Below are 57,671 nucleotides of genomic sequence, written 5' to 3' on the forward strand. Positions count from 1 at the left end.
CTTTTTCACGTCCAATCTCCATCAGTTGGGGGATTGGACTCCAAACCACGGTGCTACTCAAAAGTGGGGGGACGTCGCTAGCATCACAGGCATCAAGACCCCGACTAAGCTTGGTTTCGTGCAAACCCTGAGTTTTGCAGGGTTGACTATTAGGGATGCATCAATACATGTCTCGAAGGATGACTCGAATGCCGCTGAGGATGGCATCTTGGGATTAGATGTACTTCAGAAATTTCCGTCACTTACTTTCACGAAGGAAAAACTGTTTTTCGGGAAGCCGCCAGAGGCAGACTGCAAAAATCGCTTCACAGTCTCCTCGAACATATTTGGAGACATTATTGGAGTCAAAGCAGGCGGGACGCTTTATAACGGACAGCCCGCCGTCGCAATTCTAGACACGGGAAACGCGACGGCCAAGGTCTCGCCGACATGGTGGGCCGTCAAGCACTTCCGTATTCCGGTCCTTGGCATCAAACGAGGTTACGCGGCCGACTCAAGTGGACTTCATCCAATAGATCAGGGAGAAATTGAGGGCAGACTTGAGTTTCTTGGTAAAGAATATTCAGGGCCAATGACCGTTGAAGCAAACTACCAATTCGGCGCCGTAGACTTCAATATTGGCATGCCTTTTTTCTATGGACACAACCTCTATGTGGACTTCAAGGAAAAAAGGATGTGCTTTTTTCACTAGCCAATGTCAATTTGAAGCGTCGCGGAGGTGAGCGCTTCAGCGGGTGCCCCGACACCCCTTCAAACACCATTCGTCCCACTATCAGCGAAAAAAAGGCCATGAAAATCATGGCCTTTTGATTACACGATAAATCCGGGATGTGGTGCAAATTAGAACGGAATGTCGTCGTCGTCGAAACCGCCGGCATCCGCCGGAGCAGGCGCCTGCCGAGGCATGTCGTTGCCGCCGCGCTGGAAGTCGTTGTTGTTGCCACCACGACCACCGCCGTAACCGCCACCGCCGCCGCCACCGGAACGGCCACCGCCGCCCTGGCCACGCTGCTGGTAGCCGCCGCCACCACCGCCACCCATGCCACCTTCGCTGCCGCCACCGAGCATCTGCATCTCGCTGGCCACGATGTCGGTGCTGTAGCGCTCCACGCCCTGCTTGTCGGTGTACTTGTCGGTGCGCAGCGAGCCCTCGATGTAGATCTGACGGCCCTTCTTCAGATATTCGCCGGCGATCTCGGCGAGGCGGCCGAACAGCTTCACGCGGTGCCACTCGGTGCGCTCCTGCTTCTCGCCGCTCTGCTTGTCGGTCCAGCTCTCGGAGGTGGCGACGCTGAGCGTGGCGATGGCGGTGCCACTGCCGGTGTAGCGCACCTCGGGATCGGCGCCCAGATTGCCGACCAGGATGACCTTGTTGATGCCACGTGCCATGGAACTACCTCGCTGTGCTTGACCGGCCCGGGAGGCCGGCCGGCGGTCGTGGATGACCGGGTCACCGGCGTCGGCCGGCTCCGGAATGGCCCCCTATCATAGCCCGAGCCCACCGCCGCGGCTCGGCCCGAGCCCGGGCCGGCATCTCCCGCCGCATCCGCGGCGCAGCGGCGCGCGTAAACACGTTGGACAGCGCCATGACCATGGCGCCACCTGCTCCCGCCGGCGTGGAGGCCGACCTTGAGGACCATCCCCCTGTTGCCCGTGCTCGCGGGCCTGATCCTGTCTGCGGCTTCGGCCGGCCATGCCACGGGCGCCGCGCCCACGGGCGGCACCGGCATCCGCCAGCTCGAGGGCCGGGCTTATGCCACCGGAGACGGTCACCTGATGTACACCGAGAGCCACTGGCTCTACGCCGACCACGGCGTTCCCGCCCGACTGGTGCTGTATCGCTGCCCCGATGGGCGGCCGTTCGCGCGCAAGTGGCTGCGCGAGGACGGGCCGGCCCAGGCGCCGGACTTCGAGCTGACCGACGGCCGCAGCGGCTACCGCGAGGGCGTGCGCCGGACCGGTGACGGCCGGGTCGTGTTCGTGCAGCCGGGCGGCGGGGCCACCGAGCGGAGCGCGAGACTGCCGGCTTCGCCCGATCTGGTGATCGACGCCGGCTTCGACGCCTACATCCGCCAGCACTGGGACCGTCTCGGCCGCGGCGATGCGGAGACGGTGCCATTCCTGATCCCCAGCCGCCTGGGCGCACTCGACTTCAAGGTGCGCCGCCTCGACGACGCGCTGGTCGAGGGGCGGCCGGCCCGTCGCTACCGGCTGGGGCTGGCCAGCTGGATCGGCTTCGCCCTGCCCCACATCGACGTGGCGTACGACGCCGCGAACCGCGAACTGCTGCAGTTCGTCGGACTGGCCAACATCAGGGGCAGCAACGGCGACAACGTTCGGGCACGGATCGTGTTCGATCCGGCAGCGGAGCACCCGGCCACGCCCGGGTCGCTCGACGCGGCACGGGTCGAACCGCTGGACGGCCGCTGCCCGATTCCCTGAGCGGGCGGCTCAGGCGGCGCGGTCGTGCGCTCCGCCGCGCTCGCCCGACAGGGTGGCCACCGGGTAACCCGCCTCCTGCCAGGCCTCCAGCCCGCCCTGCAGTGGCCGCACGTTGCGGTAACCCAGTGACATCAGCAGGCTGGCGGCCTTGGCCGCCGAGACCTCGTTCGGGCAGCTGCAGTAGATCACCAGCTCGCGGTCCCGCGGCACGTCGGCCAGCGCCAGGTGAACGCCCTCCAGGTCGGCCAGCAGCGCGCCGGGGATGGCGCGCCCGTCCAGCAGTCGCGCCGCGGACGAACGCACGTCCACCACCACCGGGTTGCGTCCGGCGGCGATGGCGTCGTTGAGCTCCTCGACCGAGATCCGCGCCATGCGCAGCGAGACCAGCAGGCGGTGGCGCTGCCACCACTTGACGACGATGTAGAGCACCAGCAGGACGGCCAGCCCTTGCAGGGCGACCACTCCGGCCTGCTCGATCGCGTCGATGACCCGGTCGATCTGCGGCGCGAAGACATAGCCCACACCCACCGCTGCGCCGGCCCACAGCAGCGAGCCGAGGCCGTCCAGCAGCAGGAAAGCGCCCGGGCGCAGGCCCATCGCGCCGACCAGCGGCGGCGCCACGGTGGACAACCCCGGCACGAACTTGGCCACCAGCAGCATGCGCCCGCGCCAGCGCTGGAAGCGCAGCTCGGACTGTTTCACGCAGGAGTCGGGCGAGAGCGAGATGCGGCACAGCGTGCGCATCACGCCGCCGCCGAAGCGGCGACCGGCCAGGTACCAGCCGGTGTCGCTGATCAGGCTGGCCACCAGCGCCGCCAGCAACACGCCGGGAAGCGGCAGCCGGTCCCCGGCAGCCAGCGCGCCGGCGACCACCAGGGTCGGCACCGCCGGCACCGGCACGCCGGCCTGTTCGGCCAGCACGTTGACGAACACCACGAACAGGCCGTAGTGCGCGATCAGCGCAATGAGGTCATGAGCCATGCGCGACGTCCCTGGCGCGGCCGCAACCGGCCGCAGGACGTCATGATTGGGTCGACAGGCCCGTCTTGCAATCGGCCTCGGCAACGACCGCCCGGGCGGCGATCCGGCGCGCACCGACCACCACCAGCGGCAGCCACAGCAGGGTCATCGCCGCGGCGCAGGCGAACACGCCGGCCGGACCCAGCCGCCCCAGCGCGTAACCGCCCAGCGCACCGCCGACGAAGGCGCCGACGAACTGGCTGGTGGAATACGCCCCCATCGCCGCGCCGCGCAGCTCGGCCGGCGCCAGCCGCGAGACCAGGCTCGGCAGCGAGGCCTCCAGCAGGTTGAAGCCCGAGAAGAACAGCGTGGCGGCGACGCCGAGCAGGAGCACGTGATCGCCCCCCAGCGCGAACAGCACCAGCGCGACACCGATCACCACGATGCAGGCCTGCACGATGCGCAGGCTCTGCGCCACTTCCTTCATCCGGTGCATCATCCCGCCCATCACCAGCGCGGCGATCACCATCACCGGCAGGTACAGCTCCCAGTGCTTCTGCACCGGCAGGTGCAGCTGGTTGACCAGCAGCAGCGGCAGGCCGACGAAGCTGGCGGTCAGCAGCATGTGCAGGAAGAACACCGAACCATTGAGCACCATCAACCGGCTGTCGCCCAGCATCGAGGCGACGCCGCCGAAACTGCTCGCCGCAGGCGCCTTCGAACGCTCCGGCGTAGGCACGATGAGCCACAGCAGGATCAGCGCGAACAGCGCCAGCAGCGAGGTCGCGGCGAACAGGCCGGGCAGACCGTCGATCGCTTCCAGCGGCGGCCCGAGGATCAGCGCGAGCAGGAAGGCCATGCCGATCGACACGCCGATGATGCCCATCACCTTGGAGCGGTTCTCCTCGCGGGTAAGGTCCGCCGCCAGCGCGGTGCCCGCGCCGGCCACCGCTCCCATGCCCTGCAGGGCACGACCGATCACGATACCCACGAGGGTATGCGAGGCCGCGGCAACCAGGCCGCCGGCGATGAACACGCCCAGGCCCAGGGTGATCGCCGGCTTGCGGCCGATGCGATCGGACAGCATGCCGAGCGGGATCTGCAGCAGCATCTGGCCCAGGCCGTAGACGCCCAGCGCCATGCCGATCAGCCAGTCCGACGCATCGGGCATCGTCTGCGCGTACACCGAGAACACCGGCATGATCAGGAACAGGCCGAACAGCCGCAGGCTGATCACGCAGGCCAGGGTCAATGCGCTGCGGCGCTCGAGTCGGGAAAGTGCACTCACGGGAGGTTCCAGATCGGCGAAGGTATCCGGCGATTATACGAGTCGTGACCGGATTGGCCGTTGTGGTGACGTGTCGCGCCATCGCGCGATCCTGCGCCCGCCCTATAATCGGGCGCTTGTGACCACCCTGACCGCAAAGATGCCGATGCCCGCCGACGCCCCCCGCCCCGACGATTTCACCCGAGTGCGCGAGCTGGCCGCCGGCGACATGCAACGCGTCGATGCGCTGATCCGCCATCGCCTGTCATCCGACGTGGTGCTGATCAACCAGATCGCCGAACACATCATCGCCGGCGGCGGCAAGAGATTGCGACCGATGCTGCATGTGCTGGCGGCAGGCGCGGCCGGCTACAGCGGCGACAAGCACACCAAGCTGGCGGCGATCATCGAGTTCATCCACACCTCCACGCTGCTGCACGACGACGTGGTCGACGAGTCCGACCTGCGCCGCGGCCGCAAGACCGCCAATGCGCTGTGGGGCAACGCGGCGAGCGTGCTGGTCGGCGACTTCCTGTACTCGCGCTCGTTCCAGCTGATGGTCGAACTGGACGACATGCGCATCATGCGCATCCTCGCCGACACCACCAACACCATCGCCGAAGGCGAGGTGCTGCAGCTGCTGAACATCGGCAACGCCGACGTGGACGAAGCGGCCTACCTGGCGGTGATCGAGCGCAAGACCGCGGTGCTGTTCGCCGCCGCCACCGAGCTCGGCGGCCTGCTCGGCGGCCTGCCGGACGACCAGGTCGCCGCGCTGCGCAGCTACGGCATGGAGCTGGGCTACGCCTTCCAGATCGCCGACGACCTGCTCGACTACGTCAGCGATGCCGACACGCTGGGCAAGAACATCGGCGACGACCTCGCCGAGGGCAAGCCGACCCTGCCGCTGATCTACGCGCTGCAGAAAGCCAGCCCCGAGCAGGCACAGTCGCTGCGCCACGCGATCGAACACGGCGGGCTGGATTCGCTCGACCGCATCGTCGCCGCCATCCGCGATTCCGGCGCGCTCGAACGCACCCATGAACGCGCCCTGCAGCACGCCCGCGCCGCCCGCGCGGCGCTGGCCGGACTGGCCGACTCGCCGCATCGCGACGCGCTGCTGGCGCTGGCCGACTACTCGGTCGAACGCCGGCACTGACCCGGCACCGCGTGGCCGCGCATCGACGGCCCCGAAAAGGGCTTCGCACAGCCCTTTGACGCCATTTGCCCCCGACGACACGAATCTGTGGCAGGGTCTGGCGAATGGAGATCAGATCGATCCAAATTTTCGCGCGACGGTGTGCCTGTACCCTGCTCGCAGGGCTGCTGCCGGGCCTGGCTACGGCCGGTCCAACAGCGCTTCGCACGATGCGCCTGGATCACGGCTGGGAACTTCGCCTCGCGCCCGGCTCACCGGCGACAAAGGCGCATCCGGAAGGCGCCCAATGGCAGGTCGCCACCGTGCCGGGCAGCGTGCAGGCCACCCTGCTCGCCCACGGCCAGTTGCCCAACCCGGACTGGCGCGACAACGAAGCGAAGGTGCAGTGGGTCGGACTGGCCGACTGGCAGTACCGGCGGCGTTTCACCGTCGATCCCGCGCTGCGCGGCGAGCGCCATCTCGCGCTGGTGTTCGACGGCCTGGACACCCTGGCCGACGTCACCCTCGACGGACGCCCGGTATTGCACGCGGACAACATGTTCCGGCACTGGCGCGTACCGCTCGACGGCCTCGACCGGGCCGCGGAGCACACGCTGGAAATCACTTTCCACTCGCCCGTGACACGGCTGCAGCCGTGGCTGGCGAAACAGCCCTACGCGCTGCCCGGCGAGTTCGACTCCGCCTTTGGCGACGAACCTCCCGGTCGCCAGGTCGCCAACTACGTGCGCAAGGCGGCCTACCAGTTCGGCTGGGACTGGGGCCCACGGATCATCACCGAGGGCATCTGGCAGCCGGTGCGGCTGGAAGCATGGAGCGGCTGGCGACTGGACGATTTCCATGTGGCGCAACTGCACGTCGACGCCGACCAGGCACAACTGCGCGCCGGCTTCGCGATCCGCGCCGATGCCGCGGGCCCGGCGCAGCTCACCGTGCACTGGCGCGCACCCGATGGTCGCGAGGGTTCGGCCACGCGCGCGGTGCAGCTCGTCGCCGGCGAGCAGCAGCTCGACCTGCCACTGACCATCGCCCATCCGCAACGCTGGTGGCCGGCCGGCTACGGCGCGCCGAACCTCTACGCAATGTCGGCCGAAGTCACCGTCGGCGACCGCGTGGTCGCGCAGGAGCAACGCGAGATCGGCCTGCGTTCGATCGAGCTGCGCCGCACGCCCGACCGCTGGGGTCGCAGCTTCGCCTTTGTGGTCAACGGCGTGCCGGTGTTCGCCAAGGGGGCCAACCTGGTGCCGTTCGACTCCCTGCCCTCGCGCACCACCGACGCCCGCATGCGTCGCCTGCTGGACGATGCGCGCGACGCGCACATGAACATGCTGCGCGTGTGGGGCGGTGGCACCTACCTGCCCGATGCGTTCTACGCGATGGCCGACCGCCGCGGCCTGATGATCTGGCAGGACTTCATGTTCGGCGGAGCGATCCCGCCGCCCGATGCCGCCTTCCGCGCCAACGTGAAGCAGGAGGCGATCGAGCAGGTGACCCGGCTGCGCAACCATCCGTCGATCGTGCTGTGGTCGGGCAACAACGAAGTGCAGACCAGCTGGGAGAGCTGGGGCGACCGGCAGGCGTTCCGGCGGCGCATCGGCCCGGCCGAGAGCATGCGCATCGAACAGGGCATGCATGCGCTGTTCGACGGCACCCTGCACGAGGTCGCCGCTCAGCTTGATGCCGACGTGCCGTACTGGCCCGGCTCGCCGGAGAGCGACGATGGCGCCGCGGCCAACAGCCCGGACAGCGGCGATGCCCACGTGTGGGATGTGTGGGGTGGCTCGGCACCGGTCGAGGACTACCTGAAGACCACACCGCGCTTCCAGTCGGAGTTCGGCCTGCAGTCGCTGCCCGCGATGGCGACGATCCGGACGTTCGCCACGCCGCAGGACCTGGCGATCGACTCGCCGGTGATGCGAGCACACCAGAAATTCGACCACGGCAACGGCAACCAGCGGCTGCTGCTCTACGTGCGTCGCGGCTACGGCGAGCCGAAGGATTTCGGATCGTTCGCCTACCTCAGCCAGGTCATGCAGGCGGACGGCATCGAACTGGCGGTGGACCACCTGCGCAGCGCACGACCGCGCAGCATGGGCGCGCTGTACTGGCAGCTCAACGACGTGTGGCCGGGGGCGTCGTGGTCGAGCATCGACGTCGACGGCGGCTGGAAGGCGCTGCAGTTCCGCGCCCGGCACTTCTACGCACCGGTGCGCGTGGTGCCGCTGCGCCGGGACGGGCGTACCGCGGTGTTCCTGGTGTCCGACCGCACCACGCCGCTCGCCGCGCAGCTGCGCACGCGGGTGCTCGACGTGAACGGTACGATGGTCTCGGACACCATGCGCGCCGTGACGCTGCCGCCGCTGGCCAGCACGCGCATCGACGACCTCGCCGATGCCGACCTGCTGCACGGCGCCGACCCGCGCCGCACCGTGGCAGTGTTCGATCTGGTCGCCGACGGCCAGGTGCTTTCGCGCCATCTGCTGTATTTCCGCCGCGCGGTGGATCTGGTCCTGCCCGATCCGCAGATCAGGGCCACGCTGCGGCGGGACGATCGTGGCCTCGTTCTCGAACTGCAGGCCAAACGCTTCGCCCGCGCCGTATGGATCGACTTCGGCGACCTCGACGCCACGCTGTCGGACAACGGTATCGACCTGCTCCCCGGCGAACGCGTCACGTTGCGGGTGACATCGCGCGATACGCCCGACACGCTGCGCCGGGCGATGCACCTGCGCTCGCTGGTCGACGCCACCCTGCCGCATGGAACCACGCCATGACGATGACCCGCCGCACCCTGCTCAAGCTCGCCGGCGCCGCCGCCGGTGGACTGGCCTCGGGCACCGGCTTCGCCCGGGGGCAGGCCGCAGCCACCACCCCTCGCTACGCCAGCCACCGCCCGCCGCCGGCCAAACGCCTGTTCACCAGCGCCGCGGTGGAGCGGCAACTGGCACAGACCACGGCGAAGATCGGCGACCCGGAACTGGCCTGGCTGTTCGGCAACTGCTACCCGAACACGCTGGATACCACCGTGCACCTTGACACCCTGGACGGTCGACCGGACACCTTCATCGTCACCGGCGACATCGACGCGATGTGGTTGCGCGACTCGTCCGCCCAGGTCTGGCCCTACCTGCCGCTGGCGCGCGGGGACAAGGCGCTGCAGCGGCTCTACCGCGGGCTGATCCACCGCCAGGCCCGCTGCATCGCGATCGACCCTTACGCCAACGCTTTCCTGCCCGACCCACGCAGCCGCGCCGCGCTGAGCTGGGCGCTGCACGACGACACCGACATGCGCCCCGGCGTGGCCGAGCGCAAATGGGAGATCGATTCGCTGTGCTGGCCGATCCGCCTGGCCCACGGCTACTGGCAGGCGAGCGGCGACACGGCCCCGTTCGACGACGACTGGCGCGCGGCCATGCACGCGGTGCTCGCCACCTTCCGCACCCAGCAGCGCAAGCACGATCGCGGCCCGTACCACTTCCAGCGCCTGTCCGAAGTGGCCTCGGAGAACCCGCCATTGAGTGGCTACGGCAACCCGACCCGGCCGGTCGGACTGATCCATTCGATGTTCCGCCCCTCCGACGACGCCTGCCTGTATCCGCTGTCGGTGCCGTCCAACTTCTTCGCCGTCACCTCGCTGCGGCAGCTGGCGACGATGAGCGACACCATCCACCACGACCGGCAATTCGCCGACGACTGCCGCGCGCTGGCCGACGAGGTGGAACAGGCGCTGCACCGCCATGGTCCGTTGACCGGCAACGACGACGTCTGGGCCTACGAGGTGGACGGCTTCGGCAACCAGGTGTTCATGGACGACGCGAATTCGCCCAGCCTGTCCAGCCTGGCCTACCTCGGCGCCTGCGCTGCCGATGACCCACGCTACCGACGCACCCGTGCGCTGGCCTGGAGCAACCGCAACCCGTACTTCTTCGAGGGCAAGGCCGCGCAGGGTATCGGTGGCCCTCACCAGGGATTGCGGATGATCTGGCCGATGTCGATCACCATGCGCGCACTGACCAGCGACAGCGACCGCGAGATCGCGCAGTGCCTGCACTGGCTGAAGACCACCCATGCCGGCACCGGCTTCATGCACGAGGCGTTCGACCAGGACGACCCGTCGAAATACACCCGCCCCTGGTTTGCCTGGGCCAACAGCCTGTTCGGCGAGTTGATCGTCACGCTGGCCGAACAGCGCCCGCGGCTGCTGCAGGCCTGAGCCATCCCACCCTCCCCGCCCACGGAGAAACAGCACCATGGTGACCCGTCGCCGCTTCCTGCAAGGTTCCGCCACCGCCCTCACCCTGCTCGGCACCGGACTGGCGCGCACGACGCCACTGGCGGCCGCGCTGGGAGACGCGCTGCACGCGCCGGCATCCCACGCGGCGCAGGGCGCAGGACTTGCCCGCTACGTCGACGTGTTCGTCGGCACCGGTGGCCATGGCCACACCTATCCCGGTGCCTCGGTGCCGTTCGGCATGGTGCAGCTCAGCCCCGACACCCACGACGCCGGCTGGGACGCCTGTTCGGGCTACCACCAGGGCGACGGCTCGATCATGGGCTTCTCGCACACCCACCTGTCCGGCACCGGTGCCTCGGACATGCTCGACGTGCTGGTGATGCCGGCGCAGGGTCCGGTGGAACTCGAGCCGGGCGACCGCGGCCGGCCGGACATCAACTACCACTCGCGCTACGACCTGCCGCCGGCACCGGGCAAGCCGCAGCAGTTGCCGGTCGACGCCGTGATCACGCCGGGCAAGGGCTATCGGCAGCGCTTCAGCCAGGCCGAGGAAACGGCACATCCCGGCTATTACCGGGTGCGCCTGCAGGATCACGACATCCTCGCCGAGCTCACTGCCACCGAGCGCACCGGCCTGCACCGCTACACCTTCCATCGCCCGGGCAAGGGCCATCTGCTGGTGGACCTGGCGCACGGCTTCCACGACGACCCGAAGACCCCGTGCAAGGTCAGCGACGCCACCCTGCGCATGGTCGGCCACGACACCCTGGTCGGCTCGCGCCGCGTACACCAGTGGGCCAACGGACGGACCATCCACTTCGCGATGAAGGTCTCACGCCCATTCGTCCGCGCCGAACTGTTCAGCGACGACCGTTCGCAGGGCGATACCGGCGAAGCCCGCGGCACGCACCTGAAGGCGGCGCTGCATTTCGACGAGGTGGGCGAGGCGCCGCTGCTGGTCAAGGTCGGCCTCTCCGGCGTCGACATCGACGGCGCGCTGCGCAACCTGGAACGCGAACAGCCCGGCTGGGACTTCGACGGGACCCGTGCGCGGGCACTGGCCGCATGGGAGAGCGAACTCGGGCGCATCCGCATCGATGCGCCATCGGACGAGGTGAAGCGGATCTTCTACACCTCGCTCTACCACACCATGCTGGCGCCCACGCTGTTCGATGACGTCGACGGCCGCTATCGCGGCATGGACGCGAAGATCCACCAGCTCGATGCAGGCCAGCACAACTTCAGCACCTACTCGCTGTGGGACACCTATCGGGCGCTGCATCCGCTGTTCACGCTGGTGCAGCCCGAGCGCGTACCGGTGCTGGTGAACGGCCTGATCCGCATGGCCGCGGAAAGCCCGGACGGCCCGCCGGTGTGGCCGCTGCAGGGCGTGGAGACCGGCTGCATGATCGGCTACCACTCCGCCTCGGTGGTGGCCGAGGCGATCGCCAAGGGCTTCCCCGGCATCGACGTGGCCAGCGCCTGGCCGCTGTTCCGCCAGCGCGCCATGGTCGACGATTACCGCGGCCTGCCGTACTACCGCAAGCTCGGCTACATCCCCAGCGACAAGGACTGGGAGGCGGTCAGCAAGACGCTGGAATACTGCTACGACGACTGGGCCGTGTCACACATCGCCGACGCGGCCGGTGCGCACGATGAGGCGAAGGCGCTGCGCGAGCGTTCGCGCAACTACCGCAACGTGTTCGACAAGTCGGTCACCTTCGTGCGTCCTCGCGGCGCCGACGGAAAGTGGCTGGAGCCGTTCTCGCCCGATGCCGTCGGCCACTCGGACAAGTGGCGCGACTTCACCGAATCCAATGCCTGGCAGGCGACCTTCCTCAACCAGCACGACCTGGCCGAGTACATGACGCTGTTCGGTGGCGACAAGGCGTTCGAGGCCAAGCTGGATGGCCTGTTCAACGCGCCCCCCTCGCTGTCCGGCAACGCGCCACCGGACATCGCCGGCATGGTCGGCCAGTACGCGCACGGCAACGAACCCAGCCACCACGTGGCCTACCTGTACGCCTACGCCGGCGCGCACCACAAGACGCAGTCGCGCGTGCGCATGCTGCTGGACACCATGTACCGCGCTGCGCCCGACGGTCTGGCCGGCAACGAGGACTGCGGCCAGATGAGCGCGTGGTACGTGCTCGGCGCGCTCGGCCTGTATGCAGTGGACCCGGTCAGCACCCACTACGTGTTCGGCAGCCCGCTGCTGGACCGCGCCGAACTCGCCCTGGGCGGCGACCGCACCCTGGTGATCGAGACGAAGGGCAACGGCCAGGACGCACCGTACATCCAGTCGGTGACATGGAACGGCCAGCCGTGGACGCGCAGCTGGATCGGTCATGCCGAGCTGGCCAGGGGCGGGCATCTGGTGTTCACCATGGGCCGCACCCCGAACCCGGCATTCGGTCGTGACGTGGCGGACCGGCCGCCATCGATGCAGGTTTAATACGCTTGCATCCGCCCGCGGAGAGCCTGGCGAAGCGCGCGGCCCCATGCCTGAAGCCCCGGGGTTTCCCGGGGCTTCCTGTTCAGCCATCCCTCGACGGTGAACGCCGCTTCGCGCCCGGTCCGACCGAAGAAACCGGCGATCAGGCCAGGGCCAGCCGCAGCGCCTCCAGTTGCGCAGCGTAATGTTGCCACTCACCGAGTCCACGGCTGTGGATGGCCTCGCGAACCTGAGCGCTGCTCGGCGTCGCCACCGGTGCGGTATTGCGTTCGGGGTGCAGGCAATCCTCTTCCAGATCCAGCCGGCAATACGCCAGCACCTCGCGCATCACCCTCTCCGGCTGCTGGACCAGCGCGGCATATGAAACATCGAGCACGGCACCGGGGAGCGTGGCGTGCCAATGTCTCATCAGACGAACGTACTGCCCGTGGTAATGCGCCAGCGACGCCAGGTCGTAGCTGTAGGCCGAGGTATTGCCGAACATGGCCTTGAGATTGGAAAAGCACACGTCCATCGGTTCCCGCACCATGTGCAGGATCGGGGCATGTGGCAATGCTCGGTGAATGATGTCGACGAACGGGAAGTTCGTCGGCAGCTTGTTGATGTAGTACCCACGTCCCTGCGCGCGCCACTGAGTCTGCCTCAGGTAGCGCGCTCCGAGCTCCTTGAAATCGATGTCCCTGCTGCGATTGATGAGCTCCACCCTGCGCTGCACGCCGCCATCGGGCACATCCGCGAGCCACTGCAGCTGACGCAGCAGCTCATTGATCTCCCCCGCGGAAACCACCTCCGAATGGTTCGACAACATGCGATCGAGCAGGGTCGACCCGGACCGGGGCATGCCAACGATGAAGACGGGTATGGGGCCACCGAACTCAGGCAGCTGCGTGCTGACGGCCGGACCGGCCAGGGGCAGGCGAATGATCGCGTCCGTGACTGCAGCTTCACCGGCAGCATCGTACGGATTGAGCGCATGCATGATTGCGTTGCTGCGCTCCAGCGCCGACCAGGCCTCGGCGTATTGCCCGAGGTCATCGAGTTCCTTGAAGAGCGCGTGTTCGAATTCGGCACGTACAAGATTGTCCGCGGCGACATGGCTGTCGACCGGGATACGGCCAAGCTGTGCCCGAAGGAAGTCGATGTGGTTCGATCCTGCGGTCTGCCGGCGCAGGCGAGCTCGCGCCATCGCCGCACCGCTGAAGGTCGGCCAGCGGCGCAAGCACGTCTCGAGCACCGCCCCTGCCGCCTCCAACTGACCGGAAAACTGAAGCAGCATGGCGTGCAGGTAGTGCTCGTCCGGCGTGTCGACACCCGCAGCCATTGCGCGCTCGAGCAGGACAAGTGCCGCAGGAATCTCATTGAGCATCCAGCGCAGGTGGGCCTGCACGGCGAGCAACGAGGCTGACGATTCGTGCGCGATCGAGGGATGCTCAAGGCAAGCCCGAGCCGCAATGGTTTCGCCGCGGATGCACAGGCGCCGGGCCAGCTCCGTGAGCAGCGCGGCATCATCGGGAAGCCCGGACATGACTGCCAGCAGTTCCCTGGTGGATGCGCGCAGTTGGCCACGTTCGAGCAACACGTCGGAAAGTTGCATGCGGGCGACGGCATCGTGGGGCACCCGCTCGAGCAGGGTCTCGAGTGTTGCCTGCGCAGCAACCAGCTGGCGATTTTCAATGTACTGCCGCGCCCGGCGCCGAAGGCGATCCTCCGACGCGTGAAGGGGGTCGATTGTCATCGGCAGATGTTGCATCGTGCTTCTGCGCCAAGGCAAATGCCTGCCGCCGCGGTCCAGGTCGGGAACCGGCCGCCTGTTGCCGGTCGGACGCCACGCACATCACCTCGCAATCGTGGCAACCACCCCGCCCCCGGCCATCCGGATCCCGCGCCGTCCGATGCGCTTTTGCCAGGGGCAACGCTGTCCGGTGACCCGGGACCTAGTCGGTGCCGGCGAACGCGTGATCCAGCCAGTCGTGCATCAGCCGGTAGCTGCGCGCGGCGGCGCGGGCGTCGTACATGCAGCCGGGGCTGTGCTGGTCGGTCTCGGTGAAGCAGTGCACGGCGTGGCCGAGCACCACGAACTGCCAGTCGGCCGGGCTGCCGCGCATCTCGTTCATGAAGGCATCGGCATCCTTCATGGTCCAGCTGTCGTCGGCGCCGTTCATCACCAGCACGCGGGCCTTGATCTGCTTCGCCAGGGCGGGATCGTCGGTGGTAAGGCCACCGTGGAACGACACCACCGCCGCCACGTCGGCACCGCTGCGCGCCAGGTCGAGCACGGCCGTGCCGCCGAAGCAGAAGCCGATCGCGGCCAGGTGCGTCAGGTCGATCGGCGCATCCTTGGCCTGCGCCTTGAGCTGCGCCAGTGCCTCGTTCATCCGCTGACGCATCAGCGGGCGGTTGGCATACAGGGGCTTGGTCGCGACCTCGGCCTGGTCATTGCTGGTTGGCCGTACGCCCTCGCCGTAGAGGTCGGTAACCAGGATCACGTAGCGCGAGCCGGCGATCATCTCGGCCTTCTTCACGGCCATGGCGTTGACACCGTACCAGTTCGGCACCATCACCAGCCCGGGGCGCTTGGCCGAAGTCGCGTTGTCGTAGACCAGCACGCTCTTGAAGGTGGTCCCGTCCCGGGTCCAGGTCACCGTCTTGTGCACCATCGCCGCGTGGGCGGCAACCGGACCGAGGACAAGCAGCAGCAGCGAGGCAAACCGAAGCAGGCGCATGGGATGACTCCTTGGTGGAAGGGAAAACTCAGCGGCCGGCGGCGTGATCGGCCAGCCGCTGCTTGAGCGGCGCGAAACGGTCGATCAGCCGCACGCCCAGCGCACGGGCGACAACCAGCGGCGCGGACTGCCAGCCGTAGATCCGGCCCAGCGCATCGAAGCCCAGCGCGTCCAGCGTGTCGGCACTGCGCCGGCGGCGCGCGTAGCGGCGCAGCACGTGCGGTGCGGCGATGTCGCGGCCCGCATTGCGCGCATCGACCAGGGTCTCGCGCAGTTCGGCCACGTCGCGCAGGCCGAGGTTCACGCCCTGTCCGGCCAGTGGATGCACCGCGTGGGCGGCATCCCCCAGCAATACGAAGCGCGCTGCCTCGTAGCGTTCGGCCAGCTGCAGGCGCAGCGGGAACGCCGCACGCGCACTGCTGCCGGTGATGCGACCGAGACGGAAGTCGATCGCCACACCCAGCTCGTCGCAGAAGGCTGCTTCGTCCAGCGCCAGCACGCGGGCAGCTTCGTCCTCGGGCAGCGACCAGACGATCGAGCTGCGCCCGTCGGCCAGCGGCAGCAGTGCCAGCGGACCGCCGGGCAGGAAGCGCTGCCACGCGGTGTGTTCGTGCGGCCGCTCGGTCGCCACGTGGGCAACCACGCCGCGCTGCGCGTAGTCGCGGCCGCGGGTGTCGATGCCGGCCATCGTGCGCAGCGGCGAGCCGGCACCGTCGGCGGCGACCAGCAGGCGCGCGGCCAGCGTGCGGCCATCGGCCAGCGCCACGTCGACCCGGTCATCGCGCGACTCGAAACCTGCCACCTCGGCCGGGCACACGCGCTGCACGCCGGTGCCGTCCAGTGCCTGCCACAACGTCGACTGCACCAGCGCGTTCTCGACGATGTAGCCCAGCGCCGCCAGGCCCTCGCGACCGGCGTCGAAATCGATCGCGGCGCCGCTGGCGGCATCCCACACATGCATGCGCTCGTAGGGGCAGGCGCGTGCGTCGCGGATCGCCGGCCACACGCCCAGCTCATCCAGCAGGTGGATCGAGGACGCGGCCAGGCCGACCACGCGCAGGTCGACCTCGTGTTCGCTCTGCCACGGCGCGGGCTCGCGCGACTCGACCAGCGCGGTGGCGAAACCGGCCCGGCCCAGCGCCAGCGCGGTGGCCGCGCCGACCATGCCGCCGCCCACCACCACCACGTCCAGCGCGGGGCCGCGGCGGCGCACGCCTTCTTCCCGTCCAATCAGCCGGCTCATGGCAGCGGCTCCCGCACGGCGCGCGGCGGGTCGCCGCGGAAACCCATGCCGCGCCGGGCCAGCAGGCGCTGCAGCGGCGGCACGCGGTCGTAGGCCAGCAGGGCCAGCGAGCGGAACGGCGCCAGCAGCGGCTGCGGCAGGCAGGCCAGCTGCACCAGGCCGTGGCTCATCGTCATGGTGCCTTCGCGATCGGGCGCGCGGCGTGCGGCGTACGTCTCCAGCAGCACCGGGGCACCGGGATCGGCGGCCTCGGCGACCAGCTCGGCCAGGGTCAGCGCATCGCGCAGGCCCAGGTTGAAACCCTGTGCGCCAATCGGGTGCACCGTCTGCGCCGCGTTGCCGACCAGCACCGCCCGCGGTCCAACCAGCCGCGTCGCCGCGACACGGCGGATCGCCCAGGGCTGGCGCCGGCCGGGCCGGGACAGGCGCCCCAGCTTGCCGCCGAAGCGCTGCTGGGCGAGCTCCGCATAGGCCGTATCGTCCAGCGCGGCGATCGCGTCCGCCTGCTCGGCCGGCACGGTGAGCACCAGGCCGGCGCGCCGCTCGGCCAGCGGCAGCAGGGCGATCGGGCCGTCGTCGCCGAAGCGCTCGAAGGCGCGCCCGGACGGATCACGCTCCGGCGTGATGGTGCAGACGAACAGGCTCTGGCCGTAGTCGTGGCGTTCGGCGGCAATCCCCAACCGCTCGCGCACGAAGGATTCGGTGCCGTCGGCGCCGACCACCAGGGCGGCGTCCAGCGTCTGGGTACCGTCGGCCGTGCGCACGGTGACGCGCCAGCCACCCTCGACCGACTCCATGGCTTCCAGCGTGGCCGGTGCCATGCGCACCAGGGTGCGGCAGCTCTCCAGCCGACGCTCCAGCGCCTCGCCCAGCTCGCGTGCCGGCAAAGTCCAGCCCAGCGCGTCCACGCCGTGGCGGGCGGCATCCAGCCGGGCCGTGCCGAACTCGCCGGCGCGGCTGACCTGGATGCGGGTGATCGGTGTGGCGCGCGCCTCGGCATGCGGCCACACACCCAGCGCACGCAGGCCGTTGACGGTGGCGCGGGCCAGCGCCAGGTTGCGCTCGTCGTAGCTGGCCGGGGCGGTGCGACGCGGTGGCGCGGTGTCGAGCAGGGTCGCCGGCACACCGGCGGCATCGAGTGCGATGGCCAGGCTGGCGCCCACCAGCCCGCCACCGACGATGAGGACGCCGCGCGGAGCGGCCGGGTCGTTCAGGTTCATCCGCCGCATGATACGCGCCCGGCCGACGGTTCCCGCAGCGGTGGGGCGTCGCGCCCGGCCGGGTCGCCAAGCGCCGGGCGCCAGACTAGACTAGGGGGTCGATTTTCGCCGCATTCCCAGGAGCCCTTCATGGCCATGACGCAGACCCAGCGCCTCGGCATCTTCACTCTTCTTGCCTTGGTCATGGGCGCCACGCGCCTGCACCATTTCGATGCGATCCCGGATGCGTCCTGGGGCGTGTTCTTCCTGGCCGGTTTCTGGCTGCGCGGCTCCGTGCGCTGGGCGTTCCCGCTGCTGATGGCGCTGGCCGTGCTGGTGGACTTCTTCGCCATCACCAGCCAGGGCCTGAGCTTCTGGAGCCACTACTGCGTCTCGGTCGGCTACTGGTTCCTGGTGCCGTCCTACCTCGCACTGTGGCTGGGCGGCAGCTGGCTGGCCCGCCACCAGGCCGGCCTGCGCGCCTCCAGCCTGGGCCTGGCCGCGCTGGCACTGCTGGTCAGCGAGGGCGTGTGCTACCTGCTGTCCAACGGCAGCTTCTACTGGCTCTCGCCGGTCACGGCCGCCGTGCGCAGCATGGACGGCTGGTTCGCCAACCTTGGCGACTGGTACCTGCCCTTCCTCGGCACCACGGCGATGTACGTGGCGATCGGCGCCGTGTTCCACGTGCTGGTGACCCTGCTGGCGCGTACCGCCGACAGCTCGCGGACCAAGCTGGCCGGCTGAGGCCGCCATGGGCAACCGTCTCTCCAAGATCTATACCCGCACCGGCGACGACGGCAGCACCGGCCTCGGCGACGGCTCGCGGGTGCCGAAGGACTCGTTGCGCGTCGCCGCCTACGGCACCGTCGACGAGCTCAACAGCACGGTCGGCATGGTGCTCGCCTGCGACGGCGTTCCCGACGACATCGCCGAGGCGCTGACCCAGGTCCAGCACGAACTGTTCGATCTGGGCGGCGAGCTGTGCATCCCGGGCATGGCGATGATCGACGACGCCGACATCACCCGCCTGGAGCAGGTGCTGGACCGTTTCAACGATCCGCTGCCGCCACTGAAGGACTTCATCCTGCCCGGCGGCGGCATGGCTGCATCGTGCTGCCATCTGGCGCGTACCGTCTGCCGTCGCGCCGAGCGCGAGGTGGTGGCGCTGGGCCGCGAGGAAAGCATCCGTCCGCAGGCATCGCGCTATCTCAACCGGCTCTCCGACCTGCTGTTCGTGCTGTGCCGGGTGCTGGCCCGCGCCAGCGGCCACGGCGAAGTGCTGTGGCAGCACGAGCGCCGGCGCAAACCCGCCCCTCCCGCTGCCTGATTTCCATGCTCCGCCTGTACACGCACGCGAGCTGCCTGCGACACGACCCCGGTCCGGGGCATGCCGAATCGCCGTTGCGTCTGAAGGCCGTGCTGCAGGCGCTGGACGCCGACCGCTTCGCCACGCTGGACCGGGTCGAGGCGCCGCGCGCCACCCGCGAGCAGTTGCTGCGCGTGCATGACGCGGCCCACGTCGACCGCGTGCTCGGCAGTGCACCCCGGGAAGACCGCGTGCAGCTGGATCCGGACACCTGGATGTCGCCGGACTCCGACGAGGCCGCGCTACGTGCCGCGGGCGCCACCTGCGCCGCGGTCGACGCGGTGCTCGCTGGCCAGGCGTCCCGGGCATTCTGCGCCGTGCGCCCTCCCGGCCATCACGCCACGCCCGGCCAGGCGATGGGCTTCTGCCTGTTCAACTCGATCGCCGTGGCGGCCGCGCATGCCATCGCTGCCCATGGCCTGCAGCGCGTACTGATCGCCGACTTCGACGTGCACCACGGCAACGGCACGCAGGACATCTTCGAGCGCGAACCCCGGGTGATGTTCGTATCCAGCCACCAGTCGCCGCTGTACCCGGAGACCGGCTTCGCGCACGAACGCGGCGTCGGCAACATCGTCAACGCGCCGCTGCCGGCCGGCGCCGGCTCGATGGAATTCCGGGAGACCTGGCATCACGAGCTGCTGCCGCGCATGCATGCCTTCAAGCCGCAGCTGGTGCTGGTTTCGGCCGGCTTCGACGCGCACCGCGACGACCCGCTCGCCGACCTGCGACTGGGTACCGAAGACTACGCGTGGATTACCCACCAGCTGGTCGAACTGGCCCATGCACATGCCGGTGGCCGGCTGGTGTCCAGCCTCGAGGGCGGATACGACCTGCGCGCGCTGGCCGCCAGCGCCGCCGCGCACGTCGAGGCGCTGCTCTACTGAGCTCGGCAAAGGCGGCCTGCGACTGAATCCGCAGACCCTTTCGACGCCTCCGAGCCTGCCGGCTGCGGGACGTTTCTGCTAGCTTAACGGGCCATTTCCGCCTAAAGACTGCCATCGTGACGATGACGCCGCGCCCGTTGCCTCCGCGCCGCCTGCTGGCGGTCGCTGCCGCCCTTGCCCTGCTCGGCGCACCGCTCGAAGCGGATGCCGCCACCGGCCAGACGCCGATGCCCGGCAACATGCGCGCTCCGGAACAGGTCAGCTGCCCGCTCGGCTCGTTCCTCTGTCCGGCCCGTCCGATCAGCTACGCGATGTGCCGCCCCAACGCACTGCTGTCGTTCTACGACCCGACGCTGCCACTGGACAGCTCCGGGCGCGATACCGCCAACACGGATATCCACGCCGAGCGCGCGGACAGCTCCAACCAGTCGGTCTACCGGTTCACCGGCGAGGTCCGCATGCAGCGCGCCGATCAACTGCTGCGTGCCGATCGCGTCGACTACAACGACCAGACCACCGATTACGATGCCCGCGGCAACGTGCGCTACCAGGAAGCCGGAGAGCTGCTCTCCGCCGATCGCATCAAGGGCAACAACACGGCCAAGCGCGGCGTGGCCGACAACGTGACCTACCAGTTGCTGCAATCGCGCGGCAATGGCGTGGCGAAGCAGGCCGTTCTGACCGACGCGCAGCACAGCCACTATCGGGACGTCACCTATTCGACCTGCGATGTCGGCCACCGACTGTGGGAGTTCAGCGCCAACCGACTCACCCTGAACCGCGAGACCGGAGTGGGCGTGGCCCATGGCGCCGTCATGCGTTTCGCCGACGTGCCGTTCTTCTACCTGCCGTACCTCACGTTCCCGATCGACAACCGGCGCAAGAGCGGCTTTCTGGCGCCCACGTTCGGCAGCTCCAGCCACTCCGGCTTCATGGTCAGCGTGCCGTACTACCTGAATCTGGCGCCGAACTACGATGCGACGTTGGAGCCGCGCACCTACACCAAGCGCGGCGCGATGCTGGCCGGCCAGTTCCGCTATCTGCTTCCGGGGACAACCGGCCATCTCGACTTCGAGTACGTGGCAAAGGACCATGGCCCCAACCTGGACGGCTCGGGGCTGGAGACCCAGGGCAAGCAGCGCTACCTGTACAAGTTCGGCGACACCACCCGCCTCTGGCCGGGCTGGGTGTTCACCACCAGCGTCAATCGGGTGTCGGACAAGAACTACCTGCGGGACTTCAGCAACGACCTCTACACCAACGCAACCAACTTCATCCCCTCCAACGCCTACGTTCTCGGATCGGGGAGCTGGTGGAGCGCCTCGCTGGGCGTGGATGCCTACCAGAACACCGACCCCTATCTCAACGACAACTCTCTCCAGTACCGGCGCTGGCCGCGTGGCACCCTGAATCTCGACGTGCCGCTCAACAACTGGCTCGAGTTCGGCATGAACAACGAGACCGTCGCCTTCCGCAAAAGCGGATACATCAGCGGCAATCGCGCCGACCTGTATCCGTACTTGGAAGCGGACTGGCAGGGAGCGGCGTGGTTCGTGCGACCGCGACTGGCCTATCGCTACACCGCCTACCAGCTGGACGACAATTTTCAACACTACGGCTTCGGCGGGCGGCTCGGAACTAATCAGCAGTCGCCATTCACCAGCCAAGACCCATCGCGCTCGCTCCCGGTCGCGAGTCTGGATGCCGGCCTGATCTTCGATCGCAGCACATCGCTGTTCGGAACAGGCTACACGCAGACCCTGGAGCCCCGGCTCTACTACCTCTACATCCCCTACCGGAACCAGGACGACCTGCCGCTGTTCGACACGCGGCTGATGAATTTCGACTACTGGCAGCTGTTCTCTCCGAATCAGTATTCGGGCGCCGACCGGCAGATGAACGCAAACAACCTCACCGGTGCCCTGACCACCCGGCTGCTCGACGACAACGGTGTCGAGCGGTTTTCCGCCAGCCTGGGGCAGATCCGCTATTTTGATCCACAGCGGGTAAAGCTGCCCGGCCAAAAGGTCACCGACTGGACCGGCTCCGACTACGTGGCCCAGGCCGACGTCCAGCTCAACGACCAGTGGCGGGCCAGCACCGCTTACCAGTGGAGCCCGAACACGCGCCAGGTCGATCTTGGCACCTTCCAGATCCAGCGCCGGATCAAGACCGACGGCGTCCTGAACTTCTCGTACCGGTTCCGCCGTACGCCGGGCAGCACCTCCGTGCTGCTGGAACAATACGACGCATCCACGGTCTATCCGGTCTCGGATCGCTGGCGCCTGCTCGGACGGTGGACCTATTCGGTCAAGGATCGCCGCACGGTGGAAGCACTGGCAGGTGTCCAGTACGAGAGCTGCTGCGTGATCTTCAGTGTGGTCGGGCGGCACTACGTGAGCCAGTACGCTCCCATAGGCAGCACATCGCAACGAATCCCCTCGAACAATGCGGTGATGTTCGAGCTGCAGTTCAAGGGCCTGGGCGCGTTCAACGGTCAGGCCGAGGACTTTTTCCGGCGTGCTATTCTGGGATATCAATAATTTGTCCATCGCCTGACGGCGATCCAAGGCACCGTTCTGATGAAGCAATCTCTCGCGCTGTTCCTGTTCGCGGTCGTCGCCGCGTCTGTTTCCCCCGCGCATGCCCAGCTCCTTGCCCCGGCCAGCCAGACCAGCGCGAACTCCGGCGAACAGCCGCTGGACCGGATCGTGGCGGTGGTCGACGACGGCGTGATCCTGCAGAGCGAGCTGGACGATGCGGTTCGTGCCATCCAGCAGCAGTACGCCAGCAATCCCGGTCAGCTGCCGCCGCTGAACGTGCTGCAACGCCAGGTGCTCGAGCGCCTCATCCTGATGCGACTGCAGGTCAACAAGGCCAATGACCAGGGCATCCGGGTCTCCGACGGCGAAGTGGACCAGGCGGTCGGCCGCGTGGCCCAGCAGAACCACATGACGGTGGACCAGCTGCGCGGCGCCATCGCGCAGAGCGGCGCCAGCTATGCGGCCTTCCGGCGTCAGATCGCCGAGCAGCTCACCGTGCAGCGCCTGCACGACAGCGTGGTCCGCGACTCGGTGCAGATCACCGACAGCGAGATCAACAATCTGCTGAACAGCCCGACCTACAAGGCCGGTGAAGTGCACCTGGCGCACATCCAGATCAGCGTGCCGGCGGGCGCCACCGCAGCCGATATCCAGGCGGCCCAGAACAAGGCCTCCGAGGCCCTGAACGCGATCAAGGGCGGCATGGATTTCAACGCCGCGGCCATCCGTTATTCCGATGCCCAGGACGCACTCGATGGCGGCGACCTCGGCTGGCGTCGGATGGACGAGATCCCTCCGGCGTTCACCGATACCGTGGCTGCGATGAAGCCCGGTGACGTCACCCCGGCGCTGCGCGGCCCCACCGGCTTCACCATCCTGAAGCTGGTCGGTCAGCGGCAGCCCGAGCGGCAGGTGATCACCGAGTACCACGCCCGCCAGATCCTGATCAGCCCGAGCGAGCTCATCACTCCGGCCCAGGCACAGCAGAAGGCGCAGGACATCTACCAGCGCATCGTCAACAAGCACGAGGATTTCGCCAAGCTGGCGAAGGCCGACTCCACCGACGACACCACTGCCAATGCCGGCGGCGACATGGGCTGGTTCGCCCAGGACGCCTGGGGTGCCGCGGTGGCGCAGCAGCTGTCCGCACTCAAGCCGGACCAGGTCTCCAAGCCGTTCCAGACGGAAGCGGGCTGGCACATCATCGAGCTGCTCGGCACGCGCCAGGCCGACCGTACCGACGAAATCGCCCGCAACCAGGCTCGCCAGGCCATCGGCAACCGCAAGGCCGAGCAGGCGTACGAGGACTTCCTGCGCCAGCTCAAGGCCAGCGCGTACATCCGGATCCTCGTGCCGGAGCTGCGCTCGCCCGGGCAGCCGGACGACGGCACCGCCTGATCCCGCCACCATGGACATCCGACCCCGTCCCCGGCTGGCCCTGACCGCTGGCGAGCCGGCGGGTGTCGGCCCCGAGCTGCTGGTTCGCCTCGCTTCGATTCCGTTCGATGCCGAGCTGGTGGCCATCACCGATCGCGAGCTGCTGGAGCGCGCCGCGCGACGCTGCGACATCCAGCTCCAGCTGCTGGACGAAGATGCATCCGCGCCCGCTCTCGCCACGGCAGTCCAGTTGCGCGTCCGCCATGTGCCGCTGGGAGCGACCGAGCGCCCGGGCCACCCCGACCCTGCCAACGCGGCGCACGTCCTCGCCACCCTCGCCGCGGCCGCCGATGGCTGTCTCTCGGGGCGCTACGATGCGGTAGTGACCGCCCCGCTGCAGAAGGCGTCGATCAACGACGCCGGCATCGCCTTTAGCGGCCACACGGAATTCTTCTCCGAGCGGGCCCGTGCCGACGTGGTGATGATGCTGGCCAGTCCGGAGCTGCGGGTGGCCCTGGCCACGACGCATCTGCCCCTGGCTGCGGTTCCCGCCGCCATCCAGGCTGACCTCCTGAGCCGCACGCTGCGCATCATCGATGCCGAGCTGCGTGCGAAGTTCGGCATCGAGCACCCCCGCATCGGCGTGCTCGGACTGAACCCCCACGCAGGTGAGGGCGGACATCTGGGTCGCGAGGAAATCGACATCATCGCTCCGGTGCTGGATCGCCTGCGCGACGAAGGCATGGACCTGCTCGGTCCGTTGCCGGCGGACACCGCTTTCGTGCCCGCCATGCGCGCCCGCTACGATGCGGTGCTGGCGATGTACCACGACCAGGCCCTGCCGGTGCTCAAGAGCGAAGCGTTCGACCGCACGGTCAACCTGACCCTTGGCCTTCCCTTCATCCGCACCTCGGTCGACCACGGCACCGCACTCGACCTGGCCGGCAGCGGCCGGGCCGACGCCTCGAGCCTGATCGCCGCCACCCGCATGGCGCTGGACCTGGTCCAGCGCGCCCGCGGCAACGCCTGACCCGACGTGCCGAGCCCACCCATGAATGCACGTCCCAAGAAAAGCTTCGGCCAGCACTTCCTGCACGAGAAACGCTACATCGAGCGCATCGTCAGCGCGATCGCACCAAGGCACGGTGACACGCTGGTCGAGATCGGCCCCGGCGAGGGCGCCCTGACCCTGCCGCTGCTCGCCGCGGCCCGGCGGCTGACCGCGATCGAACTGGACACCGACCTGATCCCCGCGCTGGGCGAGCGCGCGGCACCGATCGGCGAACTGCGGATCGTCCACGCGGACGTACTGAAAGTCGACTTCGCCGCGCTGGCCCGCGAGCTGGGAGCCAGCCGCCTGCGCATCGCCGGCAACCTGCCCTATTACATCTCCAGCCCGATCCTGTTCCACTGCGTCGAACATGCCGAGTCCATCCAGGACATGCACTTCATGCTGCAGAAGGAGGTGGTCGACCGGATGGCCGCGGACCCCGGCAGCAAGGTGTATGGCCGTCTCTCGGTGATGCTGCAGCTGGCCTGTCGCGTGGTGCCGCTGTTCGATGTGCCGCCCGGTGCGTTCCGCCCTCCGCCGAAGGTCGACTCGTCGGTCGTTCGGCTGGTGCCGCTGGCGCCGGAAGAGCGCCACGACGCCGACCCGGACGCCGTGCATGCCGTGGTCAAGGCGGCATTCGCCCAACGCCGCAAGACGCTCTCCAATGCGCTTCGGCAATTGCTCGACGCCGACTCGATCCGCGGTGCCGGCATTGACCCCGGCGCGCGCGCGGAGACGCTGGCGCCAGGTGATTTCGTGCGACTCGCCAAGGCGTTGCCGCCCCGGGCGGCGAAAGACTGAAGGCTCCGGCGTCTCACTGAGCGGACGCACACCACAGGCCGTACAATCGCGACATGAGTCCGAAATCCCCCTACACGATCGATGTTCACGTGCACACCCGCTTCGTTCCCGATCAATCGAAGCCTGACGACAACCGCTACGTGTTCGCCTACACGGTTACCCTGCGCAATGCGGGCGACGTTCCCGCCCAGCTGCTTCGCCGCCACTGGGTGATCACCGACGCCAACGGCAAGATCGACGAGGTGCGCGGCGATGGCGTGGTCGGTGAGCAGCCTTGGCTGCGTCCGGGCGACGATTACGAGTACACCTCCGGCGCGGTGCTGGAAACCGCGGTGGGCACCATGGCCGGCAGCTACCAGATGCTCGCCGACGACGGCACCGAATTCGACGCCCCGATTCCCACCTTCACCCTCTCGATTCCGCGCACGCTGCACTGATGGCGACCTACGCGATCGGCGACGTGCAGGGCTGCTATCCGGAGCTGCAGCGCCTGCTCGACAAGCTGCGCTTCGATCCGGCGCAGGACCACCTGTGGTTCTGCGGCGACCTGGTGAATCGCGGCGGACAGTCGCTGGAGACGCTGCGCCTCCTCCATGGACTGCGTGAGCGAATCGTGGTCACGCTCGGCAACCACGACCTCAGCCTGCTCGCCATCGCCCAGCGCAAGCCGGACGCCCAGGCCCGGGTCAACCCCGAACTGCGCGAAGTGCTGTTCGCCGACGACGCCCCGGTGCTTTTCGAATGGCTGCGCTCGCAGAAGCTGCTGCACCAAGACGAGCAGTTGGGCTGGACGATGGTGCACGCCGGGCTGGCGCCAAGCTGGACACTCAGACAGGCCCTGCGGTCGGCACAGGAGATCGAGCGGGAACTGACCAGCCCGCGCCACCCCCGGTTGCTGAGGAACCTGTTCGGAAACCGACCCGCCGCCTGGTCGAGCCGGCTGCAGGGCATCGAGCGGATGCGTGCCTCGATCAACACCTTCACGCGCATGCGCTATTGCGACATCCAGGGGCGCATCGACTTCGAGGGCAAGGGCATCCCCGGCACCCAGAAGCCAGGCATGTATCCGTGGTTCGAGGTTCCCGGCATGCGGCGGCGGGATACGCGCGTCGTCTGTGGCCACTGGTCGGCGCTCGGCCGTTTCGCCGGGCTCGGGGTGTACGCCATCGACACCGGCTGCGTCTGGGGCGGCCAGTTGACCGCGCTGCGACTGGACTCCGAGGAGCCGGCTTATTTCACGGTGAACGCCGAACCGCATCGCAAGCGCCCGCCCGGCGCCGAGGACTGAACAAAAAGAAAGGGAGGCAATTGCCTCCCTTTCTTTTTCAGCATGACCCGCAGACTCAGCTCAGCTGGCCATGACAATGCTTGTACTTCTTGCCCGAGCCGCACGGGCAGGGATCGTTGCGCCCGACCTTCGGGCCATCCGCAGCAGCCACGACCGGCAGCGCGTCGTCCGCCGGAGCGGTCGGGGCGCCACCACCGGATGCCAGCATCTGGCGCTGCAGGCGCTCGGCCATCCGCTGCTGCTCGGCTTCCATCGCGGCGACCTCTTCCTCGCTGCGGACGCGGATCCGGGCCAGCATCTGGATCACCTCGGTCTTGATGCGGTCGAGCATGCCCGAGAACAGATCGAAGGACTCGCGCTTGAACGCCTGCTTGGGGTCCTGCTGGGCGTAACCGCGCAGGTAGATGCCCTGACGCAGGTAGTCCATGCTGGCCAGGTGCTCCTTCCACGCATTGTCGACCACGCTCAGCATGATGTGCTTTTCGAGCTGGCGCATGGTCTCGGCACCGATCTGCGCCTCCTTGGCCTGGAACAGTCCCTCAACCAGAGCGCGAACATGCTCGAGGATGGCGTCGGCATCCAGCTCGTGCTGCTGTTCGACCCACGACTTCAGCTCCGCGTGCAGGCCGAACTCGGATTCCAGCTCACGGTCCAGCCCGGCAATGTCCCACTGCTCGTCGATGCTTTCCGGCGGCACGTGCGCGCGCACCATCTGCTCGACCACGTCCTCGCGGATGTCGGCGATGGTGGCCGACACGTCATCGCCATCGAGCAGCTCGTCGCGCTGCTTGTAGATCACCTTGCGCTGCTCGTTGGCGACGTCATCGAACTCGAGCAGGTGCTTGCGGATGTCGAAGTTGTGCTGCTCGACCTTGCGCTGCGCCTTCTCGATCTGCCGGCTGACCATGCGGTCTTCCAGCGCATCGTCTTCCTTCATGCCGAACATGCGCATCCAGCGGCCGACCCAGTCGCCGGCGAAGATACGCAACAGGTTGTCTTCCAGCGACAGGTAGAAGCGCGACGAACCCGGGTCGCCCTGGCGACCGGAGCGGCCACGCAACTGGTTGTCGATACGCCGGGACTCGTGGCGCTCGGTGCCGATGATGTGCAGGCCGCCGGCGGCCAGCACCTGATCGTGGCGCTGCTGCCACTCCGCCTTTACACGCGCACGATCCGCCTCGGTCGCCTCGGCCGGAAGCGCAGCCAGCGCCACTTCCAGGCTGCCGCCGAGCACGATGTCGGTGCCGCGACCGGCCATGTTGGTAGCGATCGTGACCGAATGTGGCGCACCCGCCTGCGCCACGATGTGCGCCTCGCGCTCGTGCTGCTTGGCGTTCAACACTTCGTGCGGGATCTTTTCCTTGCTGAGCAAGCCGGACAGCAACTCCGACACCTCGATCGAGGTGGTGCCGACCAGCACCGGCTGGCCGCGCTTGTGGCAGTCCTTGATGTCCTCGGTCACGGCGCGGTACTTCGCCGTCTGCGCGAGGAACACCATGTCCGGGTTGTCCTTGCGGATCATCGGCTTGTGGGTGGGGATCACCACCACCTCAAGACCGTAGATCTGCTGAAATTCATACGCCTCGGTATCCGCGGTACCGGTCATGCCGGCCAGCTTGGTGTACATGCGGAACAGGTTCTGGAACGTCACCGTGGCCAGCGTCTGATTCTCGCGCTGGATCGGCACGCCCTCCTTCGCCTCCACGGCCTGATGCAGACCATCCGACCAGCGCCGGCCGGCCAGCGTGCGACCGGTGAACTCGTCGACGATGATCACCTCGCCGTCCCGCACGATGTAGTCGACATCGCGCTGGTAGATCGCGTTGGCGCGCAGTGCCGCGTTGAGGTGGTGCACCACGGCCAGGTTCTTGGCGTCGTAGAGGCCGCTGCCGGATTCGATCACGCCGGCCTGGCGCAGCAGTTCGTCGGCATGGGCCATCCCTTCTTCGGAGAGATGCACCTGCTTCTGCTTCTCGTCGACCCAGTAATCGCCGGCGCCCTCTTCCTCGGCCTGACGTACCAGATGCGGGACGATCTTGTTGACCTTGAGGTAGAGCTCCGGCGAATCCTCGGCCGGGCCAGAGATGATCAGCGGCGTACGCGCCTCGTCGATCAGGATCGAGTCCACTTCGTCGACGATGGCGTAGTTCAGTCCGCGCTGGTAGCGCTGCTCCTTCGAGAGCGCCATGTTGTCGCGCAGGTAGTCGAAGCCGAACTCGTTGTTGGTGCCGTAGGTGATGTCCGCGGCGTAGGCGGCATGCTTGTCGGCATGATCCATGCCCGGGTACACGACGCCGACCGACAGGCCGAGGAAGTTGTAGAGCTTGCCCATCTGGGCCGAGTCGCGGCGGGCCAGGTAGTCGTTCACCGTCACCACGTGAACACCCTTGCCCTCGAGTGCATTGAGGTACACCGGCAGGGTGCCGACCAGGGTCTTGCCCTCGCCGGTGCGCATTTCGGCGATCTTGCCCATGTGCAGCACCATGCCGCCGATCAGCTGCACGTCGTAGGGCCGCATGCCCAGCACCCGCTTGCCGGCCTCGCGCACCGTGGCGAAAGCCTCCGGCAGCAGCTTGTCCAGCGTCTCGCCGGCGGCGAGTCGCTGCTTGAACTCGTCGGTCTTGGCGCGCAGCGCATCGTCGCCGAGGGCGGCGTATTCGGACTCCAGCGCATTGATGCGGGCGACGGTCTTGGAGAGCTGGCGCAGTACACGGTCGTTACGGCTGCCAAAGAGGCTCGTCAGGGCACGATTGAACATCGATCATCCGGTGACTGGAGACAGGAAAACCCCGCCAGCGCACGGCCGGCTGGGGCAAATTCACGATGATACTAGGGTCCGACGGCTATCCCAAACGCGCCATCTGGCGCAAGGAAACGCGGCACCCCAGTCCGTCGCCGCAATGAGGGGTGGCGGCGGGACGAGGCCGTTTCAAGTCCCCGCCCCCCGCATTCGCAGCCCGCTTCAGCGGTGGCTGCGGACGTAGGCCAGCGGATTGACCACGCGGCCCTTGAACCAGACCTCGAAATGCACGTGGGAGCCCGTCGAACGCCCGGTCGACCCCGCATCGGAGATCACGTCGCCCACGCGAACGCGCTGCCCCGGATGGGCGATCAGCTTGCTGTTGTGGGCGTAACGGGTCATGTAGCCGTTGCCATGGTCGATTTCGATGACCTTGCCGTAGCCGGTACGGATGCCGGCGAACGTGACCATGCCTTCGGCCACCGCATGCACCGGCGTTCCCAGCGGGACGGCGATATCGATACCCGTGTGGCGCGCGGCATGACCGGTGAACGGATCGGGACGGACGCCGAAATAGGACGAGATGTAACCCTGCACGGGCATGCCGGTGGGCTTGAGGTTGGATTCGATGCGCGCGTCCATCAGCAGGCTCTGCAGGGCAGTCAACTGCGCCTGCTGGGCATCGAACTGCGACGAAAGCTGGTCGATGCTCGATTCCAGCGACTGCGGCAGGGTGTAGGAGGATGCACTCGAGTCCTCCACGCCACCTACCGGCGGGGCCTGATCGAAGTCGAATTCGCCATTGTCCAGCTTGCCCATCTGGGCGAGGCGCTCGCCGAGCGCGTTCAGACGGGTCGACTGCGCCTGCAACTGGCCCAGCTTGATCGCCAGCGCATCGAGGTTGCGCTGGGCATCGCGCTTCACCTCGACCAGCTGCTGATTCTGCTGGTCGATGGTCTGCTCGAGCTTGCGAACCTGCGCAAGGGCCTGATCGCGCGGACTGGCCACGACCAGGGCCATGACGGCACCCATGGCCATGCATGTGCCCACTGCGATGGCCGCCAGGGCGCCGATCCGCCAGCGCATGCCACGACTGGCCAGATCGAGAGTCTTGGGCACCTTCTTGGTGCGGGACACAAGTATGATTTGCATGCGTTTCCACGTTGAAGAAGTCGTCACCATGCAGCGCGCGACCCCACCCATCCCTCGCCGCCCGGCCCCGGGGCTCAAACCCCTGGCCGAATGCGGTGCGTTCGCGCGGCTAGCCTCGAAGGCCGCGGAACTGGATGCGCTGGACCGAGCCCTGCGCCAGACGCTGCCGACATCACTCCGCGATCAGGTGCGTTTCGCACAAAAGCGCGGCGACCGCCTCGTCTTTCTGGCGTCTTCCCCGGCATGGGCTTCCCGTCTGCGCCTTGTTCAGACGCAACTTCTTGCCACCGCGCGCGCACTGGGCGCACACGCCAGTTCAGTCACCGTGAAAGTGGCCCCCCAACCGCCGGTCGCAACGGAACCGGATCGGTCAAAACCGCTTTCTCCTGCCGCAGCCGTCCATCTCAAAGCGGCTGCAGAGTCAGTCACAGACCCCGAACTGCGGGCGCTGTTCCTGGAGTTGGCGTCCCTCGCCGAAACTGCTGATTGAGCCCCTGCCAGGCGTCGGCAGCATTCCGGCCGGCGCCCCTCATCGACACCTCGGCATCGAAAAAACTGCCCGGCCGGAGCCGGGGGCGGTCGGTTTATAACACGCAGATATGAGGGCATGCCAATCCCGCGTGTCCGCAGCGTGAGGTACTCGTGAACCGTTGCGTGATATTGCCCACAAAACAAAACGGCCACGCTCTCCAGCGTGGCCGTTCCGCTTACCTCACGATTTCGTGCGGATTATCCGCCTCAGATGGCCTGTGCCGGATGGGCGTAGGAGATCGGGGCAGTCGCCGGATCATCCTCGTAGCTCACCTCTTCCCAGGCGCTGGCATCGGCGATCAGGGCCCGCAGCAGCTTGTTGTTGAGCTCGTGGCCCGACTTGTGCGCGTGGTAGGAGCCGACAAGGCTGTGGCCGAGCAGGTAGAGGTCACCGATGGCATCGAGGATCTTGTGCTTGACGAACTCGTCCTCGTAGCGGAGGCCGTCCTCGTTGAGCACGCGGTAATCGTCGAGCACCACCGCGTTGTCCATCGAGCCGCCCAGGGCGAGATTGTGCTCACGCAGCATCTCGATGTCGCGCATGAAACCGAAGGTGCGGGCGCGGCTGACTTCCTTCACGAACGACGTGGTGGAGAAGTCGATTTCCGCACGCGAGGTGCGCTTGTTGATGATGGGGTGGTTGAACTCGATCGAAAAGCCGACCTTGAAGCCCTCGAACGGCTCGAAGCTGGCCCACTTGTCGCCTTCCTGCACCTTCACCGGCTTCTTGATGCGGATGAAGCGCTTGGCCACCGGCTGCTCCTCGATGCCCGCAGACTGCAGCAGGAACACGAACGGGCCGGCACTGCCATCCATGATCGGCACTTCGGGGGCCGACAGGTCGACGTAGGCATTGTCGATGCCCAGACCCGCCATCGCCGACAGCAGGTGCTCGACCGTGGACACGCGGACATCGCCGTTGACCAGGGTCGTCGACAGGCGCGTGTCGCCCACACAGTCCGGGCGTGCATGGATGTCCACCGGCGGATTGAGGTCGGTGCGACGGAACACGATGCCGGTATTCGGCGCCGCCGGGCGCAGCGTCATGTAGACCTTGTCGCCGGTGTGAAGACCGACGCCGGTCGCGCGAATGATGTTCTTGAGCGTACGCTGCTTGATCATTTTTATGGGTACCTGTGGAAGGCAGCAGCCAGAATGGACGGGGATGCTAACACAGTCTTAACCTCGGACAATAGCAAACCGGACCGTACAGTCTTTAACCGTCCTTCATGCTTCCAGCCTTTTGAAAGGATCGCCCCCGTCGGGAAAGCACTCTGGAAACATCAGGTTGCGCAAAACAAGAGACCTCATGGCCGGGGACGGGATTCCGGCCATGAGGTTTTCCGCGGGTCATCCGGACACGCGGCCTTGCTGACGCCTTCACATTTCTGAAGCCATCAGCGATTCGGCTCGATCGACGGTGAACCGGGCCAACGGTCGGAACGGCCGGCTCCAGTGCCACCAAAGATGCACAGACCGGAGGGCCGGGGAATGGTTCCGCCGGATCCGGCCGCGTGCATCTTAGTCCGCCTGCCGGCGCAGGAAAGCCGGAATGTCGAGGTAGTCGAAACTCGAGTCCGCCGACTTCGCCGGCGCGGTCTCCTGGCGACTGGTCGGCACGACGTCAGGCTGTGCGTAGTCCACCACCTCGTTGCCGGTTCCCGTGCGCAGCACCACGGGACGCGGGCGCTGACGCATCTCCACCTGCTGGGTCTGTACCGGGCGTACCGGCTGGCGGGCGGAAGCGCGGTTGAGGCCCGTGGCCACCACCGTGACACGCACGTCGTCCTGCATCTCCGGATCCAGCGAGGTGCCGATCACCACGGTGGCGTCCTCGGAAGCGAAGTCGTGGATCACCCGGCCGATCTCGTCGAACTCGCGCATGGTCAGGTTCGGGCCGGCGGTGACGTTCACGAGGATGCCGCAGGCGCCATTGAGGTTGACGTCTTCCAGCAGCGGGTTGTTGATTGCCGCCTCGGCCGCGGCCTGGGCGCGATCATCGCCCCGGGCGGTGCCCGAGCCCATCATCGCCATGCCCATCTCGCTCATCACGGTGCGCACGTCGGCGAAGTCGACGTTGATCAGGCCAGGGGCGGTGATCAGGTCGGCGATGCCCTGCACAGCGCCCTGCAACACGTCGTTGGCGGCCTTGAAGGCGTTCAGAAGGGTCACTTCGCGGCCAAGCACCGACAGCAGCTTCTCGTTCGGCACGGTGATCAGCGAGTCCACGTGCTGCGACAGGTCCTCGATGCCCTTCAGGGCGACCTGCATGCGGCGACGGCCCTCGAACGGGAACGGCTTGGTGACCACCGCCACGGTCAGGATGCCCTTTTCCTTGGCCAGCTGCGCCACCACCGGCGCGGCGCCGGTGCCGGTGCCGCCGCCCATGCCGGCAGTGATGAACACCATGTCGGCACCCTCGAGCATCTCCTCGATGCGCTCACGGTCTTCCAGCGCGGCCTGGCGGCCGACCTCCGGGTTGGCGCCAGCGCCCAGGCCCTTGGTGACGTTGGCGCCGAGCTGCAGGTGGGTACGCGAGCCGCAGTTCTTCATGGCCTGCGCGTCGGTGTTGGCGACGACGAACTCGACGCCTTCGATGTTCGCATTGAGCATGTGGGCCACGGCGTTGCCGCCACCGCCACCCACGCCGATGACTTTGATGACCGCGTTGGGGGTCAATTTATCGATCAGTTCAAACATTTCCCGTCCTCCGTAGAGCTTTCGTTGTCGTTGTAACCGCGGCGGGCGACTCCTGTCGGACCGCGGTGGTGGGCGACTCCCTTCGCCCGGGGCGCGGCATCCGGCCGCGCCAATTCCGTCAGAAATTCTTCTTGAACCAACCCCGCAGCTTGTCCAGCGAGCTGCCCATGCTTCCGCCCACCGGCCCGCCGTGGCGCACGCCGACGCTGCGCGCGCCATGCAGCAGCAGCCCGACACCGGTGGAATGCAGGGGGTTGGCGATCACTTCGCCGAGTCCGCCCACGTGCTGAGGCACGCCTACGCGCACCATCTTGTGGAACATCTCCTCGGCCAGCTCGAGTGCGCCTTCCATCTTCGCGGCGCCGCCCGTCAGCACCACGCCCGCGGCGATCAGGCTGTCGTAGCCGGAGCGACGCAGTTCGTCCTGCACCATCTCGAAGATTTCCTCGTAGCGCGCCTGCACGCTCTGCGCGAGCGACTGGCGGGCCAGCCGGCGTGGAGGGCGGTCGCCCACGCTGGGCACCTGGATGGTCTCGTCGGCGTGCGCCAGCTGGGCCAGCGCACAGGCGTACTTGATCTTGATTTCCTCGGCATGCGCGGTCGGCGTGTGCACGCCGTAGGCGATGTCGTTGGTGACCTGGTCGCCGCCGACCGGCAGCGACTTGGTGTAGCGGATCGCGCCCTGCGTGTAGATCGCGATGTCGGTGGTGCCGGCGCCGATGTCCACCAGGCACACGCCGAGCTCGCGCTCGTCGTCGGTGAGCACCGACTTGCTGCTGGCCACCGCCGAGGGCACCAGCTCGTCCACCGACAGGCCGCAGCGCTGGATGCACTTGGTGATGTTCTGCACCGCGGCGGCCGCACCGGTCACCAGGTGCACCGAGGCCTCCAGGCGCACGCCACTCATGCCCACCGGCGAGCGGATGCCGTCCTGGCCGTCGATGCGGTATTCCTGCGACTCCTTGTAGAGCACCTTGCGGTCGGCCGGGATCGCCACCGCACTGGCCGCCTCGAGCACCTGCTCGAGATCGCCCGGGGTGACCTCGCGGTCGCGGATCGCCGCGGTACCGTGCGAGTTGCGCGTTTCCAGATGGCTGCCGGAGATCGAGGCGAATACCGAGCGGATGTCGCAGCCGGCCATCAGCTCGGCCTCTTCCACGGCCCGCTGGATCGAGTGCACGGTGGATTCGATGTCCACCACCGAACCACGCTTCAGGCCACGCGAGACGTGCGAACCGATGCCGATCACCTCGATCGGCTCGCCCGGCTCGTACTCGCCGACGATCGCCACCACCTTCGAGGTGCCGATGTCCAGTCCGACGACCAGCTGCTTGTCGTTGCGCGTCTTCATAGGCAGGTGTTCTTCATGTGCGGGGCGCGCCCCTGTCGTTGGAGGCCGGGGCCGCCGGCGGCAACCAGCGCACGGCAAAGCCGTTGGTGTAACGGAGGTCCGCGTAGGCGAAGCCGCTGTCGTGCCCGGCGATCACCTTCGGGTACACGTCCAGGAATCGACGCAGCCGCTTGCCGGCCTGTTCGCGGTCGCCCAGCACGATCTGCGCGCCATCCGCGGTGACCAGGCTCCAGCTGCCGCGCTCGGTCAGCGTCACGCCGGTGATCTCCAGGTGGGTGCCGGCGAAGGCCTTGCGCGCATCGGCGTAGAAGCTCACCACCTCGGCCAGGTGGTCGTCCGGGCCGTGCAGGCTGGGCAGGTCCGGCGAGAGGTCGCTGGCGGGGACGCTGAACACCTGGCCCTGCCGGCTGATCAGCTGCCTGTCGTTCCATCGCGCGAACGGCTGGCGCTCGTAGATACGCAACAGCAGCGTGTCCGGCCAGCGCTTGCTCGCTTCCACCGACTCCACCCATGGCAGCGACGCGACCGCCTTCTGCACCACATCGAGGTCCAGCGCGAAAAACCCGTGCCCGAGGTGCGGCAGCACCGCTGCGCGCACCTGCTCGGCCTTCACGTGCTTGAACTCGGCCTGCACGGTGAGCTGGGTCACCGGCCAGCGATCGGCCGCAAACCAGCCTCGCAGCACGCCGACCACCGGCAGCACCACCAGCGTGATGGCCAGGCACCAGGCGACGAGGCGCAGGCTTCCCTTCACGCGCGTCCTCCCGGAATGCCGCGTTCGTGGTCGAAGCTGGTTTCCAGCACGCGCCAGCACAGCTCCTCGTAGCCGATGCCCGCGGCCGCGGCGGCTTTCGGCACCAGCGAATGCGAGGTCATGCCCGGCGCGGTGTTCACCTCCAGCAGCCAGTTGCGACCGTGGCGGTCGCGCATCACGTCGACGCGGCCCCAGCCGCTGCAGCCGAGCGCGTCGAACGCAACCAGCGCCAGCGCGCGAAGCTGCGCCTCCGCCTCGCCATCCAGACCCGGACAGATGTAGCGGGTGTCCTCGGCGACGTACTTGGCGTTGTAGTCGTAGAACGCACCCTGCGGGACGATGTGGATCGAAGGCAGCACCTCGCGGCCGAGCACGGCCACGGTGAGTTCGTCGCCCTCGATCAGGGTCTCCATGAGCAGGTCGCCGGGATACCGGGCCGCCAGCTGCACCGCCGCGTCGAGGTCCTTTTCCTCGAACACGCGGGTCACGCCCACGCTCGAGCCTTCGCAGGCCGGCTTGACGATCAGCGGGAAGCCGATCTCGCGCGCAGCCGCGTGCACGTCCGCGCCGCGCGGCAGGGCCGCGAACTTGGGCGTCGGCAGGCCCAGCGACTGCCACACGCGCTTGGAGCGCGTCTTGTCCATCGACAGCGCCGAGCCGAGCACGCCCGACCCGGTGTACGGCACGTTGAGCGACTCCAGCGCCCCCTGCAGTACGCCGTCCTCGCCACCGCCATGCTGGCCGTGCAGGATGTTGAACACGCGCGCGAAGTGGCCGGCGCGCAGGGCGTCCAGCAGCGCCGGGATGCCGTCGATGGCGTGCGCATCCACGCCGCGCGTCTTCAGCGCGGCCAGCACGTTGCGGCCCGAATCGAGCGACACCTCGCGCTCGGCCGAGCTGCCGCCCATCACCACGGCGACGCGTCCGAACTGGGCCGGGTCGGTGATCTTGCTCATGGTTTGGTCGTCCTCAGGCTGCCCGACTGGGCCAGCTCCAGCGCTGCCGCGCCGATGTCGCCGGCGCCCAGCAGCAACAGCAGGTCGCCGTCGCGCAGCAGCGTCGGCAGGGTTTCCTTGAAGTCGCGCGGATGCTCGACCAGCACCGGATCGACCTTGCCGCGCGCACGCACGGCGCGGGCCAGCGCACGGCCATCGGCGCCGGCGATCGGCGCCTCGCCAGCCGGGTAGACCTCGGTGAGCACCAGCACGTCGGCGTCCGCCAGCACATTGGCGAAATCGTCGAGCAGGTCGCGCGTGCGGCTGTAACGGTGCGGCTGGAAGGCCACCACCAGGCGGCGGTCCGGCCAGCCGCCGCGGGCCGCGGCAAACACGGCGGCGAGCTCGCGCGGATGATGGCCGTAATCGTCCACCAGCAGCGCGGTACCGCGGTCCAGCTGCAGCTCGCCACGCGCGTGGAAGCGGCGCCCCACGCCCTGGAAGCCCGCCAGCGCGCGACCGATGGCCTCCGCCTCGACGCCCAGCTGCCAGCCGATCGCGGCGGCGGCCAGCGCGTTGAGCACGTTGTGGCGCCCCGGCAGGTTCAGCTGAACCGGCAGTGCGTCGCGACCGGGCAGGAGCAGGTCGAAGTACATCGTGAAGCCGCGCTGGGAGACATTCGTCGCGCGCACATCGGCATCGGTGCGGTCGATACCGTAGGTCATGATCCTGCGCGAGGTGTCCCGGGCCAGCTCGGCCACTTCCGGATCGTCCAGGCACAGCACGGCCAGGCCGTAGAACGGCAGCCGGTGCAGGAAAGTGGCAAAGGCCTTCTTCACCTCGGCGAAATCGCCGTGGTAGTTCTCCAGGTGGTCGGCATCGATGTTGGTGATCGCGGCGACCACCGGCGACAGCAGCAGGAACGAGCCGTCCGATTCATCCGCCTCGGCGACCAGGTACTGGCCGGTGCCTAGCCGCGCATTGGCGCCGGCCGCATTGAGCTGGCCGCCGATCACGAAGGTCGGGTCGTAGTTGGCCTCGGCCAGCACGCTGGCGGCCAGGCTGGTGGTGGTGGTCTTGCCGTGGGTGCCGGCGATCGCGATGCCGCGGCGGAAACGCATCAGCTCGCCCAGCATCTCCGCGCGGGGGATCACCGGGATGCGCGCCTCGCGCGCGGCCACCAGTTCGGGGTTGTCGGCGCGGATCGCGCTGGAGGTCACCACCACGTCGGCGTCCCCCACGTGGGCGGCCTCGTGGCCGATCCGCACGTCGATGCCGAGCCCGGCCAGGCGCTGGGCGGTGGCCGAATTCGACTTGTCCGAGCCGGACACGGCATAGCCGAGGTTGTGCAGCACCTCGGCGATGCCGCTCATGCCGACGCCACCGATGCCGATGAAGTGGACCCGGCGGAAGGTGGTCATGAGATCTTCATGCTGGAGCAGGCGACGCAGGGTCATGCGGCAACCTCCAGGCAGGCGCGGGCGATTTCCGCAGCCGCGCCGGGTTTGGCCAGCGCGCGCGCCGCCGAGGCCATCGCCAGCAGCGCGGCGCGGTCATGCAGCAGGGCATCGAGGCGCCCGGCAAGGGTCTGTACGTCCAGTTCGCTTTCCTTTGTCAGTTCGGCCGCGCCGGCGGCGACCAGCGCCTCGGCATTGCGGGTCTGGTGGTCGTCCACCGCATGCGGGAACGGCACCAGCAGCGCGCCGAGGCCCGCACTGGTGAGCTCGGCCAGCGTCAGGGCGCCAGCACGGCAGACGGCGAGATCGGCCCAGCCGTAGCGGGCCGCCATGTCGTCGATGAACGGCACCACCTCGGCGGTCACGCCCGCTTCGGCATAGGCCAGGCGGGTCTCGTCCAGCCCGCGCTTGCCGCATTGGTGCAGCACCTCGGGGCGGCGCGCGGGAGGCAGCAGGGCCAACGCCTTCGGCATGGCGAGATTGAGCGCGCGCGCGCCCAGGCTGCCGCCGAGGACGAGCAGGCGCGGCGTGCCCTCGCGGCCGGCCATGCGCGCGGCCGGCGGCGGCAGCGCAGAGATGGCATCGCGCACCGGATTGCCGACCCAGGTGCCGTCCGGCAGGGCGCCGGCGAAGCCGGTCAGCACCCGGCGTGCGAAGCCGGCGAGCCTGCGGTTGGTGTAGCCGGCGACCGAGTTCTGCTCGTGTACCAGCAGCGGGGTGCCGGTAAGGCGCGCGGCGATCCCGCCGGGTCCAGCCACGTAGCCGCCCATCGACAGCACGCTGCGCGGACGCAGCCGACGCAGCACCCGCAGCGAGGCCAGCAGCGCGCGGGCCAGCATCAGCGGTGCGCCGAGCCGGGTCTTCCAGCCCTTCCCGCGCAGGCCGCCGACCGGCACCACATGCAGCGGCAGCCCGTGCGCGGGCACCACCTGGGTCTCCATGCCGCCGGCTGCACCCAGCCATGCCACCGGCACGCCCTGCGCGCGCAGCGCGTCGGCCACGGCCAGGCCGGGGAAGATGTGGCCACCGGTACCGCCGGCCATGATCAGCACGGGACGCTGCGTCGCGTTCATGCGGCCACCGCCTCGCGCTCACGCGGCGCGTTGGCCGGATTGGCATCGGCCACGGCCAGCGCCGGCATGCGCGTGGCCATCTGGCGCGCGTCGAGCGCCCGGTTGATCTCGTAGGTGGCGCGCAGCAGTACGCCGGCCATGGCGCAGATCAGCAGCACCGAGGAGCCGCCCGAGCTGATCAGCGGCAGGGTGAGCCCCTTGGTCGGCAGCGCACCGAGGTTCACGCCGATCGACACCAGCGCCTGCAGGCCGATCATCAGCGAGATGCCGAAGGCGACGTATCCGGCGAAGCGCTGCCCGACCTCGACGCCCCGCAGCCCCATCACCAGTCCGCGGGAGATGACCAGGGCGAACAGCGCCATCACCCCGATCACGCCGGCCAGGCCCAGTTCCTCGCCGATCACCGCGAGGATGAAGTCGGTGTGCGCTTCCGGCAGGTAGGACAGCTTGAGCACACTCGATCCAAGCCCGACCCCGGTCCACTCGCCGCGACCGATCGCCATCAGCGACTGGGTCAGCTGGAAGCCGTCGTTGAACGGATCTTTCCAGGGGTTCATGAACGACGTGAGGCGCTTCATCCGGTAGCTTTCGCTGGTCGCCGCGATCGCCAGCAGCGGCATCAGCGGCAGGCCCATGCCGAACAGGAATACCGGCCGCGCGCCGCCGAGCCAGACCATGCCGATGGTGACCGCGATCACCAGGGTGGCCGAGCCGAAGTCCGGCTGCGCCAGCAGCAGCAGCACGATGACGCCAGCGACGATGATCGGCCGCAGCAGGCCCCAGAAGGTGTTTTCCACGCTTTCACGATGACGCACCAGGAAGCTGGCGACGTACACCACGAGGATCAGCTTGACGGCCTCCACCGGCTGGAAGCTGGTGACGATGAAGTTGAGCCACCGACGCGCGCCGTTGATACGCATACCCAGGTGCGGCACGAAAACCGCCAGCAGCATGCACAGGGCGGCCAGCAACAGCGGCACGGAGTACTTCTCCAGCAGCTTCAGCTCCACGCGCATCGCGACGCCGGCCAGGATCACCCCCAGCGTCAGGTAGGCCAGATGCTTCTTCAGGTAATAGAACGCACCCAGATGGTCCGCATCGGCCACGGCGATCGAGCTGGAAGCGACCATCACCACGCCGACGCTGGCCAGGCCGACCAGCCCGAGGATCAGCCACAGGTCGTAGCTGCCCCGCGGTCCGGTGCGCTTGATCGCCTGGCTGTTGCCTAGTCCGAACATCAGCGCACCTTCAGCGTGGCAAGGCCGATCAGCACCAGCACGACGCTGATGATCCAGAAGCGCACGATCACTCGGGGCTCGGGCCAACCCTTGAGCTCGAAGTGGTGATGGATCGGCGCCATGCGGAAGATGCGCTTGCCGGTGAGCTTGAAGCTCGCCACCTGCATCATCACCGAAACCGTTTCCATCACGAACACGCCGCCCATCACCAGCAGCACGATCTCCTGGCGCACGATCACCGCGATCGCCGCCAGCGCTGCACCGATCGCCAGCGCACCGACGTCGCCCATGAAAACCTGCGCCGGATAGGTGTTGAACCAGAGGAAGCCGAGGCCCGCGCCGGCCAGCGCGCCGCAGTAGATCGACAGTTCGCCCGCACCGGGAATCGAGGGGATGCCCAGGTACTCGGAGAACACCTTGTTGCCGGCCAGGTACGCGAACACGCCGAGCGCGCCGGAGACCAGCACCGTCGGCATGATTGCCAGCCCGTCCAGACCGTCGGTGAGATTCACCGCGTTGGAGAAGCCGACGATCATGAAGTAGGCCAGCACCACGAACAGCACGCCGAGCGGCACCGCGACCTGCTTGAACAGCGGCACGTACAGGGCGGTCTCGGCCGGGATCTGCGCGGTGTGGTAGAGGAACCAGGCGGCGATCAGGCCGAACACCGACTGCCAGAAATACTTCCAGCGCGAGGCCAGTCCGCGGCTGTCGCGCAGGACGATCTTGCGGTAGTCGTCGTAGAAGCCGATCGCGCCGAACCCCAGCGTCACCGCCAGCACCACCCACACGTAGCGGTTGTGCAGGTCGGCCCACAGCAGCGTGGAGACGGCCACCGACAGCAGGATCATCACCCCGCCCATGGTCGGCGTGCCGGCCTTGGTCAGGTGGGTCTGCGGACCGTCGCTGCGCACCACCTGTCCGGCCTTGAGCAGCGCGAGCTTGCGGATCACCGCCGGACCGAACAGCAGCGACAGCGCCAGCGCGGTCAGCGCCGCCATGATGGTGCGGAAGGTGATGTACTGGAACAGGTGCAGCGTCGCGAAATGACGAGCCATCCAGTCGGCCAGGTCAAGCAGCATGAGGCGCACCTCCGGTATCGGTTGGGGGGCGCAAGGCCGATGCCACCTGGTCCATGCCCGACGAGCGCGAGCCCTTGACCAGGCAGGTGACGCCGGCGTGCAGCAGCGGCTGCAGCGCGGCCACGAGGGCTTCCTTGCTGGCGAAGTGCGTTGCACCCTCGCCGAATGCCTCCACTGCGGCGGCGCTTAGCGCTCCAACCGCGAGCAGGCGATCCAGTCCGCGCTCGCGCGCGTGCGCGCCGACGGCGGCATGCAGCGCGCGCGCGCCGGGGCCGAGTTCGGCCATGTCGCCCAGGACCAGGAATCGCTCGCCGGCCGCCAGCGCCAGCGTGTCGATGGCGGCGGTGACCGAACCGGGATTGGCGTTGTAGCTGTCGTCGATCAGCGTCCAGCCCGCAGGCATCGCCTCCACCTTCAGCCGTCCGGCCACGCCATTCACCTGCTCCAGCCCGGCCACGATGACGTCCAGCGGGACATCCAGCGCCAGTGCGACCGCCGCCGCGGCCAGTGCGTTGGCGATGTTGTGACGACCGGCCAGCGGCAATGAGACGTCGGCATCGCCCATCGGCGTGCTCAGCACGAAGCGCGAACCGTCAACGCGCTGCTCGACGATCTCCGCACCGATGTCGGCAGAGTGGTCGAGCGCATAGCGCAGGATCCGGCGCGTACCGGCAAGGCCGGTGAAGAACGAGGCGAACGCGTCGTCGGCATTGATCACCGCCACGCCATCGGCCGGCAGCGACTGGTACAGCGCGCCCTTGGTCTCGGCCACGCCCTCGATGCTGCCCATCCGCTCCAGGTGGGCCGGCGCGACACAGGTGATCACGCCCACATCCGGCCGCGCGATCGATGCGAGGTAATCGATGTCGCCCGGCTTGCCCGCGCCCATCTCCAGCACGGCGTACTGAGTGTCCTCGGGCATCGCCAGCAGGGTCAGCGGCAGGCCGAGTTCGTTGTTGTAGTTGCCCGCATTGACATGCGTGTGGCCATGGCGCGAAAGGATCGAAGCCACCAGCGTCTTCACCGTGGTCTTGCCGTTCGAGCCGGTGATGCCGATGACCCGCACGTTGCGCTGTGCACGCACGGCGCTGGCCAGGTCACCCAGCGCGGCCGCCGCATCGTTCACCAGCACCTGCGGCAGGTCGATGTCCAGCTTGCGCGTGACCATCGCTGCCACAGCGCCGCGCGATTTTGCTTCGACGACGAAGTCGTGTCCGTCCACGCGTTCGCCCGGCAGTGCCACGAACAGGTCGCCCGCACGGAGCTTCCGGGTGTCGATCGCCACGCCCTGCACGGCCACATCGTCACCGTAACGGCGGCCGCGGGTCCACAGGGCAATGGTGTCCAGCTGCATCATGCGCAGGCCTCCAGCGCGACGCGCGCCACTTCCATGTCGTCGAACGGGCGCTTTCCCTGCGCGCCCTCCTGATAGGTTTCGTGGCCCTTGCCGGCCACCAGCAGCACGTCGCCGGCACGGGCCATCGACAGCGCCAGGCGGATCGCCGTCTCGCGGTCGCGCTCCACGCGTGCCCTGGCAGGATCGGCGAAGCCGGCCACGATCTGCGCCACGATGGCGTCGCCATCCTCGCCGCGCGGGTTGTCGTCGGTGACGATCGCCACATCGGCGAGCCGCTCGGCAATCGCCCCCATCACCGGACGCTTGCCGGGATCGCGCTCGCCACCGCAGCCGAATACGCACAGCAGGCGACCGGCGCAGTGCGCGCGCAGTGCCGTGAGGGCCTGCTCCAGCGCGTCCGGCGTGTGTGCGTAGTCCACCACCACGAGCGGCTGGCGCAGGCCGTCGCCGAGGCGGTTCATCCGGCCATTGACCGGCGCCAGCGCCTGCACCGCTCCGACGATGTCCTCGAACGATTCGCCCAGCGCACCGAGGCAGGCCACCACGGTCAGCAGGTTGGCCACGTTGAAACGGCCCAGCAGCGGGCTGCGCACCGGCCGGGAGCCCCAGGGCGTACGCAGCAGGAAAGCCAGGCCCTCGCCAGACGTCACCACCTGTTCGGCCACCACGTCCGCACCGGCCAGGCCGGCGGCGCTCACGCGCAGGCCCGCCACCCCCGGCGGCAGACGCTCGGCCAGTGCCGCACCGAACGCGTCATCGACGTTGATCACGGCGGCCCTCAATCCCGGCCATGCGAACAGGCGGGACTTGGCCTCGCCGTAGGCCTCCATGGTGCCGTGGTAGTCGAGGTGGTCGCGGGTGAGGTTGGTGAAGGCCGCCACCTCGAACGCGACTCCGTTGACCCGACCCTGCACCAGCGCATGGGAGGAGACCTCCATCGCCACGTGGCTGGCCCCGGCGTCGCGAAACGCCGCCAGTGTCGCCTGGACGCTGATCGCATCAGGCGTGGTGCGCTCGCCTTCGCGCAGCTCGCCGACCAGTCCCGCACCGAGCGTGCCGATGGTCGCTGCCCGGTGGCCAAGTGCGTGCAGGGCCTGCGCCAGCAGTTGCACGGTGGAGGTCTTGCCGTTGGTGCCGGTCACGCCGATCACGCGCAACTGCCGCGAGGGCTCGCCATGAAAGCGCGCGGCGACCTCGCCGATCCGCGCGGCAAGGCCGTCCACCCACACCACCGGCACATCCAGCGCAGGCGCATCGGCCGGGACGGGAGACTCGGCGATCACCGCCACCGCGCCACGCGCCACCGCGTCGGCTGCAAACGCGACGCCGTGATGGCGGGTGCCGCGCAGGGCGACGAACGCGACGCCCGGCCGGGCATCGCGCGAATTGAGGGTGAGCCCGGAAACGGCAAGACCGCCCCATGGGGCGGTGTCGGCGAGGCCCTGCAGCAACTGGTCGAGTCGCTGGGTCGTCATGGCGTTACCCGGTCCACCGGGGCCTCCTCGATGTCGGGCGCCTCGGGGGCCTTGCTGCCGATCAATCCGTTCTTGTCCTGCAGCGGCTGCCCGACGTACCAGCGGCCGATGTTGTCCGGCGGGATGTCGAGCAGGCGCAGTGCGCCGTCCATCACCCGGGCGAACACCGGGCCGGAGACCAGGCCGCCGTAGTAGCTGCCCTTCTTCGGATTGTCGACCACCACGGCCGCGACCAGTCGCGGATGGGTCGCCGGCACGATCCCGACAAACGCGGAGGTATAGCTGTTCTTCGAATAGCCTCCCGCGCTGGCCTTGTGCGCGGTACCGGTCTTGCCCGCCACGGCGTAGTTGGCGACGTAGGCGTAGGGCGCGCCGGTACCGCCGGGCTGGATCACCGTCTCCAGCATCTGGATCAGCTCGTGCGCGATCTGCGGCGAGATGATCGCCTTGGGCGGCGAATCGCTGCCCTTGATGAAACTCGGCGAGTGCATCACGCCGCCGTCGGCGATCGTGGCGTAGGCGTTGGCGAGCTGAAGGACGGTCACGTTCAGGCCATAGCCGTAGCCCATGATCGCCTTTTCCAGCGGACGCCAGTCGCGGCCGATCTTCAGGTAACCGGAAGCCTCGCCGGGGAAGCCGCTGTTGGTGCTGTTGCCGAAGCCGAACGCCCGGTAGGTGTCGTACATCAGCTTGGTATCCAGCGACATCGCGATGTGCGCAGCACCGACGTTGGACGACTTGGTGATCACGCCCGTCGGGGTGAGCACACCCCAGTTGTGGGTGTCGTGGATATCGTGGCCCTGGAAATACCAGTGCCCCCCGGTGGTGTCGATCAGGGGACTGGTCGGGGTGTACTGGCCACTGGACAGCGCGGCGGCCATCAGCACCGGCTTGATGGTCGAGCCGGGCTCGAGCACGTCGGTCATGGCGCGGTTGCGCCGTGACGACGCCGTGCTGGACCCGATCGCGTTCGGGTTGTAGGTGGGCATGTTGACCATGGCCAGCACCTCGCCGGTCTTCACGTCGAGGATCACCATCGAGGCGGAGTCCGCCTCCGACTTCTCCACCGCGTTCTTCAGCTCGCTGTAGGCGAGGAACTGGATACGGCGGTCGATGCTCAGCGTGAGGTTGTGACCGGGCTTGGGCGCGCGGATCTGCTCCACGTCCTCGACGATATGACCCTTGTTGTCGCGGATCACCCGCTTCCTGCCGGGCTGGCCGGACAGCCAGTCGTCGAAGGCCAGCTCCAGTCCTTCCTGGCCGTGGTCGTCGATGTTGGTGAAGCCGAGCACGTGCGCGGTCACCTCGCCCGAGGGGTAGTAGCGGCGGAACTCACGCTGGCCGTTGATGCCGGGAATGCCCAGATCGAGCACGGCCTGCGCGGCCTCCGGGCTCATCTGCCGCTTCAGGTAGGCGAACTCGCGGTTGGAACGCTGCTCGAGGTAAGTCCGCAGCTGATCGGTGCTGGTGCCGAGCGCCGCGGCGAGTGCCGGCAGCTGGTCGTCGCTCTCCAGCACCTGCGAGGGCACCGCGGTAATCGAGACCATCGGGGTGGAGACCGCCAGTGGCTCGCCATTGCGGTCGAAGATCGTGCCGCGCGAGACCGGGATCGGCACTTCGCGCAGGAAACGGGCATCGCCCTGCTCCTGGTAGAAGTCCTTGCGGATCACCTGGATGTCGAACGCGCGCGCGACCAGGCCCGCCGAGGCCAGGCCGAGCAGGCCGACGACCAGGGTCAGGCGCCGGCGCGCGCTCGGCGCCACGGCACGGCGACGGCTGCTGCCGGAGTTCGCGGGCACGACCTTGCGCGGGCGGCTCATCGGCCCACCAGCTGGATGTCCTGCGGCGCAGGCGCGACCATGCCGAGCTTGCTGCGCGCTTCTTCGTCGATGCGGCGCGGTTCGGCCCAGGTGGCCTGCTCGAGCTCGAGCCGGCCGTACTCCACGTTCAGCGCATCGCGCTGGTTCTGCAGCGTGGTCAGCTGCACGAACAGCACGCGACTCTCGTGGCGCGTCCACACCACGCCCAGCGCGCTCAGCAGCACCAGGCTGAGCAGTCCGACCAGGGCGATGGCGCCGAACACCTTCATGCGAGCTTCTCCGCCACGCGCAGCACCGCCGAGCGCGAGCGCGGATTGGCCGCCTGCTCCGCATCGGAAGGAAACCGCGCCTTGCCGACCGCCGCCAGTCGCGCCGGCACCGCCGCCACCGGCGGGCCGCGGCGACTGCCCTGGACGCGGCCGGAGTGATCGCGGATGAACAGCTTCACCGCGCGATCCTCCAGCGAGTGGAAGCTGATGATCGACAGCCGCCCGCCCACGTTCAGGCGTTCCAGCGCCGCCTCCAGCCCGCGCTGCAGCGACTCCAGCTCGCCGTTCACGTGGATGCGCAGGGCCTGGAAGCTGCGGGTGGCCGGATGCTTGCCCGGTTCGCGGCGGCCGACGATGCGCTCGATCAGCGCCGCAAGCTGGCCGGTGCGGGTGAACGGCGTGGCTTCGCGGTCGGCCACGATGGCACGGGCGATGCGACGAGCCTGCCGCTCTTCGCCGAACTGCCACAGCACGTCGGCGATCTCGCGCTCGTCGGCACGGGCGAGGAACTCCGCCGCGCTCTCGCCGCGGGTCGGGTCCATGCGCATGTCCAGCGGCGCATCGGCCATGAAGCTGAAGCCGCGGGCGGCCTCGTCCAGCTGCGGCGAGGACACGCCAAGATCGAGCAGCACGCCGTCGAGCCCGGCCGCGGTCTCGTCCCAGTCGGCCAGGGCGGAGAAATTGTCGTGGCGGATCGAGACCCGTGGATCATCGGCGAACGCGGCACGCGCGGCGGCAATCGCCTGCGGATCGCGGTCCATCAGCAGCAGGCGACCGCCGGCGCCCAGGCGCGACAACACGGCGCGCGCGTGTCCGCCGCGTCCAAACGTGCCATCCAGGTAGCGCCCGCCCGCTTTCACGGCGAGACCCTCCACTGCCTCTTCCAGCATCACCGGAATGTGCTGCAGCGGGGCGGAGCCTGATTTTGTCATCCGGCTCTCGCCCATACCGCACTCCCGCTCCCGTCCCGCTTTTGTCGCTGCGCCGCCTGCAATCTCAGAGGCGCAGATCTGCCATTTCGTGGGTGATGTCGTCTTCGCCGAGGGTCTGGCGGATCTTTGCCAGATGGGCCTGCTCGCTCCAAAGCTCGAACTTGTTGCCCATGCCCAGCAGCACCGCCTTCTTCTCGATCCCCGCGGTACTTCGCTGGCTCGCCGGCAGCAGGATCCGCGCGGCGCTGTCCGGCTCGACCACCGACGCGGCACCCACCAGCTTCATCTGCAGGTTGCGATGGGCAGCCTTGACGCTGGGCAACGCATTGACCTGGTCCCGCACCTGCTCCCACTCCGCATGGGGGAACAGCCAGAGACAGCCATGCTCGAAGGGGTTGTAGGTCACCACCAGGCGATTGGCACAGGCGCCCGCGACCAGCTCCCGATACATCGTCGGGATGGCCAGCCGGCCCTTGTCGTCAACGCTGATGGCGGTCTCGCCCTGGAACACGGCCCAATGGCTCCACAAAAACCCACGATTTCACACCGAAACCCACGATAGTCTCGCCCCCTGAGACTGTCAAGGGAATTTCTTTTGTGAATCAAGGAGTAAAGGCAAAGAGGTGACCAAATTTCACCTCTTACCTGAGGAAGCCCGGCGAGATGCTTGAAACCATGGAATTTTTGTCCCGCGCCAGCGGCACAACCCCATGCCGCCCGGGATGAACCGGCATTCAGAACCGGCCGCACCACAAAAAACCCCGGGCGGTCGCCCGCCCGGGGTGGAAAAAGGTGGAGTCGGCCTGTAAGCCGGGTTCTGTACGCCTTGCGACGCGACAGTCATTCCTCTCGGCCAGGCGTCGCCGCCTGGCTCCAGCAACCTACCCGGGAACAACGCGGGCCGCGTTATCGTCCCCCTATTTGGTCTTGCTCCGAGTGGGGTTTACCGTGCCGTACGGCGTTGGCCCCGTACGCGGTGCGCTCTTACCGCACCCTTTCACCCTTACCTGTGCCCTTGCGGGCCATCGGCGGTCTGCTCTCTGTTGCACTGGCCGTCGGCTCACGCCGCCCAGGAGTTACCTGGCACTCTGCCCTGTGGAGCCCGGACTTTCCTCGACGCACCGAAATGCGACGCGACTGCCCGGCCAACTCCGCCTCGTATTGTAGGGGGCGGGAGCGGGAATAGGGAGAACGGATCGGGAACGGACCGCGCAGGCAGCGCTCAGCGCTACTCGCGGTACAGCAGCTTGCGCGGAGCGCCGCTGATCGCCGCAGCCAGCTTGGCCGCCCTGGCCGGCGGCAGCTCCTCGCGCAGGATGGCGAACACCCGCTCGCCCTCTGCCAGCCGGGCGTCGACCTCCTCGCCGCGCCCGGCCACCAGCACCACGCATTCGCCGCGCTGCTGGTCGGGGTCGGCGGCGACCCGCGCGGCCAGCTCGCCCAGCGGCTCGCCCAGCACGGTCTCGAACAGCTTGGTCAGCTCGCGGGCCAGCACCGCCTCGCGCTGCGCGCCGAAGGCGTCTCGCATGTCCGCCAGGCTCTCCGCCACGCGGTGCGAGGACTCGTAGAAGATCAGCGTGCGCCCTTCCCCGGCCAGCTCCTGCAGGCGGCCGCGCCGCGCCGCAGCCTTCGGTGGCAGGAAGCCCTCGAACACGAAACGGTCGCTGGGCAACCCTGCCACCGACAGCGCGGCGATGGCCGCGCAGGCGCCCGGCACCGGGATACAACGCACGCCGGCTGCACGCGCGGCGCGCACCAGCCGGAAGCCCGGATCGGAGATCAACGGCGTGCCGGCGTCGGAAATCAGCGCCACCGACTCGCCCTCGGTCATGCGGCGAACCAGGCCGTCCACCACCTCGCGCTCGTTGTGTTCGTGCAAAGCCACCAGCGGCGTACCGATGCCGTGATGCTGCAGCAACGGACGGCTGTGTCGGGTGTCCTCGGCGGCGATCACCGCGACGTCGCGCAAGGTCTGGATGGCGCGTGCGGAAATATCGTCACGGTGGCCGATCGGCGTGGCGACCACCCACAGGGAACCGGATTGGCTGACTGGCATCGACTGGGATCCTCGTCCGCCGCGGCGCGACGGATTGATCGTCTATCATCGCGCAGTCCTACCTTTCCGATCACGACCCAAGGGATTCTCCATGCGCCTGACTCGCGCCGCCGGCCTCGGCCTGCTGATCAGCCTTGCGCTCACCGCCTGCGTGCCGACGGCCACCCAGCGCTCGCCCGCCGAGATCGCCGCCCTGCACCAGGCCGACACACTGCGCCAGCAGGGCAATTTCGACCAGGCCGCGCAGGCATACCTGGCCCTAGCCGGCAACAGTCCCGCCCATGCCGACACCTACCGCCTCAGCGCGGCGGAGGCGTACCGGCAGGAAGGCGACCTGGACAAGGCCGCCGCCCTGCTCGCCAATATCCGCCGCGATCGCCTCAGCGGGGACGAGCCGGTACGGCTGGACCTGCTGCGCGCCGAGATCGCCCTGCACCACAACGATCCGCGCAGCGCCCTCAACCTCACGACGCAACCGACCCTGCGGGTACCGCAGGATCTCCAGTTGCGCCTGCTGGAGATGCGCGCCCGCGCACTGGATGCCATCGGCGACCACTGGACCGCGGCGCGTACCCGCGCGCAGATGGACGACTCGCTCAGCGGACTGGACCGCGCACAGAACCAGCGTGAGGTGCTGGCGCAGCTCGGCAAGCTCAGCGTGGCCGAACTGCAGCAGCGTGCCAGCGCCATGACCCCGTCGGACCGCATGCTGCCGTGGATCAACGAATCCCTCTCGCAGCGCGGCATCACCGTCGCGACGCCGCAGCCATCGCTGGATCAGCCGGTGGGCACCATGATGCCCGGCGCCGACGCCAACGTCCGCGAGGGTTACCATATGCCTGCGCGGATCGCCCTGCTGCTGCCCGACTCGCCGGAGTTCGCCAGCGCTTCCACATCCGTGCGCGAAGGCTTCTTCGCCGCCTATGCCGACGCCAGCAGGAGCCATGCGCCGCGCGCGGAAGTGCGCGTCTACGGCAGCGACGGCACCGCCGTCGGCGCAGTGAAGGCCTACCAGCAGGCCGTGAGCGACGGCGCCGAACTGGTGGTCGGCCCCCTCACCCGCGCGGCGGTCACCGCCGTCGCTACCCAGGCCATCCTGCCGGTACCGGTGCTCGCCTTGAACCATGCCGACGACAACACGCCCCCCTCGGCCAACGTCACCGAGTTCGGCCTGCTACCCGAGACCGAGGGCGCCCAAGCCGCCGACCACCTGATCGAGCGCGGGCTGCACTCGGCCTACGTGATCGTGTCCAGCCAGGACTTCGCGCAGCGTGCCGCCGCGGCGTTCAAGGCCGAGCTGGTCGCGCGCGGCGGACAGGTGGTGACGCAGGCGTCGCTTGCCGTCGGCGCCATCAACTTCACCCAGACCATCGCCAGCATGAACATTCCGGCCGCCCAGCCCGACGCGGCGATCTTCATCAGCATGCGCCCCGAGCAGGCACGCCTGCTGCTGCCGCAGCTGCGCGTGGCGCACATCACGTTGCCGGTCTTCGGCACCTCGCACATCTACGGCGGCACCGACGATGCCGGCGACGACCGCGACCTGGAAGGCGTGGAGTTCTGCGACGCCCCCTGGCTGTTCGATGCGCAGCCCGGCCTGCCGCCGCACGCCGGCATCGCCGCCCTGCTTCCGGCCGCCAGCGGCAGTGCGGCGCGGCTGTTCGCCTTCGGCATGGACGCGTGGAACCTGGTGCCGTACCTCGGCTGGTTGCGCGACCACCCGGGCAGCTACCTGCCCGGTGCCACCGGCCAGCTTGCCGCCGACCCCTTTGGCCACGTGCGGCGCGTACTGGTGTGGGCGAAGTTCACCGATGGCGTGGCGCGCCCGCTGACCGGCAGCCTGCAACTGGATGCGCCGTCGGTCGCTCCACCGGAACAGGCCCCGGGCAGCGGACTGCCGGCCCCGGCCAACAGCGCCGGCCAGCCCTGATGCGCAAGGCCGGCGCCGCCTTCGAGGCGCTCGCGCAGCGCGACCTGGAGCGCGCCGGACTGGTCCTGCTTTCGTGCAACTACACCACCCGGCACGGCGAGCTCGACCTGGTGATGCGCGACGGCGAACAGATCGTCTTCGTCGAAGTGCGCCAGCGTGCGCGCAACGGACACGGCGGCGCCGCGGCATCGATCACCGCCAGCAAGCGCGGGCGCCTCATCCGCACCGCCTCGTTGTGGCTGGCCGCTCATCCGCAGCATGCCCGGCGGACCTGCCGCTTCGACGTGGTCAGCTACGACGGCGCGGGCGAGGAGGCGCAGATGCGCTGGCTGCGCGGCGCGTTCGAGGCCGACTGAGCCTCGGCGCCTTCAGACCGGGCGCTCGCCCAGCAGCAAGCGCAGGCCGAACAGCACGAACACCGCGCCCGCCAGCGCATCGATCGCGCGGGCCATCCGCAGGTAGCGGCGACGCACCGCCGGCAGGCCGAAGCACGCCGCCACCAGGGCGAACCACGCCAGCGTCTCGCCCACCACCAGTCCGCCGATGAGCCAGCGCATGCCCGCGCTCGCGGTCGGCCCCACCAGCACCGAGAACACGCTGCCGAAGTAGACCAGCGCCTTGGGGTTGGAAAGATTGGTCAGCAATCCAGCCCGCAGGCTTTGCCAGGCATCGGGCGCGACGCGCGCGGGCGGACGGCCACCGGCACCTCGCCACGTACTGCGCAACAGTTGCACGCCCAGCCAGATCAGGTAGGCCGCACCCGCCGTGGCGATCGCCTTCTGCAGCCAGCCCAGGCGCGCCATCACCAGGTGCAGTCCGAGCAGGGCCAGCGCGGCCCACACCGCCACCCCCAGCGCGATGCCGCACACACCGGCCATCGCCTGCGCGCGCGACCGGGCCACCGCGGTCTGCGAGACGAACAGGAAATCCGGCCCCGGGCTGGCAAGCGCGAGCAGGTGGATCACGGCGATGGTGAGGAGGTTGCCCATGGAATCCGATCCGGCGAAAGCGCAGGTGGCCAGTGTAGGGCTCCGCCCCCGCCGCGGCGCGGCTTGCTCCTCGCCGGCCGGCTCCTCTACGCTGCGGCGCACTGCATCCCGCCCCGGCGGGGCCGATCCGGGGAATGCCTCCTGTCGCTTCCGGTCGAAACCGTGGCCCCGGCCGCGATCGCCGTCGCGTGCAGAAACGCCCCACCCACTTGCCGCACGAAGCCGACCGATGAGTATCAAGTTCCGCCTGGTGGTGATGAATTTCCTGCAGTTCTTCGTCTGGGGATCGTGGCTGATCACCATCGGCGCCTACTGGTTCCAGAACAGGCACTGGGGCGGCGCGCAATTCGGCGCGATCTTCTCGACGATGGGTATCGCCTCGGTGTTCATGCCCTCACTGATGGGCGTGGTGGCGGACAAGTGGATCAACGCCGAGAAGCTCTACGGCCTGCTGCACATCCTCGGCGCGATCGTGCTGTGCATCGTGCCGACGATCGACCGGCCCGGCGTGCTGTTCTGGGTGATGCTGGTGAACATGTGCTGCTACATGCCCACCATCGCGCTGTCTTACGCGGTGGCCTACAACGCACTCAAGCGCGACGGGCTGGACGTGGTGACCTCCTTTCCGCCGATCCGCGTGTGGGGCACGGTGGGTTTCATCGCCGCGCTGTGGACGGTGAGCCTGCTGCACCTGGAAACCACTCCCGGCCAGTTCTACGTCGCCGCCGGTGCGGCGCTGGTGCTGGGCCTGTACGCATTCGCCCTGCCGCCGTGCCCGCCCAAGCTCGAACGCGTCGCCTCCAGCCGCTCGCTGCTGGATACGCTGGGCCTGACCTCGTTCAGGCTGTTCAAGAACGCCAAGATGGCGATCTTCTTCCTGTTCGCGATGCTGCTCGGCGCCTCGCTGCAGCTGACCAACGCCTACGGCGACACCTTCCTGCACGACTTCGCGACGGTGCCCGCGTACCAGCACCTGATCGCGGTGAAGTACCCGGCGATCATCATGTCGATCTCGCAGGTCTCCGAAACGCTGTTCATCCTGGCCATTCCGTTCTTCCTCAAGCGCTTCGGCATCAAGACAGTGATGTTCATCTCGATGGCGGCGTGGGCGCTGCGCTTCGGCCTGTTCGCCTACGGCAATCCCGGCCCGGGGCTGTGGATGATCGTGCTGTCGTGCATCGTCTACGGCATGGCGTTCGACTTCTTCAACATCTCCGGCTCGCTTTTCGTCGAGGGCCAGAGCGATCCGGCGATCCGCGCCAGTGCCCAGGGCCTGTTCATGATGATGACCAATGGCATCGGCGCCATCCTCGGCAGCTCGATCAGCGGCGTGGTGATCGAGGCCTTCTTCACCGCCCCGGACGGCGCGAAGGACTGGCACGGTATCTGGATGAGCTTCGCCGCCTACTCGGCGGTGGTCGCGGTCGCCTTCCTGATCCTGTTCCGCCACAAGCACGTACCCGGACGCGACCTCGGCGGCACCATCGCGCACTGAGCGACGGCGCGGCTAGTCCACTGCTGCGGCGGCGACCGCGCAGTCGCGACCGGACGACTTGGCGGCATACAGCGCGGCATCCGCCGCGCGCATCCAACCATCCAGATCGTTGTGCCGCAGGGCGTCGAACACCGCCACCCCGATACTCACCGTAACGCGCTCCGGACCGACCTTCGACGACAGGGGCAGCCCTGCCACGCCCGCGCGCAGCGTCTCGGCCAGCCGCATGCCGGCCTCGGCACCCAGCATCGGGCAAAGCACCGCGAACTCCTCGCCACCGATGCGCGACACGCGCCCGTGCGTGCCGACCGCTTCGCACAGGAATGTCGACACCTGCACCAGCACGCGGTCGCCCTGCGGGTGACCAGCGCTGTCGTTGATGCGCTTGAAATGATCGACGTCGATCAGCATCAGCACCGGCGCCGGCACATCCCCGCGCAACGGCAACAGCGAGCCGGCGTGCTGCAGGAACGCACGACGGTTGTCGATACCGGTAAGCGGGTCGCGCAATGCCAGCAGCTGCAGCTCGGCGGCATGCCTGCGCTGCGCCCGCAGCAGCAGGAACAGGAGGACCGCCACCAGCATCAGTCCGGCCAGCGCCCCGCCGGTCACCCGGCCGACCAGCACGTCGCGCCGACGCGCTTCCTCGCGCTGTCGTGCCTCGGCGCGCGCCGCCTTGAGGGCCAGATCCTTGATGCGGTTTTCTCGCTCCAGGTCGTGGATCCGCAGCTCTTTCTCGCGGACCGCATAACGCGCCTCCAGCTCGGCCTCGATGGCGCGCAACGCAGGCGTGCTGGTGGCGGCCGTCAGCTTCAACGCCTCACGCAACTGGGCCACCGCATCGTGCATGCGGCCGTTCCGCTCGGCCAGTTCGCTCTCGCTGCGCAGGAGGTCGACCAGTTGTCCATCGATTCCGGCGGCACGAGCGCGCGCGACGGTGGCCTGCATCATGGCGTAGGCCTGGCGGGGATGACCCAGCGCCGCCTCGGCACGCGCGATGTCGGTGCTGGAATCGAGCGAATCGCTGATCCGCCCCGCGGCCAGTTCGTGCGCCAGCGAGGTGCGCGACAGCGCCAGCGCTTCGCGCGGACGGCCCAGCTTCAGGTACATCTTGGACAGGTTGTCGCCAACCATCACCGCCAGCTCGGTAGCCCCCACCCCGGCAAAACGGCGGCGCGAGCGCTGGTAGGCCGCGGCCGCCTCCCGGGTTCGTCCCAGGGTGGCCAGGGCGATGCCTTCGTCATTCTCGGCATCGGCGATACCCCAGGCATCGCCGACGGCGCGGTAGCTGTCCTCGGCCCGACGGCACAGCTCCAGCGCCTTCGTGGCACTCTCGTCCAGCGCATAGGCGTCGCAAAGCTGGAACCGCGCCCACGCGACGATCTGCGCATCACTGCTGCCCTGCACCCGGGCGGCGGCGCGCAGCGCCTCGCCGAGCCCGTCGCCGATGCCGTTGGCCACGTCATGGCGGGCACGCAGGAACCCCGACGCTGCCAGCGCCACGGCGTCTCCCCGGGCCTTCCCGAGGCTGTCCAGACGCAGCGTGGATTCGGCGAATGCCGCTTCGTCGTCGGCATTGATCGCCGCCGTGCCCATGCCCCAGAGCAATGCGCGCTCGTCGGCCGGCGCCAGGTTGGCGCCGCCACGATCGAGACGCTGGCGCACGTCGACGATCACGCCGTGCGGATCGGTCACGGCCCGACCGCGCAGCGCGTTGATCGACATCGCACCGCCAGCATGTGCCACCAGCGGCAGCAACAGCGCCATCGCGACCAGGTGTCTGGACATCGTATCCCTGAGTCTCCCTTGGAGCGCCCGGCCACCGCGACCGCCACGGCCTGGCGCGGGTGCATCTCCGCCCAGACGTTACACTAACGCCATGCAGATCGGCCCCTACCGCATCGACCCGCCGGTGGTGCTCGCGCCCATGGCGGGCGTCACCGACAAACCGTTCCGCCTGCTGTGCAAACGGCTGGGCGCGGGTCTGGCCGTGTCGGAGATGACCACCGCCGATCCCAGCCTCTGGCACACCCGCAAGTCGCTGCGGCGAATGGACCACGAGGGCGAGCCCGAGCCGGTCAGCGTGCAGATCGCCGGCTACGACCCGGCGATGCTGGCCGAGGCGGCGCGCTTCAACGTGGCCAACGGCGCGCAGATCATCGACATCAACATGGGCTGCCCCGCCAAGAAGGTGTGCAACGTGTGGTCCGGCTCCGCCCTGCTGCAGGACGAGCCACTGGTCGCGCGCATCTGCAAGGCGGTGGTCGGGGCGGTCGAGGTGCCGGTGACGCTGAAGATCCGCACCGGCTGGGATCGCGAACACAGGAATGCGCTGCGCATCGCCCGCATTGCCGAGGACGCAGGGATCGCCGCGCTGTCGGTGCATGGTCGCACCCGCGCCGACAGGTACGAGGGCGAGGCCGAGTACGAGACCATCGCCGCGGTGAAAGCCAGCGTGGGTATCCCGGTGCTCGCCAACGGCGACATCACCACGCCCGAGCGAGCGCGGCACGTGCTCGATGTCACCGGCGCCGACGCCGTGATGATCGGCCGCGGCGCCCAGGGCCGTCCGTGGATCTTCCGGGAGATCGCCCACTATCTGGCCACCGGGGAAAAGCTTGCCGAACCGACTCCGGACGAGGTTGCCACCATCCTGCTCGGCCACCTCGAACACCTTCATGCGTTCTACGGCGAACTGGCCGGCGTGCGCATCGCGCGCAAGCACCTGGGCTGGTATGCCAGGGACCGGCCGGAAAACGCCGCTTTCCGCCAGGTGGTGAACCGCGCCGACAGCGCACGCGAGCAGATCGCGCTGACCCGCGCCTACTTCGCCACCCTGGCCGCCGACGAGCCGATCCACGAAGCCGCCGCCTGATCCAGGAACCGCCCCGGGGGCGGCACAATGGGGGGCACGCGAACCATTGGCGACACCGCACAAAGGCGGTGCACAACATGACCCGCGCGCGTACGATAAGCCACCCGCTGTTCACCAGGCCCCCCATGGAAGCCATCCCCACCGCAGCTGCTGCCAGTGATGCTCTCGCACAGCTCGAGCGCAGCCGCGCGCAGTGGTCGCTGCTCGATGCGCTGCTGCGTCGCCTGGTCACCCGGCTGACCTACGCTGCCGACGGACGGGGCCCGGCCCTGGACGCCGCGCTCGCGACGATTCGCCGCCAGGTCCGCGAGCCGGTCGGCGAGGCGGAACTCGAGCCCCTGCTCACCGAGCTCGGCGAGGCGATCAAGGCGCTGGACGAGCCCGAGGCCACCGGCGAGCGCGGCCCGGATCCGCTGCCGTTCACCGAATCGCTCTCGGTCGGCCAGATGCTGCTCGCACTGGTGGACC

Annotated in this window: 48 protein-coding genes and 1 other RNA gene (1 of these 49 running past the window's edge); 21 read left to right on the forward strand and 28 right to left on the reverse strand. The window is 68.4% G+C overall.

Features of this window, described 5'->3' with window-relative positions; translation table 11 throughout:
* A partial coding sequence (locus C693_RS23400) for a hypothetical protein (protein WP_206740652.1) occupies positions 1-691 on the forward strand: 691 nt, incomplete at its 5' end.
* A 149-nt stretch (positions 692-840) separates the two neighbouring features.
* Here the strand turns inward: C693_RS23400 and ssb are convergent.
* A complete protein-coding gene (ssb, locus tag C693_RS0100005; protein WP_017460187.1) occupies positions 841-1,389 on the reverse strand; it encodes a single-stranded DNA-binding protein in 549 nt (182 codons plus the stop codon).
* Between the two features lie 240 nt (positions 1,390-1,629).
* On the opposite strand from ssb, the gene C693_RS20670 reads away from it, so the two are divergent.
* Positions 1,630-2,442, forward strand: coding sequence for a hypothetical protein (locus C693_RS20670; protein WP_157798517.1), 813 nt, complete (start codon positions 1,630-1,632; stop codon positions 2,440-2,442).
* A 9-nt stretch (positions 2,443-2,451) separates the two neighbouring features.
* On the opposite strand, the gene C693_RS0100020 is transcribed toward C693_RS20670, so the two are convergent.
* Positions 2,452-3,423: a DedA family protein/thiosulfate sulfurtransferase GlpE gene (locus tag C693_RS0100020; protein WP_017460189.1), complete on the reverse strand. Its 972-nt coding sequence runs from the start codon at positions 3,421-3,423 to the stop codon at positions 2,452-2,454.
* A gap of 40 nt (positions 3,424-3,463) precedes the next feature.
* Positions 3,464-4,690, reverse strand: coding sequence for an MFS transporter (locus C693_RS0100025; protein ID WP_017460190.1), 1,227 nt, complete (start codon positions 4,688-4,690; stop codon positions 3,464-3,466).
* Positions 4,691-4,829: 139 nt separating this feature from the next.
* On the opposite strand from C693_RS0100025, the gene C693_RS0100030 reads away from it, so the two are divergent.
* The 4 genes from C693_RS0100030 to C693_RS0100045 all read left to right on the forward strand — a co-directional run bounded on the left by C693_RS0100030 (position 4,830) and on the right by C693_RS0100045 (position 12,514).
* On the forward strand, positions 4,830-5,828 hold the full coding sequence (locus tag C693_RS0100030; protein ID WP_026107057.1) for a polyprenyl synthetase family protein: 999 nt from the start codon (positions 4,830-4,832) through the stop codon (positions 5,826-5,828).
* Positions 5,829-6,037: 209 nt separating this feature from the next.
* Positions 6,038-8,599 carry a beta-mannosidase gene (locus C693_RS0100035; protein ID WP_017460192.1) on the forward strand — a complete coding sequence of 854 codons (2,562 nt, stop codon included), beginning with the start codon at positions 6,038-6,040 and terminating at the stop codon, positions 8,597-8,599.
* Positions 8,596-10,038: a glycoside hydrolase family 125 protein gene (locus tag C693_RS0100040; RefSeq protein ID WP_017460193.1), complete on the forward strand. Its 1,443-nt coding sequence runs from the start codon at positions 8,596-8,598 to the stop codon at positions 10,036-10,038. The genes C693_RS0100035 and C693_RS0100040 overlap by 4 nt, the downstream gene beginning before the upstream one ends.
* A gap of 37 nt (positions 10,039-10,075) precedes the next feature.
* Positions 10,076-12,514: a GH92 family glycosyl hydrolase gene (locus C693_RS0100045; RefSeq protein WP_017460194.1), complete on the forward strand. Its 2,439-nt coding sequence runs from the start codon at positions 10,076-10,078 to the stop codon at positions 12,512-12,514.
* Positions 12,515-12,656: 142 nt separating this feature from the next.
* Here the strand turns inward: C693_RS0100045 and C693_RS0100050 are convergent, their stop codons facing one another.
* The 4 genes from C693_RS0100050 to ubiH all read right to left on the reverse strand — a co-directional run bounded on the left by C693_RS0100050 (position 12,657) and on the right by ubiH (position 17,700).
* Positions 12,657-14,264 (reverse strand): tetratricopeptide repeat-containing sulfotransferase family protein, encoded by a 1,608-nt coding sequence (locus tag C693_RS0100050; protein ID WP_241762599.1) that lies wholly within the window; start codon positions 14,262-14,264, stop codon positions 12,657-12,659.
* Between the two features lie 184 nt (positions 14,265-14,448).
* Entirely contained in the window at positions 14,449-15,237 is a 789-nt protein-coding gene (locus C693_RS0100055; RefSeq protein ID WP_017460196.1) for a dienelactone hydrolase family protein, read from the reverse strand.
* Between the two features lie 28 nt (positions 15,238-15,265).
* A complete protein-coding gene (locus C693_RS0100060) occupies positions 15,266-16,480 on the reverse strand; it encodes a UbiH/UbiF/VisC/COQ6 family ubiquinone biosynthesis hydroxylase (RefSeq protein WP_017460197.1) in 1,215 nt (404 codons plus the stop codon).
* Entirely contained in the window at positions 16,477-17,700 is a 1,224-nt protein-coding gene (gene ubiH / locus C693_RS0100065; protein WP_017460198.1) for a 2-octaprenyl-6-methoxyphenyl hydroxylase, read from the reverse strand. The genes C693_RS0100060 and ubiH overlap by 4 nt, the downstream gene beginning before the upstream one ends.
* Before the next feature lie 129 nt (positions 17,701-17,829).
* Between ubiH and C693_RS0100070 the strand changes: the two genes are divergently transcribed.
* The 9 genes from C693_RS0100070 (at position 17,830) to C693_RS0100110 (ending at position 26,992) form a co-directional block, all read left to right on the forward strand.
* Entirely contained in the window at positions 17,830-18,423 is a 594-nt protein-coding gene (locus tag C693_RS0100070) for a hypothetical protein (RefSeq protein WP_017460199.1), read from the forward strand.
* Positions 18,424-18,430: 7 nt separating this feature from the next.
* Positions 18,431-19,006, forward strand: coding sequence for a cob(I)yrinic acid a,c-diamide adenosyltransferase (locus C693_RS0100075; protein ID WP_017460200.1), 576 nt, complete (start codon positions 18,431-18,433; stop codon positions 19,004-19,006).
* 5 nt (positions 19,007-19,011) lie between these two features.
* Positions 19,012-19,932, forward strand: a complete 921-nt coding sequence (locus tag C693_RS0100080; RefSeq protein ID WP_017460201.1) for a histone deacetylase family protein — start codon at positions 19,012-19,014, stop codon at positions 19,930-19,932.
* A 122-nt stretch (positions 19,933-20,054) separates the two neighbouring features.
* Entirely contained in the window at positions 20,055-22,475 is a 2,421-nt protein-coding gene (locus tag C693_RS0100085; protein WP_026107060.1) for an LPS-assembly protein LptD, read from the forward strand.
* Positions 22,476-22,514: 39 nt separating this feature from the next.
* Positions 22,515-23,873: a peptidylprolyl isomerase gene (locus tag C693_RS0100090; protein WP_017460203.1), complete on the forward strand. Its 1,359-nt coding sequence runs from the start codon at positions 22,515-22,517 to the stop codon at positions 23,871-23,873.
* Between the two features lie 10 nt (positions 23,874-23,883).
* Complete coding sequence (gene pdxA, locus C693_RS0100095; protein ID WP_017460204.1) at positions 23,884-24,882, forward strand: 4-hydroxythreonine-4-phosphate dehydrogenase PdxA; 999 nt, start codon at positions 23,884-23,886, stop codon at positions 24,880-24,882.
* A 21-nt stretch (positions 24,883-24,903) separates the two neighbouring features.
* Entirely contained in the window at positions 24,904-25,704 is an 801-nt protein-coding gene (gene rsmA, locus C693_RS0100100; protein WP_017460205.1) for a 16S rRNA (adenine(1518)-N(6)/adenine(1519)-N(6))-dimethyltransferase RsmA, read from the forward strand.
* A gap of 53 nt (positions 25,705-25,757) precedes the next feature.
* Positions 25,758-26,141, forward strand: a complete 384-nt coding sequence (gene apaG / locus C693_RS0100105) for a Co2+/Mg2+ efflux protein ApaG (protein WP_026107061.1) — start codon at positions 25,758-25,760, stop codon at positions 26,139-26,141.
* A complete protein-coding gene (locus C693_RS0100110) occupies positions 26,141-26,992 on the forward strand; it encodes a symmetrical bis(5'-nucleosyl)-tetraphosphatase (protein WP_017460207.1) in 852 nt (283 codons plus the stop codon). The genes apaG and C693_RS0100110 overlap by 1 nt, the downstream gene beginning before the upstream one ends.
* Before the next feature lie 55 nt (positions 26,993-27,047).
* Here the strand turns inward: C693_RS0100110 and secA are convergent, their stop codons facing one another.
* Both secA and C693_RS0100120 read right to left on the reverse strand, forming a co-directional pair.
* Complete coding sequence (secA, locus tag C693_RS0100115) at positions 27,048-29,750, reverse strand: preprotein translocase subunit SecA (RefSeq protein ID WP_017460208.1); 2,703 nt, start codon at positions 29,748-29,750, stop codon at positions 27,048-27,050.
* 204 nt (positions 29,751-29,954) lie between these two features.
* Positions 29,955-30,884, reverse strand: coding sequence for a peptidoglycan DD-metalloendopeptidase family protein (locus C693_RS0100120; RefSeq protein WP_017460209.1), 930 nt, complete (start codon positions 30,882-30,884; stop codon positions 29,955-29,957).
* Here C693_RS0100120 and C693_RS22825 point away from each other — a divergent pair.
* Positions 30,883-31,374 carry a DciA family protein gene (locus C693_RS22825; protein ID WP_241762600.1) on the forward strand — a complete coding sequence of 164 codons (492 nt, stop codon included), beginning with the start codon at positions 30,883-30,885 and terminating at the stop codon, positions 31,372-31,374. The two genes, C693_RS0100120 and C693_RS22825, sit on opposite strands and share 2 nt — an antisense overlap.
* 248 nt (positions 31,375-31,622) lie before the next feature.
* On the opposite strand, the gene lpxC is transcribed toward C693_RS22825, so the two are convergent.
* The 17 genes from lpxC to rsmI all read right to left on the reverse strand — a co-directional run bounded on the left by lpxC (position 31,623) and on the right by rsmI (position 49,914).
* Entirely contained in the window at positions 31,623-32,537 is a 915-nt protein-coding gene (gene lpxC, locus C693_RS0100125; protein WP_017460210.1) for a UDP-3-O-acyl-N-acetylglucosamine deacetylase, read from the reverse strand.
* 399 nt (positions 32,538-32,936) lie between these two features.
* Positions 32,937-34,115, reverse strand: a complete 1,179-nt coding sequence (gene ftsZ / locus C693_RS0100130) for a cell division protein FtsZ (protein WP_017460211.1) — start codon at positions 34,113-34,115, stop codon at positions 32,937-32,939.
* 118 nt (positions 34,116-34,233) lie between these two features.
* Positions 34,234-35,466, reverse strand: a complete 1,233-nt coding sequence (ftsA, locus tag C693_RS0100135) for a cell division protein FtsA (RefSeq protein ID WP_017460212.1) — start codon at positions 35,464-35,466, stop codon at positions 34,234-34,236.
* 13 nt (positions 35,467-35,479) lie between these two features.
* A complete protein-coding gene (locus C693_RS0100140) occupies positions 35,480-36,220 on the reverse strand; it encodes a cell division protein FtsQ/DivIB (RefSeq protein ID WP_017460213.1) in 741 nt (246 codons plus the stop codon).
* Positions 36,217-37,176, reverse strand: coding sequence for a D-alanine--D-alanine ligase (locus C693_RS0100145; protein ID WP_017460214.1), 960 nt, complete (start codon positions 37,174-37,176; stop codon positions 36,217-36,219). Before C693_RS0100145 ends, C693_RS0100140 begins: the two co-directional genes overlap by 4 nt.
* Positions 37,173-38,612 carry a UDP-N-acetylmuramate--L-alanine ligase gene (murC, locus tag C693_RS0100150; RefSeq protein ID WP_017460215.1) on the reverse strand — a complete coding sequence of 480 codons (1,440 nt, stop codon included), beginning with the start codon at positions 38,610-38,612 and terminating at the stop codon, positions 37,173-37,175. The genes C693_RS0100145 and murC overlap by 4 nt, the downstream gene beginning before the upstream one ends.
* A complete protein-coding gene (murG, locus tag C693_RS0100155; protein ID WP_017460216.1) occupies positions 38,609-39,685 on the reverse strand; it encodes an undecaprenyldiphospho-muramoylpentapeptide beta-N-acetylglucosaminyltransferase in 1,077 nt (358 codons plus the stop codon). Before murG ends, murC begins: the two co-directional genes overlap by 4 nt.
* Positions 39,682-40,923, reverse strand: a complete 1,242-nt coding sequence (ftsW, locus tag C693_RS0100160) for a putative lipid II flippase FtsW (RefSeq protein WP_017460217.1) — start codon at positions 40,921-40,923, stop codon at positions 39,682-39,684. The genes murG and ftsW overlap by 4 nt, the downstream gene beginning before the upstream one ends.
* Positions 40,923-42,005: a phospho-N-acetylmuramoyl-pentapeptide-transferase gene (gene mraY / locus C693_RS0100165; protein WP_017460218.1), complete on the reverse strand. Its 1,083-nt coding sequence runs from the start codon at positions 42,003-42,005 to the stop codon at positions 40,923-40,925. Before mraY ends, ftsW begins: the two co-directional genes overlap by 1 nt.
* Positions 41,995-43,362, reverse strand: coding sequence for a UDP-N-acetylmuramoyl-tripeptide--D-alanyl-D-alanine ligase (locus C693_RS0100170; RefSeq protein WP_017460219.1), 1,368 nt, complete (start codon positions 43,360-43,362; stop codon positions 41,995-41,997). Before C693_RS0100170 ends, mraY begins: the two co-directional genes overlap by 11 nt.
* Positions 43,359-44,837, reverse strand: coding sequence for a UDP-N-acetylmuramoyl-L-alanyl-D-glutamate--2,6-diaminopimelate ligase (locus C693_RS0100175; protein WP_017460220.1), 1,479 nt, complete (start codon positions 44,835-44,837; stop codon positions 43,359-43,361). Before C693_RS0100175 ends, C693_RS0100170 begins: the two co-directional genes overlap by 4 nt.
* On the reverse strand, positions 44,834-46,657 hold the full coding sequence (locus C693_RS0100180; protein WP_017460221.1) for a peptidoglycan D,D-transpeptidase FtsI family protein: 1,824 nt from the start codon (positions 46,655-46,657) through the stop codon (positions 44,834-44,836). Before C693_RS0100180 ends, C693_RS0100175 begins: the two co-directional genes overlap by 4 nt.
* Complete coding sequence (gene ftsL, locus C693_RS0100185) at positions 46,654-46,926, reverse strand: cell division protein FtsL (RefSeq protein WP_017460222.1); 273 nt, start codon at positions 46,924-46,926, stop codon at positions 46,654-46,656. Before ftsL ends, C693_RS0100180 begins: the two co-directional genes overlap by 4 nt.
* Entirely contained in the window at positions 46,923-47,858 is a 936-nt protein-coding gene (gene rsmH, locus C693_RS0100190) for a 16S rRNA (cytosine(1402)-N(4))-methyltransferase RsmH (protein ID WP_026107062.1), read from the reverse strand. Before rsmH ends, ftsL begins: the two co-directional genes overlap by 4 nt.
* Before the next feature lie 64 nt (positions 47,859-47,922).
* The gene (gene mraZ / locus C693_RS0100195; protein WP_017460224.1) at positions 47,923-48,369 is read right to left on the reverse strand and encodes a division/cell wall cluster transcriptional repressor MraZ; all 447 of its coding nucleotides are present in this window, start codon (positions 48,367-48,369) and stop codon (positions 47,923-47,925) included.
* Positions 48,370-48,648: 279 nt separating this feature from the next.
* Positions 48,649-49,011: RNase P RNA component class A (gene rnpB, locus C693_RS22415), an RNA gene on the reverse strand.
* Positions 49,012-49,086: 75 nt separating this feature from the next.
* Positions 49,087-49,914, reverse strand: a complete 828-nt coding sequence (gene rsmI / locus C693_RS0100200) for a 16S rRNA (cytidine(1402)-2'-O)-methyltransferase (protein WP_017460225.1) — start codon at positions 49,912-49,914, stop codon at positions 49,087-49,089.
* Between the two features lie 91 nt (positions 49,915-50,005).
* Here rsmI and C693_RS0100205 point away from each other — a divergent pair, with 91 nt between their 5' ends.
* Positions 50,006-51,844: a penicillin-binding protein activator gene (locus tag C693_RS0100205; RefSeq protein ID WP_017460226.1), complete on the forward strand. Its 1,839-nt coding sequence runs from the start codon at positions 50,006-50,008 to the stop codon at positions 51,842-51,844.
* Positions 51,844-52,200, forward strand: coding sequence for a YraN family protein (locus C693_RS0100210; protein WP_017460227.1), 357 nt, complete (start codon positions 51,844-51,846; stop codon positions 52,198-52,200). The genes C693_RS0100205 and C693_RS0100210 overlap by 1 nt, the downstream gene beginning before the upstream one ends.
* 12 nt (positions 52,201-52,212) lie before the next feature.
* On the opposite strand, the gene C693_RS0100215 is transcribed toward C693_RS0100210, so the two are convergent.
* On the reverse strand, positions 52,213-52,833 hold the full coding sequence (locus tag C693_RS0100215) for a threonine export protein RhtC (RefSeq protein WP_017460228.1): 621 nt from the start codon (positions 52,831-52,833) through the stop codon (positions 52,213-52,215).
* Between the two features lie 229 nt (positions 52,834-53,062).
* Between C693_RS0100215 and C693_RS0100220 the strand changes: the two genes are divergently transcribed.
* Entirely contained in the window at positions 53,063-54,328 is a 1,266-nt protein-coding gene (locus tag C693_RS0100220) for a nucleoside permease (protein ID WP_017460229.1), read from the forward strand.
* Between the two features lie 12 nt (positions 54,329-54,340).
* Here C693_RS0100220 and C693_RS22410 read toward each other — a convergent pair whose 3' ends face one another.
* Positions 54,341-56,116, reverse strand: a complete 1,776-nt coding sequence (locus C693_RS22410; RefSeq protein ID WP_157798518.1) for a tetratricopeptide repeat-containing diguanylate cyclase — start codon at positions 56,114-56,116, stop codon at positions 54,341-54,343.
* A gap of 91 nt (positions 56,117-56,207) precedes the next feature.
* Between C693_RS22410 and dusB the strand changes: the two genes are divergently transcribed.
* Both dusB and C693_RS0100235 read left to right on the forward strand, forming a co-directional pair.
* Positions 56,208-57,203, forward strand: a complete 996-nt coding sequence (dusB, locus tag C693_RS0100230) for a tRNA dihydrouridine synthase DusB (RefSeq protein ID WP_017460231.1) — start codon at positions 56,208-56,210, stop codon at positions 57,201-57,203.
* A 125-nt stretch (positions 57,204-57,328) separates the two neighbouring features.
* Positions 57,329-57,671 carry the start of a GGDEF domain-containing protein gene (locus C693_RS0100235; protein ID WP_017460232.1) on the forward strand. 1,001 nt of this gene lie beyond the right edge of the window, so only the first 343 of its 1,344 coding nucleotides appear in the window; the start codon lies at positions 57,329-57,331; its stop codon lies beyond the right edge, outside the window.

The organism is Dyella ginsengisoli LA-4 (genome assembly GCF_000334915.1).
In the GTDB taxonomy this organism is placed as follows: Bacteria; Pseudomonadota; Gammaproteobacteria; order Xanthomonadales; family Rhodanobacteraceae; genus Dyella_A; species Dyella_A ginsengisoli_A.

What these genes read in the sequence shown, in the direction of transcription:
- ssb (WP_017460187.1), bottom strand. Translation starts at nt 1,389, where the DNA reads ATGGCACGTGGCATCAACAAGGTCATCCTGGTCGGCAATCTGGGCGCC.
- C693_RS0100020 (WP_017460189.1), bottom strand. Translation starts at nt 3,423, where the DNA reads ATGGCTCATGACCTCATTGCGCTGATCGCGCACTACGGCCTGTTCGTG.
- C693_RS0100030 (WP_026107057.1), top strand. Translation starts at nt 4,830, where the DNA reads ATGCCGATGCCCGCCGACGCCCCCCGCCCCGACGATTTCACCCGAGTG.
- C693_RS0100035 (WP_017460192.1), top strand. Translation starts at nt 6,038, where the DNA reads ATGCGCCTGGATCACGGCTGGGAACTTCGCCTCGCGCCCGGCTCACCG.
- C693_RS0100040 (WP_017460193.1), top strand. Translation starts at nt 8,596, where the DNA reads ATGACGATGACCCGCCGCACCCTGCTCAAGCTCGCCGGCGCCGCCGCC.
- C693_RS0100045 (WP_017460194.1), top strand. Translation starts at nt 10,076, where the DNA reads ATGGTGACCCGTCGCCGCTTCCTGCAAGGTTCCGCCACCGCCCTCACC.
- C693_RS0100050 (WP_241762599.1), bottom strand. Translation starts at nt 14,264, where the DNA reads ATGCAACATCTGCCGATGACAATCGACCCCCTTCACGCGTCGGAGGAT.
- C693_RS0100055 (WP_017460196.1), bottom strand. Translation starts at nt 15,237, where the DNA reads ATGCGCCTGCTTCGGTTTGCCTCGCTGCTGCTGCTTGTCCTCGGTCCG.
- C693_RS0100060 (WP_017460197.1), bottom strand. Translation starts at nt 16,480, where the DNA reads ATGAGCCGGCTGATTGGACGGGAAGAAGGCGTGCGCCGCCGCGGCCCC.
- ubiH (WP_017460198.1), bottom strand. Translation starts at nt 17,700, where the DNA reads ATGAACCTGAACGACCCGGCCGCTCCGCGCGGCGTCCTCATCGTCGGT.
- C693_RS0100070 (WP_017460199.1), top strand. Translation starts at nt 17,830, where the DNA reads ATGGCCATGACGCAGACCCAGCGCCTCGGCATCTTCACTCTTCTTGCC.
- C693_RS0100075 (WP_017460200.1), top strand. Translation starts at nt 18,431, where the DNA reads ATGGGCAACCGTCTCTCCAAGATCTATACCCGCACCGGCGACGACGGC.
- C693_RS0100080 (WP_017460201.1), top strand. Translation starts at nt 19,012, where the DNA reads ATGCTCCGCCTGTACACGCACGCGAGCTGCCTGCGACACGACCCCGGT.
- C693_RS0100085 (WP_026107060.1), top strand. Translation starts at nt 20,055, where the DNA reads ATGACGCCGCGCCCGTTGCCTCCGCGCCGCCTGCTGGCGGTCGCTGCC.
- C693_RS0100090 (WP_017460203.1), top strand. Translation starts at nt 22,515, where the DNA reads ATGAAGCAATCTCTCGCGCTGTTCCTGTTCGCGGTCGTCGCCGCGTCT.
- pdxA (WP_017460204.1), top strand. Translation starts at nt 23,884, where the DNA reads ATGGACATCCGACCCCGTCCCCGGCTGGCCCTGACCGCTGGCGAGCCG.
- rsmA (WP_017460205.1), top strand. Translation starts at nt 24,904, where the DNA reads ATGAATGCACGTCCCAAGAAAAGCTTCGGCCAGCACTTCCTGCACGAG.
- apaG (WP_026107061.1), top strand. Translation starts at nt 25,758, where the DNA reads ATGAGTCCGAAATCCCCCTACACGATCGATGTTCACGTGCACACCCGC.
- C693_RS0100110 (WP_017460207.1), top strand. Translation starts at nt 26,141, where the DNA reads ATGGCGACCTACGCGATCGGCGACGTGCAGGGCTGCTATCCGGAGCTG.
- secA (WP_017460208.1), bottom strand. Translation starts at nt 29,750, where the DNA reads ATGTTCAATCGTGCCCTGACGAGCCTCTTTGGCAGCCGTAACGACCGT.
- C693_RS22825 (WP_241762600.1), top strand. Translation starts at nt 30,883, where the DNA reads ATGCGTTTCCACGTTGAAGAAGTCGTCACCATGCAGCGCGCGACCCCA.
- C693_RS0100120 (WP_017460209.1), bottom strand. Translation starts at nt 30,884, where the DNA reads ATGCAAATCATACTTGTGTCCCGCACCAAGAAGGTGCCCAAGACTCTC.
- lpxC (WP_017460210.1), bottom strand. Translation starts at nt 32,537, where the DNA reads ATGATCAAGCAGCGTACGCTCAAGAACATCATTCGCGCGACCGGCGTC.
- ftsZ (WP_017460211.1), bottom strand. Translation starts at nt 34,115, where the DNA reads ATGTTTGAACTGATCGATAAATTGACCCCCAACGCGGTCATCAAAGTC.
- ftsA (WP_017460212.1), bottom strand. Translation starts at nt 35,466, where the DNA reads ATGAAGACGCGCAACGACAAGCAGCTGGTCGTCGGACTGGACATCGGC.
- C693_RS0100145 (WP_017460214.1), bottom strand. Translation starts at nt 37,176, where the DNA reads ATGAGCAAGATCACCGACCCGGCCCAGTTCGGACGCGTCGCCGTGGTG.
- murC (WP_017460215.1), bottom strand. Translation starts at nt 38,612, where the DNA reads ATGACCCTGCGTCGCCTGCTCCAGCATGAAGATCTCATGACCACCTTC.
- murG (WP_017460216.1), bottom strand. Translation starts at nt 39,685, where the DNA reads ATGAACGCGACGCAGCGTCCCGTGCTGATCATGGCCGGCGGTACCGGT.
- ftsW (WP_017460217.1), bottom strand. Translation starts at nt 40,923, where the DNA reads ATGTTCGGACTAGGCAACAGCCAGGCGATCAAGCGCACCGGACCGCGG.
- mraY (WP_017460218.1), bottom strand. Translation starts at nt 42,005, where the DNA reads ATGCTGCTTGACCTGGCCGACTGGATGGCTCGTCATTTCGCGACGCTG.
- C693_RS0100170 (WP_017460219.1), bottom strand. Translation starts at nt 43,362, where the DNA reads ATGATGCAGCTGGACACCATTGCCCTGTGGACCCGCGGCCGCCGTTAC.
- C693_RS0100175 (WP_017460220.1), bottom strand. Translation starts at nt 44,837, where the DNA reads ATGACGACCCAGCGACTCGACCAGTTGCTGCAGGGCCTCGCCGACACC.
- C693_RS0100180 (WP_017460221.1), bottom strand. Translation starts at nt 46,657, where the DNA reads ATGAGCCGCCCGCGCAAGGTCGTGCCCGCGAACTCCGGCAGCAGCCGT.
- ftsL (WP_017460222.1), bottom strand. Translation starts at nt 46,926, where the DNA reads ATGAAGGTGTTCGGCGCCATCGCCCTGGTCGGACTGCTCAGCCTGGTG.
- rsmH (WP_026107062.1), bottom strand. Translation starts at nt 47,858, where the DNA reads ATGACAAAATCAGGCTCCGCCCCGCTGCAGCACATTCCGGTGATGCTG.
- rsmI (WP_017460225.1), bottom strand. Translation starts at nt 49,914, where the DNA reads ATGCCAGTCAGCCAATCCGGTTCCCTGTGGGTGGTCGCCACGCCGATC.
- C693_RS0100205 (WP_017460226.1), top strand. Translation starts at nt 50,006, where the DNA reads ATGCGCCTGACTCGCGCCGCCGGCCTCGGCCTGCTGATCAGCCTTGCG.
- C693_RS0100210 (WP_017460227.1), top strand. Translation starts at nt 51,844, where the DNA reads ATGCGCAAGGCCGGCGCCGCCTTCGAGGCGCTCGCGCAGCGCGACCTG.
- C693_RS0100215 (WP_017460228.1), bottom strand. Translation starts at nt 52,833, where the DNA reads ATGGGCAACCTCCTCACCATCGCCGTGATCCACCTGCTCGCGCTTGCC.
- C693_RS0100220 (WP_017460229.1), top strand. Translation starts at nt 53,063, where the DNA reads ATGAGTATCAAGTTCCGCCTGGTGGTGATGAATTTCCTGCAGTTCTTC.
- C693_RS22410 (WP_157798518.1), bottom strand. Translation starts at nt 56,116, where the DNA reads ATGTCCAGACACCTGGTCGCGATGGCGCTGTTGCTGCCGCTGGTGGCA.
- dusB (WP_017460231.1), top strand. Translation starts at nt 56,208, where the DNA reads ATGCAGATCGGCCCCTACCGCATCGACCCGCCGGTGGTGCTCGCGCCC.